Source organism: Streptomyces sp. NPDC091287, assembly GCF_044768525.1.
GTDB lineage: Bacteria > Actinomycetota > Actinomycetes > Streptomycetales > Streptomycetaceae > Streptomyces.
In genome coordinates this window covers 12607-70277 of the sequence record NZ_JBIVUV010000018.1, presented here as the reverse complement: position 1 = coordinate 70277, position 57671 = coordinate 12607, and the positions used below count along the sequence as shown (strand labels likewise).

Sequence of the window (57671 nt, the reverse complement as noted above, 5' to 3'; positions counted from 1 at the left end):
CCAGGTCCGCCGCCAGCCGGTCGAGCTCCCGCTCGGGCAGTCCGGGCACGCAGAAGACATGGCTGACGGTGACCTTGCCCTGCAACGACAGCGCCCGGGTGCGGTCGATGATCGCGCGCAGCGACTCCAGCCCCGTCGCGGCCCGCTCGTGCAGATGGATGTCGACGCCCACACCGTGCCGGTCCGCGATGCCGAAGACGATGTCGAGCTGCTCGTCGAGCGCCTCGTCGAACCCGATCGGGTCGATGCCGCCGATCCGGTCGACCGCCCCGGTGCGCGCCGCTTCCTCCAGCAGCTCCTCGGTGCCCGGCGTACGGATCACCCCGTGCTGCGGGAACGCGACGATCTCCACGTCGAGCGCGTGCCGCAGGGCCCTGCGGGCGGATCCGACGCCCTCGACGCCCACCAGGTCGTAGGCGGGAGCGACATCGACATGGGCCCGCATCGCGCGGGTGCCCTGAGTGACGGCGTGGCCCATCAGGCGCTCCGCGCGCTCCTTCAGGGGAGTCCGCAGCGCGTGGTAGAGCTTCACGTCCTCGGCGGTGTACTCCGCGATGGAACCCGCCGGATTCCGCGTCACCCAGGGCTCGCCCCACGCCGTCTTGTCGGGATGGATGTGCGCGTCGACCAGGGTCGGCAGCGCGATCCTGCCCTTGCAGTCGATGACCTTGGCGCCGCGCGGCGCGGGCTCTGCGGTGATGACGCCGTCGACGACGGTGAGGTCGACGGGCGGCGTCGCCCCGTAGGGCCGCACGTTCTTGAACACCGTGGCGGGCGCGTGGCCGCCCGATCGGTCCGGCTGCTCCGTGATCCGGTCGGCTGCGGACGGCGACGCTCCGCCGGTCCGGGGCGCGGCGGCGGCCTCGGACCCGGGCGCGGCGATCGCGGCGGTGGTGCCCGCGAGGGCGGCGGCGCCGGCCAGCATGGAGCGCCGGGAGAGACCGGCGGAGGGGGAGACGGTGGAATCGGGGTGCATCGAGGGCTCCTTCGGCCGCGGCAAACGGAAGCGAACGTGGGAGCACTTTGTATACCAGGGTGGTCGTCGGTCTGGGAAGGAGTGATTCCGCTCCGCGCCTGTGCGGAAAACGTGCAGCTCTACGGCGTACGAGGTGAATGCGAGGCGAGGGCGGAGTGGGTGTGTGGGGAGTTTTCCCGTGGGGGAGCCTCCCTGGTATACAAAATTAGTCGTCGAACAGGGATCGCAGAGCCACGGCCCGGCTGTCCCGTACGTGCAGCAGCGTGCTCGCCGCCGCGGACTCCTCGTCACCCGTCGCGATGTACCGGAACATGACCGCGTGCTGGGCGCGCATGTGCTCCGGCTCCTCCCGCATCCCGAACAGCAACTGGAGCTGTCCGCTGAGCTGCTCCATGGTGCGGGCCAGCATCGGGTTGCCGCTCAGGGCGACGATGTCCTCGTGGAAGGCGGTGTGGGCCGCCACCTCGCGCGCCCCCTCGTCGTCGGACGCCGCCTGCTCCGCCCGGTCGAGGGAGATCCGCAGCGCGGTGACGCCCGGCGGCTCCGCCGGGGCGGACCGCGCCACCCGCCGTGCCGCGAGCCGGGAGGCCTGGACGGCGAGCGGCTCCCACACCTCGTACAGGTGCTCCACGTCGGCCCGTTCCATCCGCCGCACCCGGACCCCGCTGTGCGGCAGCAGCTCCAGGAGCCCTTCGCCCACCAGGGCACGCAGCGCCTCGCGGACCGGGACGCGGGACATCCGCAGCTCCTCGGCGACCTCGCGCTCCACGAGGCGGGCGCCCTGCGGGTAGCGGCGGTCGACGATCCGCTCCCGGACCGCGTCCCGCGCGCGGGCGCTGAGCGACGTGCGCTCCGCGGCGCCCGCCCGCTCGCTCCCGGGACCGTCCGGCCGTGCCGGGTCCCGCCCTGCGCTGCTGCCCGTCACGTGCGCCATCCTCCGTTCGGCATGCCCCGGGGCCGAGGATACGCGGGGCCCGCGACCGTCAGGCCGTGCCCGGGGTCCGCCCGTCCGGCAGGAAGAGCACCGAGTTGATGTACCGCTCACGGTGCGGGACGAAGGCCCGGCGCAGCAGACCCTGGTGCACCAGGTGTTCCGTCCGCGCCTGGTGGGCCACCAGGTCGAACCCATCGAGCGCGATCCAGCGCCGGCCCGCCAGCAGCCAGCCCGCGTAGCCCTGGCCGGTCAGCAGGTCGACCGCCGGTGCGATCGGCCCGAGCCGGCTCTCCAGCTCGATGAGCAGGGCCGGACGGTCCTTGCGCAGCAGTTCCGCCGCACCGAGCAGCGCCGCCCGCTCGCCGCCGTCGACGTCCATCTTCACGAAGCCGACCCCGCTCAGCCCGAGGCTGTCGACGGTGATCGACGGAACCTCCAGGCAGTGCGCGTGGATGTCGCGGCGGGCCAGCGACGACACCCCCCGGTCGCCGCTGTCGCCCTCCGGGAACCACAGCTGCGCCGTGCCCGCCCGGTCGGTCGCCGCGCCCTGGACCACCCGGGCGTTCGACGGCAGCGTCCGGCGCAGGTGTTCGGCCAGATGCGGCACGGGCTCGATGGTGACCACCTCGGCGCAGCGGGCGGCAAGCCGCCGCGACCAGGGGCCGTACCAGCCACCGATGTCGACCGCGATACCCTCCGGCGGGCAGAAGTCGGCGAGCCGCCGGAGCTCGGGCTCGAAGCGCGGGTACAGGGCGACAGCGGCCGAGCCGACGAGGCCCCCGGGCAGTCGGGACGCCACCGCCGCGGCGAACGTGGTCACGTGGCCGAGGCCTTGAGCCGGGTGAGCAGACGCTCGTGGTCGTCCGCCCCGACCTTCCGGCCCGATGAGGGCAGCAGCTGCGGGATGCCGTCCACGATCGGGTAACTCAGGCGCAGCCGGGGGTTGTAGAGCGCCTCCTCCTCGGCCAGCAGGGAGAGCGGGCCCTTGTCGAGTGGGCAGGCCAGCAGGGCGAGCAGCGGGTCGTCGGGGTTCATCGGGTGGCTCCTCGGTGTCGGGGATGACGGGGGTGGCGGACGCGGCGTGCCGTATCCGGGGTCAGGACGGGGCGGCGGGTTGAGGGTCGTGGCGCGGCATGGCCAGCAGGACGGAGAGGGCGAGCGCCGTGCCGCCCACCCGCAGGGTCAGCAGCAGCGGATCGTCGGGCAGCGTCTCGCCGAAGGCGAGCGTCCCGAGGACCGCGGTGAACAGGCTGGTCACCGTGGTGCACACCGGCACGATGAGGGAGGCCCGGCAGCGCTGCAACGCGGTCTGCGACATCACCAGACCGGCCCCCGCGGTGAACAGCAGCAGATACGGATACGGGGACCCCAGCAGTGACAGCGCGGCCTCGCCGAGATCGGTGCTGGTCAGGTGGCTGGACGTGCCCTTGATGGCCAGCGAGCTGACCCCGTAGAGCAGGCCCACCGCCACTCCGTACCCGATGCCGCTGGTCGGGACCCGGTGCCGTTTGGCCGCCCGGCTCTCGACCCGTACGTACAGCCAGACGCCCGCCCCCAGCGCGGGCACGCAGACCAGGAGCACCAGCGCCCACGGCGCGCCGCCGCTCACCACGTCCTCGCCCTCGCGCACCGAGGCGACGACCATCAGCAGGGCGACCAGCACCCCGCCGAGCGCGTAGCGTTCGCGGCCCGTCGACTCCTCGCCGAGCACAGCTGACGACAACAGCAGGAGCAGCACCAGACCGGAGACGAAGATGCCCTGCGCCGCCGCGATCGGCAGCGCCCGGTAGACGATCAGCTGGGCCCCGAACCCGGCCGCCAGCGCCAGCGCGCCGACGATCCACAGCGGACTGGTCAGCAGCACCCGGACCACCCGCAGCGGCCGGCCCGCCGAGAGTGCGGGCAGCGAGCCCAGGGCCCGCTTCTCCACCACGAACCCCACGCTGTACAGCGCGTTGGCGACCAGCGCAGCGCCGACACCCCACCACACCGCGCTACCTCCGCCGCGCGTGGGCCAGCAGGATGGAGGCGGCCCCGGGCACCGAGCACGCCGCCCGGTCCAGCAGCCGCAGCGGACGCGGCACCCCGTGGAAGGGGGCGCCCGTGATCCTCACGTCGTCGAAGCCGGACGCCGCCAGGAACGAGCGCAGCGCACGGGCCGTGTACAGCCGCAGATGCCCGACCACCTCGGAACCGGGGCGGCCGTGGATGCCGCGCAGACTGACCTCCGAGAACACCGGCTGCACCCCGGCGAGCAACAGCGCCCGGTTGTACCAGGCCGCCAGGTTCGGGGTGGACAGCATCAGATGGCCGCCGGGCCGCAGGACCCGCCGCAGCTCGTCCAACGCCTGGTCCGGGTCGACCAGGTGTTCCAGGATCTCGCTGAACAGCACCGCGTCCGCGCACCCGTCGGCCAGCGGCAGCCCGCCGTGCTCCAGCTCGCCGCGGACCACGAGACCCATCCGGGGCCGGGCCCGGCGCAGCGCGTCCTGCGACCAGTCGACGCCGATCAGCCGGTGACCGGCCAGGACCGGGGCCGCCGTGGCCGCCGCCGTGCCGTCACCGCACCCGATGTCGAGGATCACCTGCCCCGGTGCGCCCAGCGCGTCGGCCAGCAGCCGGGCCTGCCGCAGGGTGCGCCCGTCGCCCGAGGCGACGGGAACGGCCGGGTTCTCGTAGAAGTCCCGCAGCCCGGGCGGGGGAGAGACGGTGCCGGTCATACGGTCTCCGAGGACGTCGAGGCCAGGTGACGGGTGAACATCTCGCTCAGGCGTACGCCGTCCTCGTCGCCCAGCAGGGTGCGCGACCAGCGCAGCGCCAGATGCAGCCGGCCGCCCGTGGACGCCGTGGTGAACGTCAGCCCCCGGGGCATCCGGGCGGGCGCGGAGAACCACACGGCGGTGGCCCGGCCCGCCTCCCCGAAGTCCAACGGGTACGGCACCCGGCCGATGTTGCTCAGCAGCGTCGTCGAGGTCCACGGCCCCGCCAGCACCCGCAGCCCCCGGGTGAGGGCGGCGCGGGCGGCCACCGGCAGCAGCGGCGCGGTCAGCAGGGAAGCGGAACGGCCCAACGGGGGACGGGGGCGCGCCTTGAGCGCCCGGGTGCGCTCAGCGGTCGCCCGGAGCAGCGCGGGGATGTCGGCCCCGGGCGTCAGCTCGGACGCGGCGAAACCGACCTCCACCAGCCGGGTGCCGTTCCCGATCGGCATCTCGGGGCCCCGGGTGCGGTCGTCGACCGGCATGGTGATCCGCAGCGGCCGGCGGTCGGCCCCCGGCGCGCCCCGCTCCCGGTTCCAGTCGGCCACCGTGAGCGCGGTGGCCACCATCAGCTGGTCGTTCACCGTGTACGGCGCGCCGGACTCCCGCTTCGGGACCGGCAGTTCGACCAGCAGCATCGCGTTGCCCGGTACCGGCGTGGGACCCGGCGAGCCCGCCGCGATCCGGGCGGGCCGGGCCAGCGGCGCCGCCGGGGACTCCCCGACGAGCGGCTCGGACGCAGGCCGCGCGGGTGCGGGGGCCGGCGGGGTGCGGTGCGCGCCGTAGACCTCGGCTGCCGTCGCCGCCAGCCGCATGCAGGCCGGGCCGTCGAGGGCGGTGTGGTGCACGGTGAAGAGCAGCACACACCCCTCGGTACCCGGCTCCTCGACCACCGCGAGCCGCAGCGGCGGCGACGCCGTCAGCGGAGGGGCCTCGTCCAGCGCCCGCGCCCGGGCCCGGGCGAGCGCCCCGGGCGCGGACGGCGGGAAGGAGACCGGATCCGTGTCGGGACCCCCGGTCAGCTCCCACTCGTAGCGCCGGGCGAACGGGGACCGGGGGCGCTCCCGCATCAGCGCCCGGGGATGCCGGGCGAGCGCCTCGGCGAACGCGGAGCGCAGCCGCCCCTCGTCCACCCGGCCCGGCAGCTGGATCTCGATGTGCACCGTGTTCGGCTCGGCGTCCTGCGCACAGTGCCGGGCCACCTCGTCGACCACGGGGAACGGCACCCGGGCCGGGGCCCCGGGCCGGGGCATACCGCCCCGCGCCCGGGGTTGCTGCGTGGTCGCCATCAGGTGCCCCCTCCGGGACGGGACGGCGGCGGCTGCTGACCGCCGAGCTGCTGCGTCGGGCCGTCACCGCCATGGCCGTCGCTGTCGCCGTGGCTGCCGCCTTCGCCTTCGCCCGAGCCGGATCCGGATCCGGATCCGTACCCGAATCCGGGCGCGGGAGGCGGAGTTCCCTGTGGACGCTTCGGGTCGGTGGACAGCGTCCGGCCCGAAGCGGCGGCGGCCTGCGCCGGCACCGTGGGCGCCTCTCCGTCCGCCGTGCCCCGGCCCCCGGCGGCCCGCCTGCCGAGCGGCTCGCGCCCGACCGTGACCAGGGCGGCGAACAGGCCGACCAGCGCCAGGAACTGGGCCGTCGCGCCGAACGCGCCCTCGCCCGCGGCCGTGGTGTCCCCGGTGCCCACCGCCGCCACCATACCCGCGGCGGCCATCGCCGCGAACGCGACCGGTGCGAGCGACCTCGGCCGGAAGTGGGCGAGTACGGCGAGGACCGGCACCGCCAGGGCGAGCGGCCCCGCGATCACCACCCCCACCAGGGTGAGCGCCACCGTGCCCAGGACCAGACCCGGACCGGGCGCGACGGGCTGCTCCTCGGACGCGTACGGCTCGGCTCCCCGCCGCCGCACGAAGGCGAGCCCCACGAGCACCAGGAGCAGGACCCCCGCGCCGATCAGACCCACCTGGTAGATCCGGGCCGGCTCGTACTCCAGGGTGACCTTGCCGCCCTCGCCCTCCGGGATCAGCCAGGCCTGCTGCCAGCCGTCGATCCGCAGCGGCGTCAGCTCCTCGCCGTCCAGGGTGGCCTTCCAGCCCTTGTTGTGGTTCTCGTGGATCTGGAGGTAGGAGGCCTCGCCCGCGCCGACGGCGATCGTGCGCCGGTCGCCGTCGCCCCGCTCGACGTCCACCGAACGCGGCGTGCTCGCCGCGGCCTCGGTGGTTCCGTTGCTCAGGTTGACGTCCGTGATGGCGAGCGGTCCCGCGTCACCCGCCTCGACGGTGGTGGACGAGGCTGCCAGCTCCACCGTGCCGCCCTCGGTGCACGGCGTGACCTCGATGGGGCGGCGCTGCGTCAGGTCCCGCACCAGGCCCTCGGCGCGGGTCTCCAGGAACGTACCGCCGACGGACAGGACCGGACCCTTGCCGCAGGCCAGGCTGAACGTCTTGTCCGGCTTCGGCTGCGGCGAGCGGTACTCCTCCAGGGCCGGGACGTAGACCTCGCTGAGCCCCACCGGCAACTGCAACTGGTCGTCGGCGACCGGGTTGTGGACGGTCAGCGGCGCCTGACGCGAGATGGTGATGTCCATCCGGTCGGTCCTGATGGGCGAGAAGCGGGCCATGCCGTTCTCGTCCACGGAGGCCACCGCGGTGCCGTCGGGGGAGCTGATCTGCACCTGCTCGGGGCGGGTGGACAGGCCGCCGGCCGCCGCGAAGACGATCTCCCCGACCTCCTTCTTCTCCGGCCAGGACAGATGCAGTACGGGGCGTTCGCCCGCGATCCACGCCGTGGTCAGATCACCGTCGGTCAGATTGCGCGGAGTGAGGCTGGTGCCCAGCCGTGCCGTGGAGTCGGCGCTCACCTCGATCTTGTCCCGCTCGCCCGTCAGCTCGAAGAGCAGCTTGTCCAGGGCCTCGCCGGGCACCGGCACCGCGCTCGCGGACACCTTGTACGGGCCCGCCTCCTGGGCGGTGAACTGCCGGTGCAGGCCGACCTCGGCCGCCACCGACGACAGACCGCCGGGGTCGCTGCCCCGCCGCAGCGAGTAGACCGTGGAGTCCGCGCCCTCACGGGGCGCGTCGGCGGGCAGCTCCAGCATCCGGGTCACCTGCACCCCGGGGATCGCGATGTCGGTGAAGCCGGCGCCGGTGAGCCCGGGACGCCCCTGCTGGGACTCCAGGATCGTCACCTTCAGCCAGGACGCCTGCCCGGTGGGCGCGGCCACCGTCTGCGCCGATCCGTCCGGCTTCAGCGGGCTGTCCTTGAATCCCCGCTCGGTCTCGACCCGGACGACGGTCGGTGCGGCCCGCACGTTCGCGCTGGGCAGCGGCGTCACCTGGAGCGAGGCCGGAAGCTCCGTCGGAGTGGTGAAGTCGATCCGCACCCACTCGTCCTCGGGAGAGCCCGGGGACCCCTCCGCCCAGCCGGTGTCCGGGTTGCCGTCGAAGGCGTTGACCGGGTCGTACTGCGGCAGATGGAAGAGCCAGTTCCCCACCGACGAGGCGCTGACCTTCCTGGCGCCCCGCAGCACGGCCGTCGTCTGGTGCTCCGTGCCGGACGACGGCAGGATCTGCCGGGGGCTCCGGTCCGGGTCCTGCGCGGCCTCCACCGCGTTGCGCTCATCGGCGGTGTACGTGTACGAGGTGTTGGAGTTGACCAGCCCGAACCGGGTGTCGGCACGCCGCAGCCCGTCGCCCGCCGCGTACAGCGACGGCCGCCCCAGCCCCGGGTGCGCGTCACCGGCCAGCACGGCCGGCCGCCCGTTCAGAGCGCCGCTCGCCGACAGCGGCAGCAGGGACTCGGGCCCGCCGCTCACGACGGCCGTCGAGGCCACCGGGGCCGCACCCGCCCGTCCCGGAGGCTCCGTCCCGGCGGGCGGCTCGTAGATCTCCACGGCCCGCTGCCGCGGATAGAGGCCCTCGACCTGCACGGGGGTGTCCGCCGCGATCCGTCCGCCGGTCATCACGGGTCCGAAGCCGGTCACGCGCTGGTACCCGGACGCCTCCAGGGTGCGCTTCACCGTGGCCGTGGGGACGTACCCCAACTGATCGGGATCCAGGTCGTTGCGGACCACCACATAGTGCAGCCCAGCCCGGTTGAGGTACTCGCTCAGCCCGGGAACCTCGCCGCCGGTGGTCAGCGCCTGCTCGACGGCGTCCATCGCCCGCCGGTTGCCCGGTGTACCGAACGGCACGTAATCCCGCTGGGCCCAGGGCGAGTTCGCCAGCACGTCCAGCGGCTGGTCGATGGGGGAACCCCAGGTGTAGATGCCGTGCGCGGTCGCGGGGACCACCAGGGCGCGGTCGTCCGCCGAGTTCTTCTTCAGCCAGCTGCCGGTCGTCTCCCAGTACGTGGGCAGCTGCTGGAACGAACCCTTCTGCAGGATCGAGCCGTTGACGTACGGCCAGGCGAGACCCGGCAGCACCAGCACGGCGGCGATCACCGGCACGAGCCGGCGGGCGCGCATCGCGCTGCCGCCGCCCCGCGCCGCGGCGGCGACGGAGGCCACCGCGGTGAGGTGTGCGAGGCCCAGGGCCAGGGCCAGCGCCAGACCCGTCTGGAACTTGTAGATGTTGCGGAACGGCACCAGCCAGCTGTCCAGCCAGTCCTGCACGGTCCCGTGGAAGAGCCCGCCCAGCGCACCGCCGTAGCCGGCGAGCGTGATGAGCGCGACGCTCAGCACGGTCAGCACCAGCCAGCGGCGCTCGGGCAGATCACGGCGCGCCAGACCCGCCAGGCCCAGTGCGGCGGCGAGCGCCGAGCCCAGGATGGTGACGGTCGCGGTGGCGACGGTCCAGCCGGCCGGCAGCCAGGCCTCGCCGAAGTTCAGATAGCCGACCCAGTTCCCGCCGCCGCGCAGCACCTCGGTCGCCGACATGGTCGTCGTGGTGGTGTACGAGGACTCCACGTACGGCATGAAGTTCTCGCCGAAGGTGCCCAGCAGCAGCAGCGGAACGATCCACCAGGCGGTCGCCAGGATCACGCCCGGGATCCACCACGCCAGCAGGGCACGCTTGCGCGGCCCGCCGGGCCGGGACAGCAGATACAGTCCCACCGGCAGCAGCGAGGCAAGAGTGGACGCGGCGTTGACACCGCCCATCAGCGGGATCAGCAGCGCGGACCGGGCCGCGGCGATCCTCGGCGCCAGGCGCGGGTTCGTCAGCGGCAGCAGCACCCACGGCAGCAGGGCGCCCGGCAGGGCCGCCGCCGAGGTCGAGCCCACGACGATGGTGTACGTCGGCCACAGCGCGTACGCGACCGCGCCCAGCAGCCGGGTGGCCGGGGAACCCACGGTCAGCCGCTCCGCCAGCCGGAGCGCACCCCAGAAGGCGGTCGCCACGATCAGCGACAGCCACAGCCGCTCCGCGAGCCAGACCGGTACGTGCAGCAGGTCGGCGGCCCCGTAGTACGGCAGCATCGGGATGGCGTAGCCGACGTACTGGTCGGCTATCCCGCCGAACCCGGCCCGGCTGTGCCACAGCTCGCCCAGGTCGCCCAGGAAGCGCCAGGGGTCCACGACGACGCCGAGCTTGGTGTCGAACGTCATCCGGCCGGGCGACACCGCGAGGAACGCCGCGAACACGGCGGCCCAGAAGCCCAGCAGCCAGCGCCGTGAGCGGGGCGTGGGCGGTCCGTCGGCGGGACCGGAGGGCGCGGGACCCGCGCCCTGAGGGGCCGTGGACCGGGGTGGGTGGACAGCGCTGGTCATGAACACCGCCGGAGGATGAGGAGGAGGTTCCAGGTGGCGAATTCCCGCAGTACGGGGATGCGCGGCACGAGCTGGGGAAGGACGGGCCAGTAGCGCGAGCGTGCTGAGACGACGGTCACGTCGGAGCGGCTCCGGACGTGGCTCAGGGTCTCCCCGACGCCGATCTTGAAGAGGTTCTCGCCGAGCCGGTGCTTGGCCGGGCCGCCGGTGCGCCGCTCGTAGCGGCTCCGGGCGCGTTCGGCGCCGAGGTAGTGCCAGGGCGCCCACTCATGGCCACCCCACGGGGAGAGCCAGTTGGTGTACGAGACGTAGATGAGACCGCCGGGGCGGGTCACCCGCGCCATCTCGCTGAGGAAGGTGTGCGGATCGGCGACGTGCTCCAGCACGTTGGAGGAGAAGCAGACGTCGGCCGCGCCGTCGGCGAGCGGCAGCAGATAGCCGTCGGCGACGACGGTGTCCGCGCGCTGCCCGGGGCCGATCTCCGCCGGATCCGGTTCGAAGAGGTAGCTGTGCGCACCGCGCCGCCGGAACTCGCGGGTGAAGTAGCCGTCGCCGCCGCCGATGTCCACGACGACCTTGTCGCGGAGCGGGCCGTGCCGCTCGACCTGGTCGGCCGCGTCACGGGCCAGCAGGGTGTACGCCGTGGCGGGGTCGCCCTGTTCGCGCAGGAAGGCGCGGAACAGGGCGACCGACCGCCGGAACGAGGGGTCCTTCACGCGCTCGCGCCGATCACCGGGACGCTCGGGCCGCCCGCGGCCCCGGCGCCGGCGGTCGCCTCGGCGGCGACCGCGGCGAACCGGCGCACACTGGCGGTCCACCGGTAGTCGGCGGCCCGTTCGCGGGCCGCCTTGCCCATCGCCTCGCGCCGCTCGTCGTCCAGCGCCAGCGCGCACCAGGCGGCGGCGAAGGACGACGCGCCCGGGGCGAGAATCCCGGTGACACCGTCCTCGACGGAGTCGCGCAGCCCCGGCACGTCGAAGCCCAGGGTCGGGGTGGACCGGGCGGCGGCCTCCGTGACGACGAGACCCCACCCCTCCACGGCCGCCGGGTGCAGCAGCATCCACGCGGCGCAGAGCAGCCGGTGCTTCTCCGCCTCGGTCACATGACCGGCGAACTCCACACCGGGACCGGCGAGCTGTTCCAGCCGGGCCCGCTCGGGGCCGTCGCCGACGATGACGAGCCGCCCGCCGGTGACCGGCCGGACCCGCTCCCAGAGCTGGAGCAGCAGATCGATGCGCTTGTAGTCGACGAGCCGGCCCAGCGCCACGAACAGCGGTGTGGCGGACCGCTCGCCCTGCGGGCTCGGCTCCTGGACCCCGTTGTGCACCACCCGGATCCGCCCGTCGGGCACGCCCAGTTCGCGCAGCGCGCCCGCCGTGGACGGGGACACCGCGATCATCAGGTGGTCGCGGTAGGCCCGGGACAGGGCCCAGTGTTCGAGCTTGCGCCCGGCACGGGCCACCGGCGTCGGGAAGCGCATGTCCCACAGGTCGGTGTGCACATGGTTGACCAGGCAGACCGTGGGTCCGCGGTGCCACAGCGGGGCCAGGTACGGCATGCCGTTGCAGACCTCGACGAGCAGGTCGCACGTGCCGATCCGCCGGGCGAACGCGGACCGCGCGCCGACGTAGTGCCCCAGCGCGGAGCCCGCCGAGACGACCCGGTAGGGCCGGCGGGCGGCCGGTCCGCCGCACAGCAGCGTGACGTCGTGGCCCTGCTCGGTGAGACCCAGGGCGAGCTGGTCGACCAGCAGCTCGGAGCCGCCGGCGGCCGGGTTGCCCAGGTCGCGGTGGGCGAGGAAGACGATGCGTCTGGGGGTCGCGGGGATCGTTGCGGGCGCCGGGCCCTGACCCGGACGCGCAACGGCGTCAAGCAGTGGGGGAGGGACGTGCTGGGGCATGGGTGCTCCAACTCGGCTCGGGGGACGGGGAAGCGGGGGGAGCGGCCCTCGGGGTGAGGGCCGCTTGGAGCGGGGGACGTACCGGGGGGCCGGGACAGGGGTGCACCGGGCCGGGGAACCCGGCTGCGGGGCGAGGGATCGAGAAGAGGGTGATGAGGGAGAAGAAAGGGACGAGGTGATGAGGGTGATGAAGATGATGAGGAAGTGAAGAGGAGAAGGACGGACGGGACGAGACCGGGGGGCCGTGCTCTGGTGGGGATAGACAGTTTTCGGCACGGGTACGCGCCCGGCTACTCACCGGTGCAACAACTTGCCGGTAACTCAGGTGTGCGGAATCGTCATCATGTGAGTATTCGGCGCTTCCGGCTCCGTCCGGCGGCCCCGGACGACGAGCACGACGCCCGCCACGGCGAGCACACCGCCCAGTCCCGCGGCCCCGGCCGGCGCGGTCGTGCCGAGCATCGCCAGCCGGTCGCTGTCCGCCGACGCCAGCTCGACCTGCTTGAGCTGGGTCTCCTCGGTGAACTCCACCCGCTTGCTCTCCAGGAGCACGACGGCGTCCTTCTCGGAGCCCGGGGCACGCAGCGTCTTCTTCGGGCCGATCGCCGCGTTCATGATCCGGCCGGTCCGCCGGTCGACCACCAGCTCGATGCCGCTGTTGGAATACCACTCCTCGGCCAGCACCTGGGGGATCTTCTTCTTCCCCACGAGCAGTCCGGGCACCTGGCGCACCCCGGTCCTGGTGGGCTCGACCTCGCCCTTGAAGAGCAGGCCGGAGTAGCCCTGAACCTCCTGCTCACCGGCGTAGGAGAGCCGCACGACCCCGCCGAGCGTGCTGTCCCACCAGCGGTAGGAACGCTTTTCGACGTCGAAGGGGAACTTCAGATAGGCCTCCCCGTCGAACGTCGGGGATTCCTCGCAGCAGTGGACCGGCTCGTTCGTGACCCGGTCGGTCACCCAGCGCTCCAGCGTCCACTGGAGGGCGTCACGGGGGTCCGAGGCGGGCAGGGTGTCCTGGTGGTCGACCGAGGTGGAGACGTCCCACACGGCGTTGCCGCTCTTCTCGCTGTCGGCCACGTCCCCGCGCACCTGCCGCGTGATCGTGATCGTTCTGCCCTCGACCGTCTCCACCTCGGACGTGTCGAAATAGCTGCCCGTCCCGGTGAAGACGGTGGTGGTGTCGATGTCGATGGGGGTGCGCTTGGCGTGCGGCTGGACGTACCAGACGAGCAGCGGCGCGAGGACGAGCAGGAAAACCCCTGCCCCCAGCAGGACAAGCGACAGGGGTGAAGCGTTGTGGCGCATCCGGGCACTCCTGGGTCGAATCTCTTCGCGGAGGTGCACGGGCCCGGGCCGGTCAGCCCTTGATTGGCGTGAACAGTAAGCAAGCCCTTGACGGAATGTCAATGTGCTGTCGACACTGTGTCCCAGCCGGAGGGGCCCGGCTGACGGGGTGGGGATCGCCTCCAGCAAGGAGCTGACCCGACCATGCGCAGACTCATCGCCGCCGCTGTCACCGTTCTGGTGGCCGCCACACTCGCCGTGGGTGCGGCGGTCGGGGTCGTGGCACTGCTCGACGCCACTCCCGACCAGCCTAATACGCCCCTGATCAGCTATGACGCCGCCCCGGCGGCTCCGTGACCCGCCCGGCCTGGCAGGACGTCCCCCGGTCGAAGCTCGACCGTTTCGAGGCGATCGCCCGGTCCGAGGCCCCCGAGCTCGCTCAGTCCATCCTGTTCCAGATTCGCCAGGAATATCCCTATCTGCAGCTGGTCGAGGACGAGTCCGGGGAGCCGCTGGCCCTCGTCGGCATCCGCCGCGCCATCGAAGGCTTCGTCCACAACCTCACCGCCGGCGCCCACCCCCGGGTGCCGCCGGAGATGTTCCAGGAGTTCGGGCGCGGCGAGGGGCTCGAGGGACGCAGCCTCGACGCGCTCCAGGCCATCTATCGCCTCGGGGTCCGGCTCACCTGGCGCAGGCTCGCCGAGATCGGCCAGCAGGTCGACATCCCCGCGCCCGCCATGTACGAGCTGGCCGAATCGGGATTCGAGTATCTGGACGGGCTCGTGGAACAGTCGGTACGGGGCTACGCCGAGGCGGCGGCCCGGCGCGCCAGCGAACGGCTCCGCCTCCAGCGCCAGCTGATCGAGCTCCTCCTGGTGGAGCACCGGGGCGATGTGTCGGTGGCCCTGTCCGAGCGGGCCGCCCGCATCGGCTGGGAGCTCCCGGAGACGATCGCCGTGGGTGTGCTCATGCGCCCGGCCCGCGAGGCCGTGGCCCCGGCGGTCGGGCAGGGCATTCTGCTGGAGATGGAGAGCGAGCAGCCGCGCATCGTCATCCCGGACCCGGACCTGGCGGGCCGTGCGGAGACCCTGCGGCGTGCCACGGCCGGCTGGTCCGGGGCGATCGGCCCGGCGGTCCCGCTGGCGGCCGCGGCGACCTCGCTGCACTGGGCGGAGACCGCGGTCCGGCTGATCAAGAAGGGTCTGCTGCCGCAGGGCGAGGTGCTGTACTGCACCGAGCGGACGGAGGAACTCCTGCTGCTTCCCGCCGAGGAGCTGATCGACGCGTCGGCCCGCCGCTGCCTCGCCCCGCTGGAGGGCCTCAGCCCGACCCAGGCCCGGCGCCTGGCCGAGACCCTGCTCGCCTGGATCGAGACCCCCGGCGGCGCCCCGGAGGTGGCCGCGCGCCTCGGCATCCACCCCCAGACGGCCCGCTACCGGCTGCGGCAGATCCGCGAGCTGTGGGGTGACGCCATCGACGAACCGGACCAGCGCTTCGAGATGCTCCTGGTGCTCCGCGCCCGGCGTCTCCGGGGTGATCCGGCCGGCACCGCGGGCTGAACGGCGACCGGGCGGCCGGACGTCCCCTCACGTCCGGCCGCCGGTGCCGTCGGCAGACCGCCGGGATCGCCGGCGCCGTCGGGATCAGACCGGGGTGACGTACGCCCCGGCGATCCCGCCGTCGACCAGGAAGTCCGTGGCGTTCACGAACGAGGAGTCGTCGCTCGCGAGGAACGCGACGGCGGCGGCGATCTCGGTCGGCTCGGCGAACCGGCCGACCGGGATGTGCACCAGACGCCGGGCGGCCCGCTCCGGGTCCTTGGCGAACAGCTCCTGGAGCAGCGGGGTGTTGACCGGGCCGGGGCACAGGGCGTTGACCCTGATGCCGTCGCGTGCGAACTGAACCCCCAGCTCGCGCGACATCGCCAGGACCCCGCCCTTGGACGCGGTGTACGAGATCTGCGAGGTGGCCGCACCCATCCGGGCCACGAAGGACGCCGTGTTGATGATGGAGCCCCTGCCCTGCTCGCGCATATAGGGGATCGCCGCCTTGCAGCAGAGGAACACGGAGGTCAGGTTGGTCTCCTGCACCCGCCGCCAGGCCTCCAGGCCGGTGTCCAGGATGGAGTCGTCGTCCGGCGGGGAGATCCCCGCGTTGTTGAACGCGATGTCGACCGAGCCGTAGGTGTCGAACGCGGCCTTGAAGAGGGCGTCCACCTGATCGGCGTCGGTGACGTCGGTACGGACGAAGAGCCCGCCCGCCTCCTCGGCGGCCGCCTTGCCGGTCTCCTCGTCCACATCGGCGCAGACGACGTGCGCGCCCTCGGCGGCCAGCCGCCGGACAGTGGCCAGGCCGATGCCGCTGCCGGCTCCGGTGACGACGGCGGTGCGGCCGACCAGGCGGCGGCAGACGGAAGAAGTGTCGGTCATGGTGCTCAGGCCTCCGTGCTGATGAAGACGTTCTTGGTTTCGGTGAAGGCGGCCAGGGCGTCCGGGCCGAGCTCGCGGCCCAGCCCCGATTGCTTGTAGCCGCCGAAGGGGGTCGAATAGCGCACGCTGGAGTGCGAGTTGACGGAGAGGTTGCCCGCCCGCAGCCCCTGGCTCACGCGCAGCGCGCGGCCGACGTCCCGGGTCCAGACCGAGCCGGCGAGTCCGTAGTCGGTGGCGTTGGCGAGGCGCAGCGCGTCCTGTTCGTCCTCGAACGGCAGAACCACGGCGACGGGCCCGAAGACCTCCTCGACCGCCACCGGCGCCTCGGGCGAGACCCCGGTGAGGACGGTCGGCGGGTACCAGAACCCGGGGCCCTCGGGGGCCGTTCCGACGATGGCCTGTACGCCGTCGGCGCCACGGTCACCGTCGACGAAGCCCCGTACCCGGTCGAGCTGGAGCGCCGAGATCAGCGGGCCCATCCGGGTCTTCTCGTCGGCAGGGTCGCCCACCACCACGGCGGACACGGCCGGGACGAACAGCTCCAGGAAGCGGTCGTACACGGACCGCTCGACCAGGATCCGGGTGCGGGCGCAGCAGTCCTGACCGGCGTTGTCCAGGAAGGACATCGGCGCGGCCGCCGCGGCGGCCTCCACATCGGCGTCGGCGAAGACGAGGTTGGGGCTCTTGCCGCCCAGCTCCAGGGTGAGCCGCTTCACGCGCTCCGCGCAGCGGGTCATGATGTGCTTGCCGGTCCGGGTGGAGCCGGTGAACACGATCTTCGCGACGCCCGGGTGCTCGACCAGGGCGCCCCCGGCCTCCGGCCCCTCGCCGGGCAGCACCTGGAAGAGACCCTCGGGAAGCCCGGCCGCCAGGGCGAGTTCGGCCAGGCGGAGAGCGGTCAGCGGTGTCGTCTCGGCGGGCTTGAGGAGGACGGCGTTGCCCGCCGCGAGGGCCGGGGCGAGACCCCAGGCGGCGATCGGCATCGGGAAGTTCCACGGGGCGATGACCCCGACGACGCCCAGCGGCTCCAGGACCGTGAAGTCGATGCCGCCCGCCACCGGGATCTGCCGGCCCAGGAGCCGTTCGGCTCCGCCCGCGCTGTAGTCGAGCAGATCGCGTACGTTGCCGGCCTCCCACCGGGCGTTGCCGATGGTGTGTCCGGCCTCGCGGACCTCCAACTGGGCCAGTTCCTCGATGTGTTCGTCGACGACGACGGCGAAGCGGCGCAGCAGTCGGGCCCGGTCGGCGGGCGCGGCGGCCGCCCAGCGGCGCTGGGCCGCGGCGGCACGGCTGACGGCGGTGTCCACATCGGCGGCGGAGGCCGCGGGGACGGTGGCGATGACCTCGGCGGTCGCCGGGTTGAGGACGTCCAGGGTGGGTTGTGACACGTACGGACCCCGATCACGGAAGCTGGTAGTGGTGAAGGTGCTCTGGCGGTCAGAGGCGTTCGAAGGAGCGGCGCAGCTCCCAGTCGGTCACCGCGGAGTCGTACGCGGTCAGTTCGACGCGGGCCATGTTCAGGTAGTGCGCGACGACCTCCTCGCCGAACGCCTCCTTGGCGATGGGGCTGGCCTCCCACAGCTCGGCGGCCTCGCGCAGGGTCGTCGGCACCTGGTCGTAGTCCCCGGTGTAGGCGTTGCCCGTACAGGCCTCGGGCAGCTCCAGCCGGTGCTCGACCCCGTACAGTCCGGCGGCGACCAGTCCGGCGACGGCCAGGTGCGGGTTGACGTCGCCGCCGGGCAGCCGGTTCTCGAAGCGCATCGAGCGCCCGTGGCCGACGACCCGTAGGGCGCAGGTGCGGTTGTCGACGCCCCAGGCGACGGCGGTGGGGGCGAAGGAGCCGGGCTGGAAGCGTTTGTAGGAGTTGATGGTGGGCGCGTAGAGGAGGGAGAAGTCCCGCAGGGCGGCGAGCTGGCCGGCCAGGAAGTGCCGCATCAGCTCGGACATGCCGCCCTCGCCCTCGCCCGCCATCATGTTCGCGCCGTCCGCGTCGGTCAGCGAGAGGTGGATGTGGCAGGAGTTGCCCTCGCGCTCGTCGTACTTGGCCATGAACGTCAGCGAGACGCCCTCCTGGGCCGCGATCTCCTTGGCGCCCGTCTTGTAGACGGCGTGCTGGTCGCAGGTGGTGAGCGCCTCGTCGTAGCGGAAGACGATCTCGTGCTGGCCCGGATTGCACTCGCCCTTGGCGGACTCGACGGTCAGCCCGGCCTCCTGCATCTCGTTGCGGATCCGGCGCAGCAGCGGCTCGATGCGGCCGGTGCCGAGGATCGAGTAGTCGATGTTGTACTGGTTGGCCGGGGTCAGCCCGCGGTAGTCGCGGTCCCAGGCCTCCTCGTAACTGTCCCGGAAGACGATGAACTCCAGCTCCGTGCCGACCTGTGCCGTGTATCCGAGCTCCGCCAGCCGGTCGAGCTGGCGGCGCAGGATCTGGCGCGGGGCCGCCACCACCGGACTGCCGTCGTGCCAGGCGAGATCCGCGATCAGCAGGGCGGTCCCCTCGTGCCAGGGGACGGGGCGCAGGGTGGCGGGATCGGGGACCATGGCGAAGTCGCCGTAGCCGTTCTCCCACGAGGACATCGCGTAGCCGTCGACGGTCCGCATCTCGGTGTCCACGGCCAGGAGGTAGTTGCAGCCCTCGGTGCCGTGCTCCAGCACCTCGTCGAGGAAGAACCCGGCCGCGAACCGCTTCCCCTGGAGCCGGCCCTGCATGTCCGGGAAGGCCAGCACCACGGTGTCTATCGACCCGTCCGCGACCCGTGAGCGGAGCTCGTCGACGCCGAGCGGGGGTGTGCGGTCTGCCACGGGATGCCTCCTTGGGTGAACCGGGAGGCATAAGGTATGACAGAGAACCATTGCTTGGGAAGGGGATCGGCCAGTGGCCACCAGGAGAAGAGCGGACGACACCCGTCCGGCGGTAGGGGCGGTGGCCGCGACAGAGGTGGTGGTGGCGGCGGTCGACGCCGCCGGGGACGGGGGCGACACCGTGATCGGCCGGCCGGCCTCCGTGCTGCGGCCCGTCCGTGCGGGCAACGGCTTCGAGGAGGCGCTGGAGCAGCTCCTCCAGCTCCTGCGCCTGGGGCTGGTCCCACCCGGCGAACGGCTGCCCTCCGAACGCGAGTTGTCCCAGCACCTGAGGATCAGCCGGGTGACGCTGCGCGAGGTCCTCAAGGTGCTCCAGGACCAGAACATGGTCGAGAGCCGCCGGGGCCGCTACGGAGGAACGTTCGTCCTGCCGCGCACGGCTCCCGATGGCAGCGGCGAACTGCGCCGCCGCATCGCCGCCGTCGACGTGGAGGACACCCTGCGCTTCCGCGAGGTGCTGGAGGCCGGAGCGGCGGGCCTGTGCGCCGAACGGCTCCCGGCGGACGGCGGGGCCAGGCTGCGGGCCGCGCTCGACGCGACGCAGGGCGCCAGGCTTGAGGACTACCGCCGCCAGGACACCCTGCTCCACCTCACGCTCGCCGAACTCTCCGGCTCCCGCACGCTCGCCGCGCAGCACGCCGCGGTCCGGGCCACCCTCAACGAACTGCTCGACTGCATCCCGCTGCTGGTGCGCAACCTGGAGCACTCCCAGCAGCAGCACGCGGCCGTCGTCGAGGCGGTGCTCGACCGGGACGCGGACGCGGCCCGCGAGATGATGCGCGAGCACTGCGGCGGCACGGCGGCCCTGCTGCGCGGCTTCCTCGCCTGAGCCGGCCTGATCGACAGGACGTCCCCCCGGCGGGTGTCCGGCGCGGAGGCGAATCCGTAACCACTCTTTGACGCACGCCCCTTGCGCTTCCCCCGACGCTCCACAAAGGTGTGCCGACGAACCTTTGATCGAAGCAGTTCCAACGATGAAGTCGACACACATCTGGAGCGCCTCATGGCTCAGGGAACCGAAACACCCTCCGGACCACCCGGTGACGCGAGCCCGGGGGTGTCCGGCAAGGACGCGTATCTGCACCGCAGGACCCTGCGCCGGGGCAGTGCCGGCTGGCTCCTGCTGACCGGGCTCGGCGTCGCCTACGTCGTCTCCGGCGATTTCTCCGGCTGGAACATCGGCCTGGCCAAGGGCGGCTTCGGCGGACTCGCCATCGCCATGGTCCTGATGGGCGTCATGTACGCGTGTCTCGTCTTCGCGCTGGCCGAACTCTCCGCCATCCTGCCCACGGCGGGCGGCGGTTACGGCTTCGCCCGGCGGGCGCTCGGCACCTGGGGCGGCTTCCTCACCGGCACGGCCATCCTCATCGAGTACATCCTCGCGCCCACCGCGATCGCGCTGTTCATCGGCGACTACGTCGAATCGCTCGGCCTGTTCGGCCTCACCTCCGGCTGGCCCGTCTACCTCGCCTGCTTCGCGATCTTCATCGGCATCCACCTCTGGGGAGTCGGCGAGGCGCTCCGCTTCAGCCTGGTGGTGACCGCCATCGCGGTGGCCGCGCTGCTGATCTTCGCCGTCGGCGCGTTCACCGAGTTCGACGCGGGCCGCCTCAACGACATCCCGGCGGACACCTCCGCCTTCGGCTCCTCCTCCTGGCTGCCGTTCGGACTCCTCGGGATCTGGGCGGCCTTCCCCTTCGGCATGTGGTTCTTCCTCGGGGTGGAGGGTGTGCCGCTCGCCGCCGAGGAGGCCAAGGACCCGGTCCGCTCGATGCCGAAGGCCCTGACCATCTCCCTCGCCGTGCTGGTCCTCCTGGCCGTCATCACCTTCATCTCCGCCACCGGCGCCCAGGGGGCCGACGCCATCAAGGAGGCCGGGAACCCGCTCGTGGTGGCCCTGGAAGGAACCGGTGAGCCGACCGCCCTGAGCCGCTTCGTGAACTACGCGGGCCTCACCGGACTGGTGGCCTCCTTCTTCTCCCTGATCTTCGCCGGATCCCGCCAGCTGTTCGCCCTCTCCCGGGCCGGCTACCTGCCGCGCTTCCTCTCGCTGACCAACCGCCGCAAGTCCCCCTACCTCGGCCTGCTGATCCCCGGAATCATCGGGTTCACGCTCGCCGCCTGGAGCGGCAACGGCGGCCGGATGCTGAACGTCGCCGTCTTCGGCGCCACGATCAGCTACGCCCTCATGGCCCTCTCCCACCTCGTGCTGCGCCGCCGCGAACCGGAGCTGCCGCGCCCCTACCGCACCCCCGGCGGCGCGCTCACCTCGTCCGTGGCCTTCGTTCTGGCATGCTCGGCCCTGGTGGCGACCTTCCTGGTGGACCGCGACGCGGCGTTCATCGCCCTCGGCGTGTACGCGGTGGCGCTGGCCTACTTCGCCTTCTACAGCCGTCACCGGCTGGTCGCGGGGGCCCCGGAGGAGGAGTTCGCCGCACTGGCGGCGGCCGAGGCCGAACTCGCCCGCGACTGAGCCCCGCACCCCTTCCGCCCGTTGCCCCGATCCAACGAGGAGTACGTTCCATGTCCCGGCCCGTCATCGGCATCAGCACCTACCAGGACCCGGCCCGCTGGGGTGTGTGGGAGATGCCCGCGGTGCTGCTGCCCGCCGGCTACCCCCGCCTCGTCCGGGCGGCGGGCGGGCTCGCCGTGCTGCTGCCGCCCGACGACGCGCGGGACGCGGCCCGGGACACCGTCGCCGCCCTCGACGGGCTGGTGATCGCCGGGGGAGCGGACGTCGAACCGGCGCGCTACGGCGCGGTCGCCGATCCCCGTACCGGCCCCCCGGCCCGCGAACGCGACGCCTGGGAGCTGGCGTTGATCCGCGCGGCGATCGAACGGGAGGTCCCGCTGCTCGGCATCTGCCGGGGCATGCAACTGCTGAACGTCGCCCTCGGCGGCACCCTGCACCAGCACCTGGACGACCACACCGGCGGCCCCGGCGTCTTCGGCAGCCACCCGGTGACCCCCGTGCCCGGCACCGCGTACGCGGACGCCGTCCCGGAGACCGCCGTGGTGCCCGCCTACCACCACCAGGCGGTCGACCGGCTCGGCGCCGGCCTGGTGGCCTCCGCCCACGCACCCGACGGGACCGTGGAGGCCCTGGAACTCCCCGGGCACGGGAGCCTGGTGCTCGGTGTGCAGTGGCACCCGGAGATGGGCGAGGACACGCGGGTCATGGCCGCTCTGGTCGGGGCCGCCGGGGAGCGGGCGGCGCTGAGCCCTCGAACCCCGGACCGGAAAAGTCGGGCCCAGCGAACGCCGGTGAGCTGAAACGGGAGCCGTGGCCCTCGCCCGGACCCGGCGCGGACGCCGCCTCGGCGAGCTCCTGGAGGAGGAACGGCCGGATCCCCCGGTCCCGCAGCGCCGCGAGCCATGTCTCACGGGCGTCCTCGAGAGCGGGGGACCGGTCAGGCACGGACGCCGTGCCGTCCGCCGACTGCTTCGCCGCCGTGCGGTACAGGGCGACCACGCTGACCAGGGCCGTGACCGCCGCGACCACCAGACTGAACCAGCCGACGCCGACGAGGGTGCCCGCCAGGGAGGGCAGGGACCCGGCGAGTCGCAGACCGTAGCCCAGCAGCAGGAACGTCGCCGCGGCCACGGCGGCGAGCACCGGCGTCAGCACCCCGAGGACCGCCAGTACCCCGGCCCCCGGCCGCTCCTGATCGCCCGGTCCGGAGAGCGGCGCGCTTCCGGCGTTCTGCGGTCCGCCCCGGGTACGCCGCCGCAGGGCCGCGTAGCGCCGGTACTCGGCGTCGGCCGCGGGCGTCGTGCGTGCCACGGCCGCCAGGCCCCGGACGCGCAGCCGGCCGCCGGGGACTCCCGAGCGTTCGAGCAGGCGTTGGATCTCCGGGGAGGCGATCACCTCGTCGAGTGCGCGTCCGTAGTCGGAGCTGTCCTCGTCCCCGAGCCGGATAGGTCTGCCCATGCTGTCCCTCGGTCGACACAGGTGTGCCGACACCTGTGTGGTGGGTGTTCCGCCCACCGCACCGCGGGGGCGCGCACGTGTCGCGTGCGCACCTCCGCGGCTGTCCGGTGAGGCGTTCGTAGTCTTCTGGAAAGGTGTTCCGGAGGGGGCTAGGGCGTGTTTCGAAAGTCCCGCCTGCTCGGCGACGCCTGGCACTTCCCCAAGCTCTCGGCTTCGCTCGAGCAGGGGAGACCCCATCCCTCGCCGCGTTGTCGGGATCACCCCGATACATCCAGTATCGGGGCGACCCTCCGCCTTGCGATCGCACGCACCAGACGCCGCCGAGCCCGCCCTCCGGGCGGACGGCGCTACTTTCGAAACACGCCCTAGAGGTGCTGCGCGACGGCGGGCATGAGGTCCTGGAAGGTCCGCCCGTCCGCCGGAGCCCCGATCGCGGTCATCTGCCAGCCCGACCCGGACCGCTGGACCTTGGCCATGATCTGGGCGGTGTGCCGCCCGCCGCCGGTCAGGGTGTACCGGGCCAGCTCCTGGCCGTTGCTCTCGTCGACCAGACGGCAGAAGGCCGCCTCGACCTCCTCGAAGGTCTGGCCGGTGAAGGAGTTCACCGTGAAGACGATCTGGTCCACATGGACCGGCACGCGCCGCAGGTCGACGACGATGGACTCGTCGTCACCGCCCTGGCCCGCCCCGCCGACCCGGTTGTCCCCGGTGTGCTGGACCGAACCGTCGTCACTCGTCAGGTGCTGGAAGAAGACCACGTCCTGCGGGGCCTGGCCCGCGAAGAGCACCGCCGAGGCGTCCAGGTCGATCTCGCGGGCGGTGAGCCGCGCCAGAAATCCCTTGCGGGGAGCGGACTTCCAGCCCAGTCCCATCCGTACGACACCGAGCTCGCCGCCGCCGGACTTGGTGAGGCTGACCTGCTGGCCCTTGGTGAGGTTGATCGTCATCGTTCCGCCTTCGGTGACTGGGGTGACTTCGGTAGGGGCGTGCGCGTCGAGGTCCCGGCGGCTCAGAGACTGACGCCGAAGTCGGCGACGATGCCGCTGAGGCCGGATGCGTAACCCTGCCCGACCGCGCGGAACTTCCACTCGGCGCCGTGCCGGTACAGCTCGCCGAAGACCATCGCGGTCTCGGTGGAGGCGTCCTCGCTCAGGTCGTACCGGGCGATCTCCGCGCCGCCCGCCTGGTTCACCACCCGGATGTACGCGTTGCGCACCTGGCCGAAGCTCTGCCCCCGGCTCTCCGCGTCGTGGATCGAGACCGGGAACACGATCTTCGCGACGGTCGCGGGCACCGAGGCGAGGTCGACCTTGACGATCTCGTCATCGCCCTCGCCCTCACCGGTGAGGTTGTCGCCGGTGTGCTCGACCGACCCGTCGGGGCTCTTGAGGTTGTTGTAGAAGATGAAGTGCTCGTTGGACAGCACCTTGCCCGCCTCGTCGCAGAGCAGCGCGCTCGCGTCCAGGTCGTAGTCGGTGCCGGTGGTCGTGCGGACGTCCCAGCCGAGACCGACGAGGATCGCGGTCAGCCCCGGGGCCTCCTTGCTCAGCGAGACATTTCCGCCCTTGGCGAGGCTCACGCCCATGATGTTCTCCCTTGTGCGGTGACGGGTGTTCACGTGGTGGCGGCCACGCCACGGGTGACGGCGCGGACACTCTGCGACTACAAGAAAAATCTACAGCACTGTAGATTTTCCGGGCCAGGAGGTGTTCGGCCCGCCCCGGCCGGTCGCCGGTACCTCCGTCGGCTGGATACGATTTCCCGACGCCCGGCAGGCGGGACGCCGCAGCAGGGCGGCCGAACGGAGAAAGCCGGACGGACGGAGAGAGGGGTCGGGCCGTGGACGCCGAAGGAGCCGGTGGCGAGCGGGAATCTCCCGCCCGCAGGCGTGGCCAGGGCGAGCTGGAGGCCCAGGTGCTGTCGGTGCTGGGCGGGGCGAGCGAGCCGGTGACCGCCGCCTGGGTGCTGGAACGGCTCGGCGCGGGCCTGTCGTACAGCACCGTCATCACGATCCTGACGCGTCTGCACGCCAAACAGGCGGTCACGCGCACCGGACGAGGCCGCCCCGTCCTGTGGGAGCCCGTGGCGAACGAGGCGGGTCTCGCCGCCCTGCGGATGCGCCGGCTCCTCGACAAGCAGAGCGACCGGGACGCGGTGCTCTCCAGCTTCGTCTCCGTCCTCTCCTCGCACGACGAGGACCTGCTGCGGGCCCTGCTCGCCGAGAGCGGTCCCGACGACACCGGAACGCCCTCGGACCGGCCGGAGCGCTGACGATGGGCGTCTTCGTCTACCTGCCGCTCGTGCTGCCCCTGACCGCGTTGCCGATCGCGCGCCTGGCCGAACAGCACCTGCACCCCCGCAGGGCCGCCCGGCTGCTGACCACCGTCGCCGTGATCCTCGCCTCCTGCAGCCTGGTGTGTCTCGGACTGCTGGTGGTGGTGGGCACGGCCCAGCTGCCAGGCAATCCGCTGCCCGACGGCTGGTCCGACGCCGAGGTCCGCGAGGCCGTGCCGCACGACGCGTTCGCGGGCAAGGCGTCCATCCTCGCGCTCGTCGTCGTGACGACGGCCTGCGGGGTCACCGTCCACCGCCACTACCGCTTCCGGGCGCGGGCCCACCGGACGCTCGCGGGCCTGCCGGGCGGCGACGTCGCCGTGCTGCCCGACGACGTCCCGTACGCCTACGCGCTCCCCGGCTCCCCGGGGCGGGTGATGGTCTCCACGGCGCTGCTCGCCTCCCTCGAACCGGCCGAGCACCGGGCGCTGTTCGCCCATGAACGCGCTCATCTGGCGGGACGCCACCACCGGTTGCTGCTCGCGACCCGGCTGGCCGGCTGCGTCAATCCACTGCTGTGGCCGCTGCTCGGGGCCCTGGTCTACAGCACGGAGCGCTGGGCGGACGAGGAAGCGGCCCGGGTCACCGGCGACCGTCGGCTGACCGCACGCGCGGTCGGCAAGGCGGCGCTCGTCTCCCGCTCGGTGCCCGGCGGCGCGGCCTTCGCCGCCTTCGCCGCGGCGGGGCCCGTACCGCGACGGGTGGCGGCGCTCCTGGGCCCGGTACCGCCGGACCGGGGCTGGCCCCCCGCCCTCACCCCGGCCGGTGTCGCCGCGCTCGTCGCCGCGGCCGGGACGACCGTCTCCGCGCTGTCCGCGCTGAACGCGGCCGTCGCGCTGTTTCTCGTCCTGGAGGCGGCGACACCGCTGTAGTCCGGGGCCCTCGGGCGAGCAGCCTGTCCGGAGCCGCGAAGATCGGCCCGACGCCTGTCGCTACAGGGTTGTAGAGTTCATCAGCCGCGGAACGCGGGCCCCGTCGACGGCCCTTCCTCACCCGCCCGGCATGCAGAATCATGCCCGGGTGCTCACCTGCCGTCGGAGTGCGTCCCACTCGAACCCATGGCTGGAGAACCCAGCCGGACAGGAGCCACGCGTTGTCCGCCAGTCCGGGCCCCTCAGGGCCCGACCCCCACAGTCACCGACCCGCGGCCCCGGGCAGGGCCGCCCGCCGCCTCCCGCGCGGGGCGGGTGACCGATGACCTCCGCCCTGCTCGGCCTGCTGGCCGTGTTCGTCCTCACCGCCGGGACCGGCTACTTCGTGGCCCAGGAGTTCGCGTACGTCTCCGCGGACCGGCTGACCCTCGGCCGGGAGGCCGCCGCCGGGGACAAGAGGGCCGCCCGCGCCGTGAAGGTCCTGGAGCGGCTCTCCTTCATGCTGTCCGGCGCGCAGCTCGGCATCACCGTCACGGGACTCGTCGTCGGATTCCTCGCGGAACCGTCCGTCTCCGCCCTCCTGCGGCCCGCCCTGAGCGGCACGGGCCTCTCCGACGGCCTCGTCTCGGGCATCTCCGTGGCGCTGTCGTTCGTGGTGGCGACCGTCATCCAGATGGTCCTCGGCGAACTCGCCCCCAAGAACCTCGCCCTGGCCGTGCCCGAGAGCATGGCGAAGTCCCTCGCCTCCTCCACCCTGATCTACCTGCGGATCGTCGGCCCCGTGGTCCACGTCTTCGACGGCGTCGCCAACCGGCTGCTGCGCCGCATCGGCATCGAACCGGTCGAGGAGCTCCACCACGGCGCGACCCTGGAGGAGCTGGGCCACCTCATCGGCGAATCCCACGAACAGGGCGAACTCCCGGCCGCCACGGCCGAACTCATGGACCACGCGCTGGAATTCTCCGAGCGGAACCTGGGCGAGGTGATGATCCCGCGCGCCGACGTGGCGTTCGTCCGCCGGGACGCCCTCGCAGCCGAGGCGGTCGAGCTGATCGCCCGGCACGGACACTCCAACTACCCGGTGCTCGGCGACCATCCGGACGACCCCGCCGGAGTCCTCGGCGTACGGGAGCTGATGCGGCTGCCCGCGGCCGACGTCGGGCGCACCACCGTCGGCTCCCTGGCCCGCCGCCCGCTCCTGCTGCCGGAGCTCCTCAGGCTTCCGGCGGCGGTCGCGCAGATGCGTGAGCGCGACGACGAGTTCGCCGTCGTCCTCGACGAGCACGGCGGCCTGGCCGGGATCGTCACGTACGAGGACATCGCCGAGGAACTCGTCGGGGACATCGCCGACGAGTCCGACACCGTCGTCGAACTCGCGGTCGCCGACGGCTCCGGCTGGACCGTGGACGCGGGCCGCCGCCTCGACGAGATCGAGGAGGCCACCGGCGTCGCACTGCCCCAGGAGAGCGACGACTACGACACTCTGGCCGGGCTGATCATCGACCGGCTCGGACGCTTTCCCACCGTGGGCGACCGGCTCACCGTCGGCGCGGTCCGGATCGAGGTGCGCACCCTCGACCGGCACGTCGCCGAGTACGTCCGCATCGAGCGCACCGAGCCCACCGAACCCACCGAACGTGTCGAACCCACAGGGCCCACAGGACCCACCGGACAGGAGCCGCAGGCATGAGCTTCCCCATGGCGCTCTTCGTGACGGTCCTGCTCCTGATCGGCAGCGGATTCTTCGTCGCTGCCGAATTCGCCCTGGTCGCCTCCAAGCGACACCGCATGGAACAGGCCGCCGCCAAGGGGCAGCGCGGGGCCAAGGCCGCGCTCGACGGGATGCGCGAGCTGTCGCTGATGCTCGCGGGAGCCCAGCTCGGCATCACCATCTGCACCCTGGGCCTGGGCTCCGTGTCCAAGCCCGCGATCTCCCACGAGCTGGACCCGCTGCTGGAGAGGCTCGGACTGCCCGCGGCCCTCAGCTACGGCATCGCCTTCGCGCTGGCGATGATCGTCGTCGTCTTCCTGCACATGGTGGTCGGCGAGATGGCCCCGAAATCCTGGGCCATCGCCCACCCGGAGCGCTCCGCGATGCTGCTGAGCCCCGCCTTCCGCGCCGTGGTGGGCGCCGTACGCCCGCTGATCCGGCTGCTGAACGCGATCAGCAACGCCCTCGTGCGGCTGTGCCGGGTCACCCCGCGCGACGAACTCGCCTCGGTGCACAACCGCGACCAGCTCACCCACCTGATCGAGGAGTCCGAGCGCCTCGGGCTGATCAGCAAGGGCGACTCCGGACTGATGACCAGGTCCCTGACCGAGCCGGGGACCCCGGTCTCCGTGCTTCGGACCCCCGTGGAGCGGATCGCGACGGTTCCGGCGGACGCCGGACTCGACCGGATCCTGGCCACCGCCGCCGAGGCCGACCGCACCCGCCTGCTGGTACGCGACGGGGAGGAGATCCTCGGATCGGTGCACGCCCGGGACGCCCTCGTGGCCCGTGCCGGAGGCCGGGACGTCCTCGCCCGCGACCTGGCCCGTCCCGTCCCGGAACTGGCCCCGGACGCGACCGCGGCACACGCGGTGGAGCAGTTGCGCGAGCGGCGGGCCACGATCGCCGTCGTACGCGACGGGGAGGGCGGCCTCACCGGACTGGTGAGCCTGGACGACCTGCTCGCCCGGCTGCTGCATCCCCCGACGGCACCGCGGCAGGCCGGGAAGTAGCTTGGAGGCATGGACGAGGCGGCGGACCCGGTGGCGGCGGCCGACGACCGGGGATTCCCGGCGCGGCACGCGCCCTCGTGCACCGGGCTCGCCGAGCTCGATGTCCTCGTTCCCCACTGCCGCGCCTGTCCGCGGCTCGTGGCCTGGCGGGAGGAGGTCGGCGGGGTCAAACGCGCCGCCTTCCGGGACCAGGACTACTGGGCGCGACCGGTGCCGGGCTTCGGCCCGGCGGATGCCAAGGTGGCGGTGGTGGGGCTGGCGCCCGCGGCCCATGGCGGCAACAGGACCGGGCGGATGTTCACCGGTGACGCGACCGGCGACTTCCTCTTCTCCGCGCTGCACACGGTGGGCCTCGCCTCGCAGCCGTCCTCGGTCCACGCCGAGGACGGGCTCCGTCTGCGTGGCGTGCGACTGACCTCACCCGTGCACTGCGCGCCTCCGGAGAACCGGCCGACGCCCGAAGAACGCGGCACCTGTCGTCCCTGGCTCGCGGCGGAGCTGGACCTGCTGAGTCCGGGGCTGACCGCGGTGGTCGTCCTCGGCGGCTTCGGCTGGCAGGCGCTGCTGCCGGTCCTCGCGGAGGCGGGATGGGAGCTACCGCGTCCGCGTCCCGCCTTCGGCCATGGCGCCCGGGTCGTGCTGCCCGCCACCGGGCGTCGACAGGAGCTGCACCTGCTGGGCAGCTACCACCCCAGCCAGCGCAACACCTTCACGGGCCGGCTGACCATGCCCATGCTGGTCGACGTGCTCCAGGAGGCAGCCACTGTCGCCGGGATCGCCACCTGAGACACAGCCCGGACGTCCGGCCCGCCGCGGGTCCGCGTCGCCGGCCAGAGCGGTTGAGCCCTCGCGCGGGGTGACGCCGGTGTCGCGTCAGCGGTCCGATCTTTCCGGGCGCGTGCTCCCGGGGGCGTGCGTCGCCCGTCCTCCGGCCACCGCCCCGTCAGCGCTTCCGAGCCCCCCGCCGCGCGGGCCCCGGCCTCGGGGCCGGGACGAGGCGGAACGCCGTGTTGAGGACGTGGTCGATCACATCGCGCGAGGGCTTGTCCGTCAGGTCGGTGAGCAGCCGGGCCAGTGTGTTGAGGAGGAACGGCGATCCCATGACGTACCGGTTGAGCACCGGCTGGAAGCCCGAGCGACTGAAGATCAGGTCGGCGGCGGTGTTGCCGAGGCGGTAGTAGCGGCCCCAGCGGCGGTTCATCTCCACCGGGTAACCACGCAGCACCTGTTCGCGGCGAGGCCCTCGGGGGTGGGCCAGGGCGAGAGCCGCGGTCCCGGCGGCGACCTCGCCCGCCTCCATCGCCTGGGCGATGCCCTCGCCGTTCCAGGGGCTGACCATCCCGCCGGAGTCGCCGACCAGCAGCAGCCCGCGCGCGTACAGCGGGTGGCGGTTGAAACCGATGGGGAGGGCGGCGCTGCGGACCGGGCCCTCCGCGTTCTCCTCGCGCAACCCCCAGCCCTCCGGGGTCCGGGCCAGCCACTGGTTCAGGGTGGCGCGCAGGTCCGCCTTGCCGTGCCGCCGGTGGGGGAACGCCCCGAGCCCGACGTTGACCCGGCCGTCGCCCATCGGGAAGATCCAGCCGTAGCCGGGAAGGTAGGGGCCCCCGTCCGGGAAGCGGAGGTCGGCCCACAGCTCCAGGTACTCCTCCTGGGAGCGTTCGGGGCTGCGGTAGTAGCGCCGGGCGGCCGTCGCGATCTGCCGCCGGGGGTCCCGCTCCAGACCCAGCGCCAGGGCGAGGCGGGCGGAGGCCCCGTCGGCGGCGATGACGACCGGCGCACGCAAGTCGACCGGCTCCGGGACGTCCGGGGAATCCGAGGACGCGGCGACCCCCGCGACCCGGCCCGCCCGGTCCGTCAGCGGGCGCTCCGCCTTCCAGCCGCTGTACAGCCGGGCCCCGGCCGCCACGGCGTGCCGGGCCAGGATGTCGTCGAAGTCGTGCCGGCTGCGGGAGAGCCCGAAGTCCGGATAGCCGCCCAGCGCCGGCCAGTCGATGTGCACGCGGTGCTCCCCGGCCACCCAGCGCATCCCGCGCGAACGCATCCAGCCCGGTGCGGTGATGTCCACGCCCATCCGGATGAGCTGGTGCACCGCGCGCGGGGTGAGACCGTCGCCGCACACCTTCTCCCGGGGGAAGCGGGCCTTCTCCAGCAGGATCACGTCCACTCCGGCCCGCGCCAGGTGATACGCGGCCGAGGACCCGGCCGGCCCCGCCCCCACCACGATCACCTGGGCGTCCTCTCCCGTACGGGACGCCTCCCGCGCGTCTTCCGTACGGGACGCCTCCCGCGCGTCTTCCGTACGGGACGCCTCCCGTGGGGCTCCCGTACGGGGAGTCTCCCGTGCGTCCGTCGTCGTCGGGTCCGGTGGCAGTTCCCGCATCACAACCCCTTCGTCCCAAGGGCCGTTGCTCCTGCCGGGGCGGGGGCCCAGGGCAACATCATCGATCAGGACGGGCCGGGGCGGTACCAGGCGTCGGAAAACCTCGGGCGACCGGGTGACCCGGCCGTCTACGCTCCGTCGGTGACCCCTCCGCCGGACGAAACGATCATCGACGCCCTCGACCGCGCCGACCCCGCTCTCCTCGCCCGGCGCCTCGACGCCCGCACCTGTCCGCCGCAACTGCTCGGCCGGTTGGTCCGGCACCCCGCACCCCGGATACGGCACCTCGGCCTCACCCTCCTCGCCGAACGCGCGGACATCCCGGACTCCGGGGGCGGGGGAGAAGGCGTGGCCGGGGCAGGTCATCTCGCTCTGGCGGCCAGCCTGTTGCCGGATTCCCCCGGGGCGTCGCCCGAGGAGTCCCTCCTGCTCGCGGGGATCCACGCCCGGCTCGGGGCGCGGAAGCCGCGCCACCGGCTGCCCGACTGGCGTGCGGCCGCGCTGCCCGCCCGGGTACGGATCGCCTGGCTGCGGGCGGAGATCCTCGGCGACCCGACCGTCCTCCGTACGGAACCGGCGGGCGAGCTCCTCTACCGGGCCGTGCGGGAGAGCGACGCCGCCGGGGCGCACCGCCCCGACCGGCTCGTGGCCGAACTCGTCGACACCGGGGACCCGGTGCTGGGGACCGAGGCGCTGCGGCTGGCCCGCGACGGGCTGCACGCCGGACTGCTCGCACCGGCGTTCGTACGCGGCCGGCTGGTGCGGCTGCTCGACTCGCCCGACCCCGACGTCGTGACCGACGTGCTGCGCGAACTCGCCGAGCCCTGGGCGGCGGTCATCCCCGTGGACGCGTCACCGCTGACCCGCCCGGCGAGGGCCCTGGGCGGCCGGTCCGCCGATCGCGACGGGGCGTCGGCCGCACTCGCCGCCGCCGCTCTCGTCGCCGCGGCCCGGCACGGTCACCCCACGGTGCTGTGGAGCACGGCGGAGGATCCGGCCGAGGCTCCGGCCCTGCGCGGGCAGGCCGTGGAACTCCTGGGCGAACGGGCGGAACGCGCCGACACCGGCCGTCTGGTGGCCCTGGCCGCGACGGACCCCCTCCTGCTCGCCGGGCCCGTGCTGACCTGTCTGCGCGCACTGCACCGGCGCGGCCACTTCCCGGCGGACCCGGATGTCGGCCCGCTCCTCTCCCTGGCCCTGGCCGACCACACGCTGCCGGCGGAGGACCTCGCCACGGTCCTCTACACCTCCCGTCGCCCGCTGTTCGACGCCCTCACCGACGCCCCGTCCGCCGCCCCGGACTGGCCACGCCGCCTGGAGCTGCTCATCGCCCTGTCGCGTCAGGGGGCCGCAGACATCCCCATCGGCGAGGCCATCACCCGACTCCTCCCGGCCGCCCGCGCCCCGCGCCCGTTCCTCGCCGCGATCCGCGTCCTGCGACCGCCGGCCGCCGAGGAAGCGGTGCTGGCCCTGCTTCCCACGGTCCCGTCCGCCGCACTGGACGCCCTGGAGGCCATCGGAGGGGACCGTACGCGATCGGCGCTGGCCCGCGCGTTCGGCGTCGGCGGCCCGGCGGACGGACCGTCCACGGCCACGGACGGCCCACCACGCCTCCCGGTCGCACCCGAACTGCGCCCCGTACGCGACCGGGCGCTGGCACTCCTGTGGCACCTCACCCACCAACCCGGGCAGCGACAGGAGCTGCTTGCCCGGCTCGCCCCCCAGGACCTCCCGCGCGAGATCGAGGCCGACCTCGGCGCCCCCGACGAGCGGGAACTGGCCGTTCTGCGCGCCCGTGTGGACGTGGACGCCCCCGTGGCGGCTTTCTGCCGGATCGCGGCGCACGCCGGTACGGGAACCGTGCCCCCGGACGGTGTCCCCCTGGCCGACCTGCTCCTGCGCATCGTGCGCGACCTCGCCGCCGGCCGACTCGGGCCGGGGACGGACGCCCCGGGCCCCGGCTTCGCACCCGCGGGACCGGCCCGCCCGGACGGCGAACCGGAGCTGCCGCCCGAGGTGTTGGACGCGATGCGCGCCCACGGGAGCCGGTTGTGGAGGCGGCGGCGGATCAGGCCCGTCTGTCTGCTCGACGCACCGGACGACACCGGAGCGGGCCACGCGTTCCTCACCGCGACGGTGCTCGGCCTGCTGGAGCGGCCCGGGCTCACCGGCGGGGAACGGGCGGTGCTGCTCAAGGCGTTGCTCCAGGTCCCCGCGACCCCGTCCACCCGGGCCCGGGTGCACCGTCTGCTGCGCGACCGCGACCCGCACGTGCGCAAGCACGTCATCGCGCTGCTGGCCCACGACGCCTCGGGCGAGGACGCGCGGGCCCTGTCCGCGACCCTCGTCCCGCTCACCCGCGACCCGGACATCCGCACCGTGCGCGCGGCCCTGTCGGCGCTCGGCGCGGCACGGGCCCGCTGGGCGGGCGAGGCGGTCGCCGGCTGTCTCCACCACCCGAACATGAACATCAGGAAGACCGCCGCGGCCACCCTCCTCGACGCGGGCGCGCCGTCCGCCGTCCCGCACATCCTGCGGGCGCTCGGCCGCGACGACAACCCGGGGCTGCGGTCCGCACTGACACGGGCGCTGCGCGCCGTCGTGGGCAGCGCCTACGCCGCGACCCTCCTCGCCGCCGCCGAGGCGGCTCGCGACGAGCGCTCTTGCCGCCTCCTGCTCCGTGCCCTCGACCACGAGGCGACCGCCCGCGCCGTGCTCGCCCTCGACATGGGGGGATCGCCGGTCGTCCCCGCCCTGCTGGCGCTCGTCGCCGACGGCGGGGTGCGGCTCGCCGCCGGTTCTGTCCAGGACCTGGCGGAACCACTGGCCCGGCACGGTGTGCCGACGCCGCCCGCTGCCCCGGGCGGGCCCCCGGACGGGGCCGACCCCGAGGTGACGGCTCTGCTGCGCTCCGGCTGGGACCCGGCGCTCGCCCTGCGCGTCGCCCGGCGGACCGCACCCCCGGACACCGTTGCCGCCCACGAACGCCCGGCGGCCCGCGCCCTGTTGGGTGACTGGCTCGGCCTGGCCGGCAGCACCGTCGAGGCCGGGCTCCGCGGCCGCCTCCTGCGGTGCGCCCTGCGCCTGTGCCCGGGGCCGTGGTCCGCCGACGAGATGACGGTGCTCGCCCGGCACACCGGTACGGTGACCGACGCGTTCGACGCCGCCACCGGCGGGGGAGGGTCGGACGGGTCTCCCCTGGCCACAGCCGCGAGGCCGGCGGCCGGGTCGGCCGGGGACCTGATCGAGGTCCTGCACGCCGTCGCACCGCACCTGTCCGCCGTCCAGCGTTTCACCGTCGTCGAAGGACTTCGCGCCCTGCCGCCCGCCGACCCGGACAGCCGGCCCCGGCCCGGGACGGCCGCCTGGGGCCTCACGCTGCTCCGACAGCTGGGCGCCGTGCTCGTCCGGGCAGATCTCGACCGGGCCCTGGACGCCGCCCACCTCGGCGCAGACCCCTGGAGCGCCGCGCCCGCTGTGCTCCGGGAGGCGTTCGGCGTACCGGAGGAACCGGCGGTCGTCGATGAATCAGCTTCCTGGCGTGCCGAGTTGACCGAGGCGGTACGGACGCCCGAAGCACTGGCGGAGTTCCGGGGACGCGATGTCGCCGCCGGTGCCCGGCCCCGGCGCGCCGCCGGTGCGGACGGTGCCCGGCGCGCGCCTGCCGCGAACGAGTCCCGAGAACTGCTCTCCGCGCTCGTCGAGGCGTACCCGAAGGCCGCGCCCGACGTGCGCGGGCGGCTCGTCGACTGGATGACCGAGCTCCAGCCGATCGACGCACCCGAGTGGACCATCGCCGAGAACAGGGCGGCGAGCGCGGCATCCGGCGCCTCGTCGCGCCGGGTGCGGGCGGACGATCTCGACCAGCCCCGGTCGGCCGCCCAGCGGACCCGGCTGCTGGCCATGCTGGACGCGAAGAGGCGGGAGCGCCGGACCGCCGCCGCGCGGGCCCTGCTCGACTGGCCGGAGCCGGGGGTGGCGCGCGCCGTGCTGCGGGCGTATCTGCGCGGCCGGGCCGACGTGCTCCCGGAAACCGCCGCCCTGGATCTCCTCGCGCACCCGGAGGACCACGGCGGGGCCCACCCCGACGCCCACCCCTCAGAGGGCGGTGGCCGACACCCCGCCGTCGTGGAACTGACCTCCCGAGGGGTGCTGCCCGAGCGGGCGCTGCGCTGGGCGGCGCGGCTGCCCGAGGACGAGCTGCCCCCGCTCGTCCCGCTGATCGTCGGGTGGTGGGAACACGGTTCGCCCGCTGTGCACGAGGCGGCCCGCACCGCGCTGCGCAACGTTCCCGCCGAGGTCCTCGCCCACCACCTGGCACCGCGCGTCGAGGCCGGCGACCTCGGGCTGCTCGACCTGCTGACCGGGCTGCGACTGCTCCGGACCCCCGTGCTGACCAGGGCCGAGCGCCGACTGCGTACCGAAGGCCGCGACGCCCTGGCCGACGGGCTCGTCCTCGTCGACGGCCCCTTGCGCACACCCGGGGCCGAACACGAGGACGCTGCCGCGCTCGACGCCCTGCGCACCCCGTTCCGGAGCACGACGGCCGCTCCGGCGGACCGTCCGTCGCTGCCGGAACTGCTCGACCTCGCCCGCACGGGAACGCCCGAGCAGACCCGCCAGGCCCTCACCCGCCTCGTCGAGGAGCGCGCACCCGTGCCCGGAGCCGGTCCGGACCCGGAACTGAGCGCGTTGGTCGAGGAGTTGCTGAGCCACCCACGCGCCGGGGTACGCCTGCACGCACACCGGACCTCGCGCGCCCTGTTCGACCGGGACACCCATGCCCGGCTCACCGCGCTCCTGCTGTCCGATCCCTTGCCCGACGTGGTGCGCATGGCGGCGCGGACGCTCGGCCGCGCCGGCTGGGAGCCCGCGCTGCCCGACCTCGTCCGGCTCCTCGGCCACCCGAAGCCGGTGGTCCGGAGAGCGGCCCGGGACGCGCTCGTCGGCTTCGGTGACGTGGCGGTCCCGGTCCTGCGCCGGACCGCGGCCCACGCCCGGCCCGACCGGCGGCCGCTCTACACGGACGTGCTCGCCGAGATCTCCGGCGCGGGGGCCTGACGGACGGGGCGCCCGAGCGTCACCCCGGGGCGTGTCGTCAGCCTCCGGGCTCCCGGGACGCTGCCGCGGCGACCTGGTGCAGCGTCCGCCCCGTACGGGCGGACCTGGCGTGGTACGGGTCGGGGGAGCCGGGCCTGCCGCGAACGGCGAGGCGGTCGTTCGCCTTGATCAGCAGCCACGCCTCGTGGCCGCCGCTGTCCGGCTCGTCGCCCTTCTGGACGCGGGTCAGCGCGAACTCGCCGTGCAGCTTCGACCCGTACAGCCAGAACGTCGCATGGCCGAGCGCCAGGGACTCGGAGAAGGGGACGGAGTCGCCCTGTCCGTCATGCCCGAGCGGCCGGTAGGTGCCCTGGTCCCAGACGATGACCGTGCCGCTGCCGGACTCGCCGTGGGGGATCACCCCTTCGAACTCGCGGTACTCCAGGGCGTGATCCTCCGTCGGTACGGCGAGCCGGCGGTCGCTGGGGTTCTCCGACGGCCCGCGCGGCACCGCCCAGGACTTCAGTACGCCGTCGACCTCCAGCCGGAAATCGAAGTGCAGGCGTCGCGCGTCATGGATCTGCACGACGAAGTGGGGCCGCGGTGTGCCGTCGTTCTCCACGTCGTGCTCCCTTCGTGGCCCCGGCCCGTCTCGCCGGTCCGTGTTTCCACTCTGCGGCTGCCCGGGACGAACCGCACGATGAGCCGACTGCCTTCAGGCGCATATGCCTCGGGGGCATGCCGTTCCCTCTCCGGTCTGGACCAGGTCATTGACGGCTCCTGCGACACTCCCTTAAATCAAGTATTGAAATATGCGCCCGAGGTGATCGCCCCAACCGTTCACCTCTCGGCGTCGACCTGTCATGCACATGTCCCCCCACGCGAAGTGATGTGATGACCGTGCACCCCACGCACTCCACGGCGCGCAGCGTTTCCCGGCGCCGCCGCGTCGCCCTCTACGCCGCCTCGCTGCTCTGCTGCTCCGCCATCCTGACCGCACTCCCCGGCGGGGCGTCCGCCGCACCCGCCGCCGGCTCCCCCGCCTCCGGGCCCGGGGCGCGGGCCGTCGCCTTCGAGGACCAGTTCGACGGACCGGCCGGCGCCGCCGTGGACGGCGGCAAGTGGCAGATCGAGACCGGCGACAACGTCAACAACCACGAACGGCAGTACTACACCCCGGGCAACGACAACGCCGCGCTCGACGGCCAGGGCAACCTCGTGATCACCGCCCGGAAGGAGAACCCGGGCAACTACCAGTGCTGGTACGGGACCTGCGAGTACACCTCGTCCCGGCTCAACACCTCCGGCAAGTTCTCCGCCGCCTACGGCCACGTCGAGGCGCGCATCAAGATCCCGCGCGGCCAGGGCATCTGGCCCGCGTTCTGGATGCTGGGCGACGACATCGGCAACGTCGGCTGGCCGAACAGCGGCGAGATCGACGTGATGGAGAACGTCGGCTTCGAACCCGGCACCGTCCACGGCACCCTGCACGGGCCCGGATACTCCGGCTCCGGCGGCATCGGAGCCGCGTACACGCTGCCGAACGGGCAGGCGTTCGCCGACGACTTCCACACCTTCGCCGTCGACTGGGCGCCCGACTCCATCACCTGGTCCGTCGACGGCCAGGTCTTCCAGCGGCGCACCCCGGCCGACCTGGGCGGCAACCAGTGGGTGTTCAACAAGCCGTTCTTCCTCATCCTGAACCTCGCGGTCGGCGGCTACTGGCCCGGTGACCCCGACGGCAGTACGCAGTTCCCGCAGCAGATGGTCATCGACTACGTCCGCGTGACGACCGGCGACTGAGGCCCGGGGACCGGCGACGGCCGACCGGTCGGTGGCGGCCCGAGAAGGAGCCCCCACGCGTCGGCTGCGGTGGAACCAGCAGCTCCGGCACCCGTCCGCGGCAGTCCGCGGACGGGCGCCGGTTCCCTCCTACAAGGACGGTGACCCGTATGACCGCGACCCCCCGCTCCCCGCGAAGACGGCTCGGGCGTCTAGGGCGTGTTTCGAAAGTCCCGCCTGCTCGGCGGCGTCTGGCACTTCCCCAAGCTCTCGGCTTCGCTCGAGCAGGGGAGACCCCATCCCTCGCCGCGTTGTCGGGATCACCCCGATACATCCAGTATCGGGGCGACCCTCCGCCTTGCGATCGCACGCACCAGACGCCGCCGAGCCCGCCCTCCGGGCGGACGGCGCTACTTTCGAAACACGCCCTAGCGCTGCCCGCCCTGGCGCTCGCCGCCATAGCCGCGTTCCTCACCCCCAGCAGCCCCGCCACCGCGGCCGTCGCCGCGGTCGGGCAGATCTCCGGCATCGGCGGCAAGTGCGTCGACGTGGCGGGCGCGTCCGCCGCCAACGGGACCGCCGTACAGCTCTACGACTGCAACGGAACCGGCGCCCAGCAGTGGGACGTCCGCTCCGACGGCACCGTACGCGCGCTCGGCAAGTGCCTCGACGTCAAGGACGGCGCGACCGCCAACGGCTCCGTTCTCCACCTGTGAGACTGCAACGGGTCGGGCGCCCAGCGCTGGGGGATCTCCGCCGCCCGCGACATCGTCTCCGTGGCAGCCGACAAGTGCCTCGACGCGACCGGCAACAGCTCCGCCAACGGCACCCGGCTCCAGCTGTGGACCTGCACCGGGGCCGCCAACCAGAAGTGGAACGCCCCGTCCGGCGGCGGCGACCCCGACCCGGGCGGCGCCCCGATGGCCGTGGCCCCCTACCTCTACAACGGCTGGGGCAGCCCGCCCTCCCCGACGACCGTGATGAACGCGACCGGCGTCAAGTGGTTCACCCTCGCCTTCGTCCTGAGCAACGGCTACTGCAACCCCCAGTGGGACGGCGGCCGCCCGCTCGTCGGCGGCGTGGACCAGCAGACGATCAACACCGTACGGGCCGCCGGCGGCGACGTGATCCCGTCGTTCGGCGGCTGGAGCGGCAACAAGCTGGAGAGCTCCTGCGGCAGTGCGGGCGAACTGGCCGCCGCCTACCAGAGGGTCATCGACGCGTACGGCCTCAAGGCCATCGACATCGACATCGAAGCCGCCGCCTACGACTCGCCGACCGTCCAGCAGCGCACCGTGGACGCCCTGAAGACCGTCCGCGCCAACAACCCCGGCATCAAGCTGTACGTCACCTTCGGCACCGGCCAGAACGGCCCCGACACCAGCCTCATCAACCGGGCGGCCCAGGCCGGGCTCACCGTCGACAGCTGGACGATCATGCCGTTCAACTTCGGCGGCAACGGCCAGAACATGGGCACGCTCAGCGTCCGCGCCGCCGAAGGGCTCAAGACGGCTGTCAGAGACGCCTACGGCTACAGCGACGACCAGGCCTACCGGCACACCGGCATCTCCTCGATGAACCGCACCACCGACGTCGGCGAGACCATCACCGTCGCCGACTTCCGGACCATCCTCGCCTACGCCCAGCAGCGGCACCTCGCCCGGCTGACCTTCTGGTCCGTCAACCGCGACCGCCCCTGCACCGGCGGCGGGGCCGACACCTGCTCGGGTGTCGGACAGCAGCCGTGGGACTTCACGCGGGTCCTCGCGCAGTACCGGGGTTGACCCCGGCCCGCCCGCTGCCAGGGCGGCCCCCAAGCCGGTGGACGGCGGCAGAGGTGCTCCTGCCGCCGTCCACCCTCCGACCCGAGAGCGGAATAGCATGATCCTCATGGAACAGCGCACACTCGGCAGGACCGGCCGTGACGTATCGGTCGTCGGACAGGGCACCTGGCAGCTCGGGGGCGACTGGGGCGAGGTCGCGGAGGACGACGCGTTCGGGGTTCTCGACGCGGCCGTCGCATCCGGCGTCACCTTCTTCGACACCGCGGACGTGTACGGGGACGGCCGCAGCGAACAGCTCATCGGGCGCTACCTCAAGAGCCGCCCCGACGCCGACGTCCTCGTCGCCACCAAGATGGGCCGCCGCGCGGACCAGATCGAGGAGAACTACGTCCTGGACAACTTCCGTACCTGGAACGACCGTTCCCGCACGAACCTCGGGACCGACACGCTCGACCTCGTACAACTGCACTGCCCGCCCGGCGGCGTCTACTCCTCCGACGCCGTCTACGACGCCCTGGACACCCTGGTCGCCGAGCAGCGGATCGCCGCCTACGCTGTAAGCGTCGAAACCTGCGCCGAGGCGCTGACCGCCATCGCGCGCCCGGGCGTCGCGAGCGTGCAGATCATCCTCAACCCGTTCCGCCTCAAGCCGCTGGACGAGGTGCTCCCGGCCGCCGCGGCGGCGGGCGTCGGCATCATCGCCCGGGTGCCGCTCGCCTCCGGCCTGCTCTCCGGCAAATACACCAAGGACACGGTCTTCGGCCCCGAGGACCACCGTACGTACAACCGGCACGGTGAAGCGTTCGACCGGGGCGAGACGTTCTCCGGCATCGACTACGCGACCGGCGTCGCCGCTGCCGCCGAGTTCGCCGAACTGGCCCCCGAGGGCGCCACCCCCGCGCAGACCGCGCTGCGCTGGATCACCCAGCAGCCGGGCGTGACCAGCGTGATCCCCGGCGCACGCTCGGTGGAACAGGCCCGCGCCAACGCGGCGGCGGCCGCCCTTCCACCGCTGCCGCAGTCCACGCTGGACGCGGTGCGGGACCTGTACGACCGGTCGATCCGCGCGGAGGTCCACGACCGCTGGTGACGGCGGGCGGGGCCGGAACGGGCGGGGCCGGAACGGGCAGGGCGCCAGCGGGCGAGGGGGAGCGGGCGGGACTCAGTCGTCCTGCTCGTCGTCCCCGCCCTGTCGGCCACCGTCCTGCTGGTCCTGCGGGTTCTGCCCGCCGCCGTCGCCGACGTCCTGCGAGGGGCCCGAGGACGGACTCTGATCCGGTGTTCCGGCCGAGCTGGAGTCCGGGGAGAAAAGGATCATTCCGAGATACACGGCGGCCAGGAACGTCGCCGTGCCCGCGATGAGGCTGGCCACCCTGGGCCGACGCCGTATCGCCTCACGGGTACTGCGACGACGGGCCGGAGCCGATCGGGCCGACGCCTGCCGTCTTCGCCCCGTGGGTCCCGGAAGCCGGTACGTCGTCGGGCCGACCGGCGCCGGCGGCCCGGCGGGGGAGGGCTTCGGGGCCATGGGGGCGGACGCCCGGTGGGACGTGGGCGTCTGCAGAGGGAGGGGCTCCGGCCGGCCGCGCCAGGCGTCGGTGCGGAACCAGTCGGAGACCTGCTGCGCGGTGGGCCGTTCCTCCGGCTGCTTGGCCAGCAGCCCGAGGAGATACGAGTCGAAGGCCGCGGAGATCTCCACGCCCCGCTGCCGCAGCGGGACCGGCGGGGTGTCGACATGCTGGTACAGCGTCGCGGTCGCCGTGTCGGAGCGGAACGGTGGCTGTCCGAGCAGCAGTTGATAGACGACGCAGCCCAGGGAGTACATGTCGGACGCGGAGTCGGCGGTACGTCCCAGCGCCCGCTCGGGGGCCAGGTAGAGGCTCGTACCGACGATGTGGCCGGCCGTCGTCAGCGCGGTCGAGGGGTCGTCGACGAACTGGGCGATCCCGAAGTCGCCGATCTTCACCGAACCGTCCGCGTCCAGCATCAGGTTGCCCGGCTTGATGTCGCGGTGGACGATGCCCTGACGGTGCGCGGCGGCCAGCCCGGCGGCCGCCTGGCCCGCGATCAGGGCGACCTGTTCGGGATGGACCCGCTCCTGGGCTGCCAGCAGGTCCCCGAGGCTCTGCCCCTCGACCAGCTCCATCACCAGGAAGAACCGGTCCTCCCAGGCCCCGAAGTCGAACACGGCCACCAGGTGCGGGTGGCTCAACCGGGCGGCGGTCTGCGCCTCCAGCCGGAAGCGGGCGGTCGACGAGGCGTCCGCCTGGTCCCCCAGCAGCAGCTTCACGGCCACGGAACGCCCCAGCACCTCGTCCGTGGCACGCCACACCTCGCCCATGCCGCCACGACCGATGGGGGATACCAATCGGTACCGACCAGCTACCAGCACCTGTACACCTGTCTCGAATTGTGGCCCGCTCCGGCTGCCGGGACCCGTGGTTCCCGGTCTCCGGCGCAGTCCGGGGCGGAGCGGCGAACGACATGATCAGGATATCGGTCCGGCGGAGCCCCGATGCCCCGACGGCCCTTTCGCCGGGCTCTGCTGACGGCCCGGTACCCCTCCGCGCCCGCCCCGGCGCCGGGAGCGCCCGCCGGACCCCCGCTTCAGCCGAGCAGCCGACGGTACGCGGCATCGGCCGTGAACGCGGACTGCCCGCCCCTGAAAAGGAGTTCGGCGGTCCCGAACGCCGGGTCGGACGCCGTCTCCGGCACATAGGGGACGGCGAAGCACCGCATGCCCGCCGTGTGCGCGGCCGCCGCTCCGGGAGGGGCGTCCTCCAGCACCACGCAGTCCGCCGGCTCCGCCCCCATGCGCCGGGCCGTCTCCAGGAACACGTCCGGCTCCGGCTTGCCGTGCGCGACCTCCTCGGCGGAGACGTACAGCGGGATGTACGCGTCGAGCCCGGTCACCGCGAGGACCGCCCCGATCGCGGCCCGGGACGAACCGGAGGCCACTGCCATCGGCACCCCGGCCGCGTACAGGCGCTCCACGAAGACCCGCATCTGCGGGAAGACCTCCGTCGACGCCCCGGCCAGCTCCAGATACAGGGCGTTCTTCCCGGCGAGCAACTCCTCGACCGGGGCGTCGATCCCGTACTCCGCGCGCAGGACCGTCAGCGTCTCCCGGGTGCCGATGCCGATGAACCGGGTGTGGGCCTCCCAGTCGAAGTCCCGCACCCCGTACCGGGCGAGCAGCCGGCGCCCCGCCTGGAAGTAGTTCGGCTCGCTGTCCACCAGCGTCCCGTCGAGATCGAAGATCACGTGGGGGCCGGGCGCGGCCACGGGGTGGGACGTCATGGCCCCAGCATGCCGCAGTCCGCGGCGGCGGGCCCGGTCACCCCCGACCGGGTGCGGGACCCGGCCGGTCCCGGTCGCCCGCCGCGCGCCCCACGGATTCCACCAGCGGCAGCACCCGGTGCGCCACACGTTCGCGGAGCGCCACATCGGTCCGGGTCCTGACGACCCCCGGCAGCTGGATCAGCCGTTGGATCACGTCCTCCAGATGCCCGGCGTCCCGGGCGACGACGCGGGTCAGCAGATCGCCCCCGCCCGTCGTCGAGAACGCCTCGATGATCTCGGGCACGGCCGCCAGGGCGTCGCCCACCTCGACCAGATGCCCCTGCGTGACCTCCAGGTGGACGAAGGCGAGCACGGGATGACCGAGCGCGGCGGGGGAGAGGGTCGGCCCGGTACCGGTGATCACCCCGTCGCGCTCCAGCCGGTCGAGCCGGGCCTGCAGCGTGCCGCGGGCCACGCCGAGGATGCGCGCGTACTCCCGGACGCTGGTGCGCGGCTGCTCGATCAGCAGGCGCAGGATCCGGGTGTCGAGAGCGTCCACCGCCATGATCCGCAGATCTCCTTCCGAGCCGTCCGGTGCGGCCCCGACTGTACCCAGGGCGAGGGCCCCGCGCCGCCGGGGCGGTACGACAGCGCCTCAGCCGTAGAACGACAGCAGCCAGGCCATCAGCACGGCCGTCAGGACGAACTGGGCCACGGCGGCGCCCCGGTACCGTCCCCAGCACAGCGCCAGCCCCACAGCCGCCGGCACGCCGCCGTACCCCGCCAGCTCCGTCACCGCGACGGTGGCTTCCTCGCCGTTGTGCGCGGCGGCCCAGCCGTTCATGCCGATCGCGAGCCAGGCGTGGCCGCCGACGAGCGCGTCGAGCGGCAGCAGAGCCAGGAACACCAGGAGGTTCGCCCCTCCGCTCCGCGGCTCGTGCCCCTCCCGGATCCCGTCCGCGCGCGTGTCCATGTCCATGTCGGCATCGTGCGCCGCCCGTCCCGTCCGGGGGATGAGTACGCGTACTCATCCCCCGCTCACTCCCCGAACCGGAGCCCAGCCGTCCGGTGCCTCCGTCCGCCGTGCGTGCGGTGGTGCCCGCCCCAGGTGGTCCGTTGGCACGCCGGTGGCTGATCGATCGCGATATCTGCTGGGCCATTGGTACATGGTTCTCCTCCCGGTTTGATCCAAGAGCCCGATAGATGCTGCAATGGATCCATCGATGGCGCTGCGGACTTCCGCGGCGCCTTTTTCATGCGAGTTCTGCGGAGACGCGGAAGGGGTGGAAGTGTGCTGAAAAGGGTGTTCGTGGCGCCGGACCCGGGGCGGGTGCGGCTGCGCTTCGCCGGCCGTGGCGTTCTCGGCATCAGCCTCGCGGTCGCGCTGTGCGGCCTCGCCGGGCACTCGCTCGTGGCGGCCATCACGGGCGGCCTCGCGGCGCTGCTCGCCCTGTTCACCGTGACCGACCCGACGGTGCGCGGTCAGGCGGTCACCACCGTCCTGCTCCCGGTCGTCGGTCTGCCCGTCCTCGCCGTCGCCGCCGTGCTGCACGACCAGCCGGTCGCCCGCGACCTGATCTTCCTCGCCGTGATGGGGGCGGGCGTGTACGCCCGGCGCTGGGGGCCGCGCGGGCACGCGCTGGGCGTCTTCGCGTTCATGATGCTGTTCGCCGCCCAGTTCCTGCACACCGTGCCCGGTCAGCTGCCCGAGCTGTACGTCGCCGTGCTGCTGTCCCTGGGCGCCTCGTCCGCCGTGCGCTTCGGCCTGTGGTGCTACGAGCGGCGGCTGCCCGTCGCGGCCGCGCCCGCTCCCCCGGAGGGCCCGGGCCCGCTGCGCATCACCACCCGGCAGGCCGTCCAGGCCACCCTGGGCGGGGCCTTCGCGCTGGGCCTGGGGCAGATCCTGTCCGACCAGCGGTGGTACTGGGCCGTGGGAGCCACCTGGTGGGTCTTCGTGAACACCACCTCGCGCGGCGAGACGCTCGTACGGGGCTTCCGGCGGGTCCTGGGCACCGTGATCGGCATCGTCGCGGGCTTCGCCGTGGCCATCCCGCTCGACGGCGCGGGAGCCCCGACCGCCGCCATCGTCGCGGTCAGCGTCTTCGGCATCTTCTACACGGCGGCGGTCTCGTACAGCTGGATGATGTTCTTCGTGACGGTGATGGCCGGCATGCTCTACGGGGCGCTGGGCGTCCTGGACGCCGCCCTGCTCTGGCTGCGCGTCGCGGAGACCGCCGTCGGCTCCCTCGGCGCGGTGCTCGCCGTGCTGCTGGTCCTCCCCGTCACCACCCACGCCATCACCGACGCGTGGATCCAGAAGGCCCTGCGGTGCGTCCACGCCTGCACGGCGGAGGCCGCCGACCGGCTCGCCGGCTCGACGCTCGCCGACCCCGGCCCCCGCGTCGCCGAACTGGAGGTGCTGCTCGGCCGGGTCCGGCTCTCGCTCGCGCCGCTGGTGCACCCCCTGAGCCCGCTGCCGGCCCGCAAAGCGCGCGCCCGGCAGGTGCTCGCGCTGTTGGACGACTGCGTGACCGAGGTCCGGGGCCTGGCCTCGATCGCCGCCGACCCGGACGCCTCGCACGACGCGCGGCTGTCGGCCGCGTGCTCCCGCGTCGAGGCGGCCGTCGAGGCGCTCACCGCACCCGAAGGCTCCCGCGGCTTTCACCTGCCCGAGCTGCCCGGGGCCGCCGCGGACCCGGCCCTGGCCCATCTGCACGGCCTGGAGCGGGCACTCGCCGCGCTGGCGGCACCGCTCCAGGGCCGGGGCGGCCGGACACCGGCCGTGGCGCCCGAACCGGCCTGACCGCGGAGCCGCGGGCCCGCGCCCGCCGATTCCTTCCGGCCGCATTGGTCTGGACCGCAGGGGGGTGCCTGCTACCGTCGGCCGTGAAGATCGCGGCGACGGTGAAGAGGGGTAGCGCGATGATCGGCAACAGCGCCGGGCGGGCATTCGTAGGGTCGTTCACCTCGGCGGGCGGGCGCGGGATCACCGCCGCCGCCGTGGACCGGGACACCGGTGCGCTGACGGTGCTGGGGTCCACGGACGCCGTGCCCGACCCCTCGTTCCTCACGGTCGGCCCGGGCGGCACGGCTCTGTACGCGGTCGGCGAGAGCACCCCCGGCGTCGCCGCCGCCTTCGCCCTCGACAGCGACGTGCCGGCTCTCCTGGGTCCCGTCCGCGCCGTCGACGGCGATGCGCCCACCCACCTCGCGCTCGCCGGGAACCACCTGGTCACGGCCAACTACACCTCCGGCGGCGTCACCGCCCTGCCGGTCCTCGCCGACGGCTCGCTCGGAGCGGCGGCCTCGGTGCTTCAGCACGAGGGCAACGGCCCGGACACCGGCCGCCAGGAGGCCCCCCACGCCCACCAGGTGCTCGCCGACCCCTCGGGGAACTGGGTGGTCAGCGTGGACCTCGGCACCGACTCGGTACGCGTCTGCGCCCTGGACCCCGTCACCGGCGCCCTGCGCCTGCACAGCGAGACGGCCCTGCGCCCCGGCACCGGTCCGCGCCATCTGGCCTTCCACCCCTCGGGCTCGCTCGCCTACGTCCTGGGCGAGCTGGAGCCGACGCTCACCGTGTGCCGCTGGGACGCGGCTGCGGGCCGTCTCGACGTGCTCGGCGAGACACCGGTGCTTCCCGAGCACGAGGCGGCCGACGACGCGGCGCGCACCTACCCGTCCGAGGTGGTCGTCGCGCACGACGGGCGCTTCCTGTGGACCGCCAACCGGGGCCACGACAGCATCTCCGTGCTCACCCTCGACGAGAGCGGCGAGAAGGCGGCCCTGGTGGCCACCGTCGGCTGCGGCGGCCGCTGGCCGCGCGACCTCACCCTCGGCCCGAGCGGCCAGTGGCTGTACGCGGCCAACGAGCACTCCGGGAACGTCAGCTGGTTCGCCGTGGACGCCGAGACGGGTGTCCCGCGGCACGCGGGCTCCGTCGAGGTTCCCGCGGCCTCCTGCGTCGTCCTCGTCTGACAGCGGTCATTCCCGGGGCAGCACGTCCGGCAGCGGTCGCCCCCGGACGGTCGCGTCCGACAGCGGCCGCCCCCCCGGACAGGGGGGGGGGGGGGGGGGGGGGGGGGGGGGGGGGGGGGGGGGGGGGCGGGGCGGGGCGGGGGGGGGGGGGGCGGGGGGGGGGGGGGGGCGGCCCGCGGGGGGGGGGGGGGCCCGGCGCCCCCCCCCCCCGCGCCCCGCGCCCCCCCCCCCCCGCGCCGGCCCCCCCCCCCCCCCCCCCCGCCCCCCCCCCCCCCCCGCCGCGCTGTCCGGCTTCCCGAGCCGCCGCCCCACGGCGACGGCGTCCGGTCAGTGAGCCTGAGCTCCCTGCGGCGTCGCCGGCGTGATGCCCAGCGTCGTGGCGTACAGGGACAGCACGAGCTTGCCGATCGCCGGGTAGGCGCCCAGCGGCTCGGCCGTCGCGCAGCCCGCCTCCTTCGCGGCGGCGTCCAGCAGGCCGGGGTCGACCTCCGGGCCCACCAGGTACGGCGCCAGGGCCAGCTGCGCGGAGCCGGAGCCCTGCAACTGCTCCGCGATCGAGGCGACCGAGCCCTCCACGTCCAGCGCGGCGGCCATCACCGGCACAGCGAGCCGGGCGGCCAGCAGCATGCCGGTGATCCCGGCGGCCCGCACGGCCTCCTCGCCACCCACGGTGACCAGCACGATGCCGTCGGCGGCGGTGGCCACGGTGAACAGCCTGGCGCGGTCGGCGCGCGCCAGCCCGGCCTCCGACAGCCGTACGTGCAGGGCCTCGGCGAGCAGCGGGTGCGGGCCGAGCACATCGGTCAGCTCGGCCTGCGTACCGCTGTCCATCACGGCCTGCCGTATCCGTCGGATCAGCGCGCTGTCGGGACCCGCGAGCAGCGGGACCACGACGGCGGGCGGACCCGCGGGCTCGGCGACCTCGCGGCCGACGGCGACGGCCTGCTCGAAGCGCGCGACGCGCTCGGCGGCGGTGTGGGCGAGAACGGTGGCAAGGGTCGGGTACTCGGCATCGTCGCCGTCGAGGTAGCCGATCCGGGCGTTGAGGCCGGGCAGCTCGGAACGGGCGATGCTGATCACCTCTTCGGCCAGGCCGCGCGTGGCCGAGGAGGGGGTACCGGGAACGGCGAGAACGAGCGCGGCAGCGCCCTCGGGTGCGACCACGGGCTCCGGGCGGCGGTGCCGTCCGGACTGGCGAGGTCGCGGCATTCGTACAGGCAGGCCGGAAGCGGGCCCAGTGGGGGTGCTCATGGCGCCGCATGCTACTGGTTTTGCCTGCCCCTCTGTTCGGGGAGGGTCCGGTCGAGCGTTAACTATCCGCTTATGTCCGATGAGTGACGTACCACCGGAGTGTCCCTGTCTGTCGGGTCGTTGTTCCGCCGCCCTCCGATCCGGCTCCCCTTCGTCCGCCGGCCGTCACCCCGTACGGGGCTCCTCGCGCACCGTCGTTCCGCCGGGCTGTCCGCTCCCGTGCTCCTGGGGCACGAACAGCATCGTCGGGTGGAGCGGCAGGCGCAGATCCCCGGCAGCCAGGGCTCGCGCGATCCGGAGTGCGCCGGTCAGCGGATCGCCCGCCGCCGAGGTCACCCGGGCCCTCGGCAACAGCCGTGCCAGCTCCTCGCGCACGGGTGCCATCAGGGGCTCGCCCATCTTGAACAAGCCACCCGTCAGAGCCACTTCACCACCTTCGCCGTCCTCGACTTCCGGCCCGGCGGACGTCGGGCACACAGCCGCCGCGGCCTCGGCGATATGACCGGCGGCCTGCCGAAGAATGTCGGCGGCCACCGGATCCGCTCCGGCGCACGCCGCCACCTCCGGGGCGAACGAGGCCAGCACGGCCGGCCGGTCGGAGCGCGGATAGAGCAGCCCGGGCAGCGCCTCGGCCGGTCCGAACACGGCCCGCACCCGGTCCAGCAGGGCGGGGGAGCCGCCACGCCGCCCGTCATGGGCCCGCATCGCCGCGTCCAGTCCGGCACGGCCGATCCACGCACCGCCGCCACTGTCACCCAGAAGGTGACCCCACCCGTCGGCCCTGTGCCACTCCGTCAGGTCCGTACCGAGGGCGATCATGCCCGTGCCGCCCGCGACGACCGCCCCCGGGCGCTGTCCCACCGCGCCCGCGTAGGCCGTCACCGCGTCGGCGGCCAGCGCCAGCCGGCGCACCCCCAGCGCGTCCGCGAGCGCGCCGGGCAGCTCCGACCGCAACCGATCGCCGAGCGTGGCCATGCCGGCGGCCCCGATCGCCAGCGCCGCGACCCCGCCCGTCGGGGCGCCGTCGGTCGCGGAGGCGGACGCCCGGTCCAGCAACTCCCGGGCCGCGGGCAGCAACTGGTCCAGCAGATGCCCGGCGTCGATGCCGCCGGGCCCCGTCCGCACCGGCTCCGCGCAGAGCGTCGTCGAGTCAGGCCCGGGCAGCTCCACCCGGCCGAGCGCCACCCGCAGACCGGAGCCGCCGGAGTCCACCCCGAGGACGTACGCGCCGGGTCCGGCCGCGTCGGGCGCCGCCGGGGGACGGGTCACGGAAGCCGCCAGTCCACAGGCTGCGCCCCCTGGCGCTCCAGCAGTTCGTTGACGCGGCTGAACGGCCGCGAGCCGAAGAAGCCCCGGTCGGCGGACATGGGGGAGGGGTGCGAGGACTCGATCGCGGGGAAGTCGCCCAACTGCGGGAGCAGATTGCGGGCGTCGCGCCCCCACAGGACCGACACCAGGGGCGTGCCCCGGGCGACCAGCGCCTTGATGGCCTGCTCGGTCACCTCTTCCCAGCCCTTGCCCCGGTGGGCGGCGGGCCGCCGCGGCGCGGTGGTCAGCGCCCTGTTGAGCAGCAGCACCCCCTGCCGCGTCCAGGGTGTGAGATCGCCGTTGGACGGCCTGGGCAGCCCCAGGTCCGCGTGCAGCTCCCGGAAGATGTTCTCCAGACTGCCCGGCAGCGGCCGGACGTCGGGCGCCACCGCGAAGCTCAGCCCGATCGCGTGCCCCGGGGTGGGATACGGATCCTGGCCGACGACCAGCACTCTCACCTCCTCGAACGGCTGCTGGAACGCCCGCAGTACATGAGCCCCCGAGGGCAGGTACGTGCGTCCCGCGGCGATCTCCGCGCGGAGGAAGTCGCCCATAGCGGCGACGCGTTCGGCGACGGGTTCGAGGGCGTCCGCCCACCCCGGCTCGATGATCTCTTTCAACGGTCGTGCTGCCACGGCCCGCACTCTACTGCTGATACGACCACTCCGATCAACTGCCGTCAGCCGAGCGCCACCGCGCGCACGCACAGGACGTCCGGCAGATGCGACGCGAGCTGCCGCCAGCTGTCGCCGTCGTCCGCGCTGGCGTACAACTCGCCGTTGCGGTTGCCGAAGTAGACCCCGGCGGGGTCCGCGTCGTCGGTGCACAGCGCGTCCCGCAGCACCGTGCCGTAGTGCGCCCCGTCCGGCAGGCCCTCCGTGAGCGGCTCCCAGGTGCGCCCCGCGTCGGTCGTGCGGAACACCCGGCAGCGGTGCTCCGCCGGGACCCGGTCGGCGTCGGCGTTGATCGGGAAGACGTACGCCGTGTCGCCGCGGTGCGGGTGCGCGACGGCGGCGAACCCGAAGTCGGAGGGCAGGCCCGCGCCGATGTCGCTCCAGTGGTCGCCGGAGTCGTCGCTGCGGAACACGCCCCAGTGGTTCTGCAGATAGAGCCGGTCCGGGTCGGCCGCGTCCCGGGTGACCTTGTGCACGCACTGGCCGAACTCCGGGTCCGGATCCGGGAGGAAGACCGCGGAGACGCCCTTGTTCGACGGGGCCCAGCTCGCACCCCCGTCCTTGGTCCGGAACACGCCGGCCGTCGACACGGCCACGGTCACGGCCTTGGCGTCCCGGGGGTCGGTCAGGACGGTGTGCAGCCCCTCGCCGCCGCCGCCCGGCTCCCACCGCGAGCGGGTCGGGTGCTCCCAGAGCGGCCGGACCAGCTCGAACGACTCGCCCCGGTCCTCGGAACGGAACAGCGCGGCCGGCTCCGTGCCCGCGTAGACCACGTCCGGCGCCTCGGGTCCTGCCGGGTGCAGCTGCCAGACGCGCTCCAGCGACGCCCCGGTGGACTTGGGGAACTTCACCGCGGGCTGTCGCGGCTCGGTCCAGGTCTCGCCCAGGTCGTCGGAGTGGAAGACGGAAGGCCCCCAGTGCGCGCTGTCCCCGCCGACCAGGATCCTGGGGGTGTCCCCCCGGGTGTCCACGGCGACCGAGTAGATCGCCTGCGCGTTGAAGTGCGGGCCCGTGATCTCCCAGGTCCCCCCGTGTCTGCGGCCGATGAAGAGACCCTTGCGGGTGCCTGCGGTGAGCAATACGCCGGTCATGGTCCTGGACCTCCCGAAACGCCGTTGTGTCGGAACAGTGCCAGTTTGCACCCGCCCACTGACAGTGGCCCCCGTACACGCCCGCCGCCCCGGTCGCGTCGGTGTGGCCCCCGTCCGGGCGGCCGACGGGCGGGGGCCGTGCCCTTGACCGGCGTCCCGCGGCGGCCCTAGCGTTCAGCTGCCGTAGAAAGCGCTTGCGGGCGGCCGGTGCGGTGTGTTCGCGCAGGCCGTGCGCCCCGTGCCGCCGAGACCCAGGAGCCCCCGTGGTGACTTTCGAAGGACTGCCCGGCGCCGTCGCCGTCTCGCACTTGAGCGTCTACGACTGGCCCGCCGCCGACGGGTTGCGCGGGGGCACCCCGCATCTGCACCTGACCTGCTCGGAGGGGTACGTCGTGGTCGGCGGCAGCGGTTCCGTGCAGACCCTCACGGCCTCCGGATTCCTGGAGACCCCGCTGACACCGGGCGCGCTCGTGTGGTTCACCCCGGGCGCCGTGCATCGGCTGGTCAACGAGGACGCGTTGCGTGTCATCGTGCTCATGCAGAACAGCGGGCTGCCCGAGGCTGGCGACGCCGTGCTGACCCTGCCGCCCCGCTGTCTCGCGGACCCGGAGGTCTACCGCACGGCGGCGACGCTGCCCGTGGACGCCGGGGAGGCCGTGCAGGAGCGGGCCGCGCGGGCCCGGCGCGATCTCGCCGTGGAGGGGTTCCTGGTGCTGCGCGAGGCCGTGGAGGACGGCGACCCGGAACCGCTGGCCGCGTTCCACCGTGCTGCTGCCGCGCTGGTCCGTCCCCGGACGCCCGAGTGGCGCAGCCGCTGGGAGCAGGGAGCCGCCACGGCCGCCGCCGCCACCGCCGGCCAGCTCGACGCGTTGGACCGGGGCGAGGCCGGCCACCTCGCCGACGCCCGCGTCCACGCCGAACGGCCCTCGGCGCGCGGCAGATTCGGCATGTGCGGCCGCCTGGACGTCTACCGGAGCTGAGAGCCGCTCCACCAGTGTCCCCCCGGCACACACCACGCCCCCGCCCCGCTCGCGCCTCCCGCTGCCTGGTGCTGACATGCTGGCGGGGGCCGGACGACGGCCGGACGGCGGTCTGGACACGGCCGGGGACAGGGACACCGAGGAGACGACGATGGGCAGCGGGATCACGGACGCCGACGGCCACCCCGTGCCGGTCACGGTCGCCGCGGGGGAGCCCGCGCCGGTCACGGTCACCGCGGGGGAGCCCGGCCCCCGCGTCTCCATCCGGCTCTCGCCCCCGACCGGCGAGCTCGTCTGGTCCTGCACCTCCGGGGCGGCCCGCGAGCTGGCCGCCGTACTCCTCCGGGCGGCCGAGGAGGCCGAGAACGCGCCGGGGGAGCGTCCCGTCACGGTCGAGGCGGGCGAACTGCGCCGCGGCGACGTGCGCGACGGCGACCGGTCCATGACCGTGGAGAGCGCCCGGACCGACGGCTCCACGGTCCACGTCACCTGGAAGTCCGGGGCCGGCCGCAGCTGGACCCAGGCGTACGCCGCCGATACCGCCATCACCCTCAAGCGGCGACTTTCCGAAGGACGTTGACGCTTCCGCCCCGCCAGGCCCCGCCCGTGCCCCCGCCGGGCCTCCACCCGTGCCCCCACCCGGCGCCCGACCGGCCGCGGCGGGTGCGCCGCGTCGGTAGGGTGGCCCGTGATGTTCACCAAACAGGGCCCCACCGTGCGCGAACTGGCCGTTCAGGCGCTTTCCTCGACCGAGCGCGGATACGACCTCCTCGCCCCGAAGTTCGACCGGACGCCCTACCGCACCCCTGACCGCGTGCTCGACGCCGTCACCCGGGCGGTACGCGAGCTCGGACCCTTCGACACCGGACTCGACGTCTGCTGCGGCACCGGCGCGGGAATCGGCGTGCTCCGGCAGCTGTGCCGGGAGCGTGCGGTCGGCGTCGACTTCAGCGCGGGCATGCTCGCCGAGGCGCGTGCCGCCTTCCCGCCCGGGAGCGAGGGGCCGGCGGTGCACTGGGTGCGGGCCGACGCCCGCTCCCTGCCCTTCGCGCCCGCCTTCGATCTCGCCCTGAGCTTCGGCGCGTTCGGCCACTTCCTGCCCGCCGAACGCTTCGGCCTCTTCGCCGAGGTGTACGGCTCGCTGCGGCCGGGCGGGCAGTTCGTCTTCCCGATCGGCGCACCGCCCCCGGTGGGATCGCGCGCCTACTGGTCGCTGTTCGGCTTCGACGCGGCGATGCGGGTGCGCAACGCCCTGTGGCGCCCGCGGTTCGTCATGTACTACCGCACGTTCCCGCTCGGCGACGTGCTGGAGGACCTGACGCAGGCCGGATTCGCCGTGCGGCTGCTCCCGCTGACCGAGCTGGGCCAGCGCCCCGACGGCAGCCCTCGCGCCCGGCTGGTGGTGGCGGCCCGGGAGGGATGACGCGGGCAGCTGCTCAGCGGTCCCTGTCCCGGGCCGCCGCCAGCAACCCGGTCCAGTCAGGGATCTTCACCGGGCCGCGCCCCAGCGATCGGCCCAGCTCCGCCTCCGCACGCTCGATCGACAGCCAGCCGGACCACTCCACCGGCCGCAGCCCCCACTCCCGCAGCACGGCCAGCGGATCGTCCACCGCCGCGCGGCTCCTCAGCGCGGCCGCGTCCTCCAGGAGCGAGGCCACCGTCTCCTTGGCGCAGGAGCGGTTCGAACCGATCACCCCGGTCGGCCCCCGCTTGATCCACCCCGCCACATACTCGCCCGGCGCCGGCGTCCCGTCCCGCAGTACCCGGCCCGCCGCGTGCGGCACTGTGCCGCGCACCGGATCGAAGGGCAGTCCCGGCAGCTCCACCCCCCGATAGCCGACCGCCCGCAGGACCAGTTGCGCCTCGACATCCTCGTACGCGCCGGTGTCCCGGACCCCGCCCCCGCTGTCCGGAGCCGTCCGGGCGAACCGCACCCCGGCTACCCGCCCGTCGCGCTCCAGCAGCTTCACCGGCCGCAGGAAGAACCGCAGCCGGATGCGGCGCCCGGCGTCGGCCGCCGCCGGTTCCCCGGCCGCCGACCAGCCGCGCAGGACCTCCAGGTTCCGCCGCACCACGGCGGGCAGCGGCAGCGATCCGGGCAGGCCGTCCGGAGCGGCGTACGCGGGGTCGAGCGCGAGTCCAGTCGGGTCGACGACGACCCGTGCACCGGGCAGCGCCCCCAGTTCCCTCAGCTCCTTGGTGGTGAACCGGGCCTGGGAGGGGCCCCGGCGGCCCACGATGTGCACGTCGCGCACCCGGCTGTCCTCCAGTGCGCTGAGCGCCGCGCGGGGCACGTCGGTGGCCCGTAGTTCGTCGGCGCCGCGGGCCAGGATCCGGGCCACGTCGACCGCCACGTTGCCCACGCCGATCACGACGGCCGAGCGGGCGTCCAGGACGAACGGGTCGGCGCCGACGTCCGGATGGGCGCTGTACCAGGAGACGAAGCGGGTGGCGGAGTAGCTGCCCGGCAGCCCCTCGCCCGGCACCGCGAGCGTCCGGTCGGCCGATGCCCCGACGCAGTAGACGACCGCGTGGTAAAGGTCCGCGAGCCGGGCGGGGGAGACCCCTTCCGCCCCGCCGACGCCGACGTTGCCCACGAAGGTGACCCGGTCGTCTTCCAGGACCGTCCGCAGACTGTTCTGCAGCGACTTGATCTTCTCGTGGTCGGGGGCCACCCCGTACCGCACGAGTCCGTACGGGGTGGGCAGCCGGTCCAGGACGTGCACGCGCACATCGGGCACGAGCGACTGCTGGAGCAGGGCCTGAGCGGTGTAGACCCCGCTGGGACCGGAACCGACGACGGCGACGGAGAGCACGGCGCACCTCTTCCCGGAGGTTCCCTCCAGGATGGCACCGCCGGGCCGATTCGCACCGCCCGGTGCACGGGGCGTTCGGCCGAGTGGCTCAGTCCATCAGCCCGCGCATCCGGTTGATCTCCACGGTCTGCTGGGCGACCACGTCGCTCGCCATCTCCTCGACGATGACGTCGTTCCCTTCGGTGAGCGCCTCCGTGGCCATGGTGATCGCTCCCTGGTGGTGGGTGACCATCAGCTCCAGGAAGAGCTTGTCGAAGGCCTTGCCCTCGGCGGCGCGCAACGTGTCAAGCTGGGCATCGGTCGCCATGCCGGGCATCGTGGTGTGGTCGTGGCGCTCCTTGCGCCGGTCGCCGCCGTTCTTCTGCAGCCACCCCTTCATCGCGCCGATCTCCGGCTTCTGGCCTGCCGATATGCGATCCGCGAGCCGTTTGACGGTGTCGGCGGAGGCCCGTTCCGGGACCAGCCCGGTCATCACGATCGCCTGGCCGTGATGCTCGATCATCATCCGCGCGTAGCGGAAGTCGGCGGAGTTGGCGGTGTCCTGACCGGCCTCCTTGACGGCCTCCTCGGCGGAGATCGTCCGGGCGGGCTCGCCCGGACTGCCGGGCGCGACCACACCCGGACCCGCGTCGTCGGCCTTGTCCGACCGTCCGTCACCGCTGCCCGCGTCACAGGCCCCCAGGACGAGCACGGCGGCAACGGCCGCCGCCGCGAGAGCGGTTGAGCGCAGAGTCGCGGACCGGCGATGGATCAACACGGTGACCTCCTGTGCCACATGGTTTTGTTGCAGACCGTCCTAACACGCTTCCACCGTGCGAAGATCAAAAACTTTTATTACGTCTGTGTTGCCATCTGTTGATGTGTACATGAGAGAGACGATACTGCCGGGGGTTCATGAACCGTTCGAACCCGAACGGAGACAAGGAGGACGCAGTGACCTCGTTGCGCACCACCCGCGTGCGGCGCAGACGTCTGGGCGCGGTGGCAGCCGCAGCCGGACTCCTCGCCACGCTGCTGACGGCCACCACGGCGGCCGCTACCCCCGACCCGGGCGATGCCCCGGCCGAGCGCGGTTCCGTCACCAAGAGCGAGCAGGCCGAGGCCAGGGCCGCGATAACCCGTGGTGACATACCCGGCGTGGACGAGATCGTCCACAGCTCCAACATCAAGCACCTGACGAACGTGCCGAAGGGCGCCCTCAAGGGCCACAACACGGACCTCGCCTTCCAGGGGAAGTACGCGTACGTCGGCAACTACGACGGCTTCGTCATCTACGACATCAGCAAGCCGAAGAAGCCGAAGACCGTCGCGCAGGTCCTCTGCCCCGGTTCGCAGAACGACATCTCGGTCTCCGGGAACCTGCTGTTCCTGTCGACGGACTCCTCGCGCAGCGACGACTCCTGTTCCAGCACCTCCCAGCCCGCCACGGAGAAGTCCTCCTGGGAGGGCATGAAGATCTTCGACATCAGCAACAAGCGGCAGCCGAAGTACATCGCCGCCGTGGAGACCGCCTGCGGTTCCCACACGCACACGCTGGTGCCGGACGGCAAGAAGAACGTGTACGTGTACGTCTCCTCGTACGCGCCCGACGAGACGTTCCCGGACTGCAAGCCGCCGCACGACGGGATCTCCGTCATCAAGGTGCCGGTCAAGGCGCCCCAGAAGGCCCGGATCGTGAACTTCCCGGTGCTCTTCCCGGACGGCGGCAACCCCGGTGCGCCGGAGAACCCGGGTGTCTCCAAGACGACCGGCTGCCACGACATCACGGTGCTGCCGTCCAAGGACCTCGCCGCCGGCGCCTGCATGGGTGACGGTCTGCTGTTCTCCATCGAGGACCCGGAGCACCCGAAGATCATCGACCGTGTCCAGGACAACGTGAACTTCGCGTTCTGGCACTCGGCGACCTTCAACCAGGGTGCGAACAAGGTCGTCTTCACCGACGAGCTCGGTGGCGGCGGCGCGGCCACCTGCAACGCGGAGATCGGGCCCGAACGGGGCGCCGACGGCATCTACGACATCGTCGGCAAGGGCGACCAGCGCAAGCTGGTCTTCCGCAGCTACTTCAAGATCGACCGGCACCAGGCCGACGCCGAGGTCTGTGTCGCGCACAACGGCTCGATCATCCCGGTGAAGGGCCGCGACCTGATGGTCCAGGCCTGGTACCAGGGCGGCATCTCCGTATGGGACTTCACCAACTCCTCCAAGCCCAAGGAGATCGCCTTCTTCGAGCGCGGCCCGGTCACGCTCGACCAGGTCACCATGGCCGGCTCCTGGTCGGCGTACTACTACAACGGCCACATCTACTCCAGCGACATCGCCAAGGGCTTCGACGTGCTGAAGCTGGAGGACCGGCGCACCGACCCGGCCGAGCGGGTCGAGCTGGACGAGCTCAACGCCCAGACGCAGCCGGACTACTTCGACCGCTGATCCGTCAGGGTCCCGCGGTCCTGTAGTTCCCACGTTCGGGGCCGGTGTGTGGGGGGGGGGGGCCCGCCCCGGCCACAACGGCCCCGGGGGGGGTTGGCGCCCGCGCATGAATTTGCCCAAAGCACGGGGGGGCCCCGCGGGGTACCCGGGCCCGGCGGAACCCCAAACC

At 73.4% G+C, this 57671-nt stretch carries 48 protein-coding genes and 1 pseudogene (1 of these 49 running past the window's edge); 20 read left to right on the top strand and 29 right to left on the bottom strand.

The features are described from left to right. From ACIQRW_RS28180 to ACIQRW_RS28130, 11 genes are all read right to left on the bottom strand, one after another. Positions 1-976, bottom strand: the 5' portion of a protein-coding gene (locus ACIQRW_RS28180) for an amidohydrolase family protein (protein WP_403765210.1). Its footprint begins 407 nt before the window's first position; only the first 976 of its 1383 coding nucleotides appear in the window; it begins with the start codon at positions 974-976; the stop codon falls past the left edge of the window. 205 nt (positions 977-1181) lie between these two features. Further along, positions 1182-1910, bottom strand: a complete 729-nt coding sequence (locus ACIQRW_RS28175) for a GntR family transcriptional regulator (protein ID WP_403765208.1) — start codon at positions 1908-1910, stop codon at positions 1182-1184. A gap of 49 nt (positions 1911-1959) precedes the next feature. Then, positions 1960-2730: an FkbM family methyltransferase gene (locus ACIQRW_RS28170; protein ID WP_403765206.1), complete on the bottom strand. Its 771-nt coding sequence runs from the start codon at positions 2728-2730 to the stop codon at positions 1960-1962. After that, positions 2727-2945: a Trm112 family protein gene (locus ACIQRW_RS28165; RefSeq protein WP_007453982.1), complete on the bottom strand. Its 219-nt coding sequence runs from the start codon at positions 2943-2945 to the stop codon at positions 2727-2729. Before ACIQRW_RS28165 ends, ACIQRW_RS28170 begins: the two co-directional genes overlap by 4 nt. Positions 2946-3006: 61 nt before the next feature. Further along, entirely contained in the window at positions 3007-3900 is an 894-nt protein-coding gene (locus tag ACIQRW_RS28160; protein ID WP_403765205.1) for a hypothetical protein, read from the bottom strand. Positions 3901-3904: 4 nt separating this feature from the next. Continuing rightward, entirely contained in the window at positions 3905-4630 is a 726-nt protein-coding gene (locus ACIQRW_RS28155; protein WP_403765203.1) for a methyltransferase domain-containing protein, read from the bottom strand. Continuing rightward, a complete protein-coding gene (locus ACIQRW_RS28150) occupies positions 4627-5955 on the bottom strand; it encodes a condensation protein (RefSeq protein ID WP_403765201.1) in 1329 nt (442 codons plus the stop codon). Before ACIQRW_RS28150 ends, ACIQRW_RS28155 begins: the two co-directional genes overlap by 4 nt. After that, the gene (locus ACIQRW_RS28145; RefSeq protein WP_403765199.1) at positions 5955-10373 is read right to left on the bottom strand and encodes an alpha-(1->3)-arabinofuranosyltransferase family protein; all 4419 of its coding nucleotides are present in this window, start codon (positions 10371-10373) and stop codon (positions 5955-5957) included. The genes ACIQRW_RS28150 and ACIQRW_RS28145 overlap by 1 nt, the downstream gene beginning before the upstream one ends. Continuing rightward, positions 10370-11089, bottom strand: coding sequence for a class I SAM-dependent methyltransferase (locus ACIQRW_RS28140; RefSeq protein WP_351045152.1), 720 nt, complete (start codon positions 11087-11089; stop codon positions 10370-10372). The genes ACIQRW_RS28145 and ACIQRW_RS28140 overlap by 4 nt, the downstream gene beginning before the upstream one ends. After that, the gene (locus ACIQRW_RS28135) at positions 11086-12273 is read right to left on the bottom strand and encodes a glycosyltransferase family 4 protein (protein ID WP_403765197.1); all 1188 of its coding nucleotides are present in this window, start codon (positions 12271-12273) and stop codon (positions 11086-11088) included. Before ACIQRW_RS28135 ends, ACIQRW_RS28140 begins: the two co-directional genes overlap by 4 nt. Positions 12274-12594: 321 nt before the next feature. Next, complete coding sequence (locus ACIQRW_RS28130; protein WP_403765195.1) at positions 12595-13578, bottom strand: DUF3068 domain-containing protein; 984 nt, start codon at positions 13576-13578, stop codon at positions 12595-12597. Positions 13579-13761: 183 nt separating this feature from the next. On the opposite strand from ACIQRW_RS28130, the gene ACIQRW_RS28125 reads away from it, so the two are divergent. Further along, positions 13762-13914, top strand: a complete 153-nt coding sequence (locus ACIQRW_RS28125) for a hypothetical protein (protein ID WP_403765193.1) — start codon at positions 13762-13764, stop codon at positions 13912-13914. Continuing rightward, a complete protein-coding gene (locus tag ACIQRW_RS28120; RefSeq protein WP_403765192.1) occupies positions 13911-15116 on the top strand; it encodes a helix-turn-helix domain-containing protein in 1206 nt (401 codons plus the stop codon). Before ACIQRW_RS28125 ends, ACIQRW_RS28120 begins: the two co-directional genes overlap by 4 nt. An 84-nt stretch (positions 15117-15200) precedes the next feature. Here the strand turns inward: ACIQRW_RS28120 and ACIQRW_RS28115 are convergent, their stop codons facing one another. From ACIQRW_RS28115 to ACIQRW_RS28105, 3 genes are read right to left on the bottom strand one after another with little or no spacing between them, the layout of a single operon-like run. Then, entirely contained in the window at positions 15201-15986 is a 786-nt protein-coding gene (locus ACIQRW_RS28115) for a 3-oxoacyl-ACP reductase (RefSeq protein ID WP_403765190.1), read from the bottom strand. A 5-nt stretch (positions 15987-15991) separates the two neighbouring features. Continuing rightward, positions 15992-17374, bottom strand: coding sequence for an aldehyde dehydrogenase family protein (locus tag ACIQRW_RS28110; protein ID WP_403765188.1), 1383 nt, complete (start codon positions 17372-17374; stop codon positions 15992-15994). Between the two features lie 49 nt (positions 17375-17423). Beyond that, positions 17424-18788: a glutamine synthetase family protein gene (locus ACIQRW_RS28105; protein WP_403765186.1), complete on the bottom strand. Its 1365-nt coding sequence runs from the start codon at positions 18786-18788 to the stop codon at positions 17424-17426. Between the two features lie 121 nt (positions 18789-18909). On the opposite strand from ACIQRW_RS28105, the gene ACIQRW_RS28100 reads away from it, so the two are divergent. The 3 genes from ACIQRW_RS28100 to ACIQRW_RS28090 all read left to right on the top strand — a co-directional run bounded on the left by ACIQRW_RS28100 (position 18910) and on the right by ACIQRW_RS28090 (position 22121). Then, positions 18910-19677 carry a FadR/GntR family transcriptional regulator gene (locus ACIQRW_RS28100; RefSeq protein ID WP_403765184.1) on the top strand — a complete coding sequence of 256 codons (768 nt, stop codon included), beginning with the start codon at positions 18910-18912 and terminating at the stop codon, positions 19675-19677. Positions 19678-19851: 174 nt separating this feature from the next. Next, positions 19852-21321: an ethanolamine permease gene (gene eat, locus ACIQRW_RS28095; protein ID WP_403765182.1), complete on the top strand. Its 1470-nt coding sequence runs from the start codon at positions 19852-19854 to the stop codon at positions 21319-21321. 50 nt (positions 21322-21371) lie between these two features. Then, positions 21372-22121 carry a gamma-glutamyl-gamma-aminobutyrate hydrolase family protein gene (locus tag ACIQRW_RS28090; RefSeq protein WP_403765180.1) on the top strand — a complete coding sequence of 250 codons (750 nt, stop codon included), beginning with the start codon at positions 21372-21374 and terminating at the stop codon, positions 22119-22121. Here the strand turns inward: ACIQRW_RS28090 and ACIQRW_RS28085 are convergent. From ACIQRW_RS28085 to ACIQRW_RS28075, 3 genes are all read right to left on the bottom strand, one after another. Next, entirely contained in the window at positions 22024-22779 is a 756-nt protein-coding gene (locus ACIQRW_RS28085) for a hypothetical protein (protein WP_403765178.1), read from the bottom strand. The two genes, ACIQRW_RS28090 and ACIQRW_RS28085, sit on opposite strands and share 98 nt — an antisense overlap. 365 nt (positions 22780-23144) lie before the next feature. Further along, positions 23145-23726, bottom strand: a complete 582-nt coding sequence (locus ACIQRW_RS28080) for a TerD family protein (protein ID WP_007451990.1) — start codon at positions 23724-23726, stop codon at positions 23145-23147. Positions 23727-23788: 62 nt separating this feature from the next. Next, a complete protein-coding gene (locus ACIQRW_RS28075) occupies positions 23789-24364 on the bottom strand; it encodes a TerD family protein (RefSeq protein ID WP_032792079.1) in 576 nt (191 codons plus the stop codon). Positions 24365-24618: 254 nt separating this feature from the next. On the opposite strand from ACIQRW_RS28075, the gene ACIQRW_RS28070 reads away from it, so the two are divergent. The 5 genes from ACIQRW_RS28070 (at position 24619) to ACIQRW_RS28050 (ending at position 29495) form a co-directional block, all read left to right on the top strand. Further along, entirely contained in the window at positions 24619-25050 is a 432-nt protein-coding gene (locus tag ACIQRW_RS28070) for a BlaI/MecI/CopY family transcriptional regulator (RefSeq protein WP_403765176.1), read from the top strand. A 2-nt stretch (positions 25051-25052) separates the two neighbouring features. Further along, positions 25053-25985 (top strand): M56 family metallopeptidase, encoded by a 933-nt coding sequence (locus tag ACIQRW_RS28065; RefSeq protein ID WP_403765174.1) that lies wholly within the window; start codon positions 25053-25055, stop codon positions 25983-25985. Between the two features lie 322 nt (positions 25986-26307). Beyond that, the gene (locus ACIQRW_RS28060; RefSeq protein WP_403765172.1) at positions 26308-27675 is read left to right on the top strand and encodes a hemolysin family protein; all 1368 of its coding nucleotides are present in this window, start codon (positions 26308-26310) and stop codon (positions 27673-27675) included. Next, positions 27672-28709, top strand: coding sequence for a hemolysin family protein (locus ACIQRW_RS28055; RefSeq protein WP_403765170.1), 1038 nt, complete (start codon positions 27672-27674; stop codon positions 28707-28709). Before ACIQRW_RS28060 ends, ACIQRW_RS28055 begins: the two co-directional genes overlap by 4 nt. 9 nt (positions 28710-28718) lie before the next feature. Then, a complete protein-coding gene (locus tag ACIQRW_RS28050; RefSeq protein ID WP_403765168.1) occupies positions 28719-29495 on the top strand; it encodes a uracil-DNA glycosylase in 777 nt (258 codons plus the stop codon). 157 nt (positions 29496-29652) lie between these two features. On the opposite strand, the gene ACIQRW_RS28045 is transcribed toward ACIQRW_RS28050, so the two are convergent. After that, complete coding sequence (locus tag ACIQRW_RS28045; protein ID WP_403765166.1) at positions 29653-31089, bottom strand: geranylgeranyl reductase family protein; 1437 nt, start codon at positions 31087-31089, stop codon at positions 29653-29655. A 141-nt stretch (positions 31090-31230) separates the two neighbouring features. Between ACIQRW_RS28045 and ACIQRW_RS28040 the strand changes: the two genes are divergently transcribed. Beyond that, positions 31231-36150 carry a HEAT repeat domain-containing protein gene (locus ACIQRW_RS28040; protein ID WP_403765164.1) on the top strand — a complete coding sequence of 1640 codons (4920 nt, stop codon included), beginning with the start codon at positions 31231-31233 and terminating at the stop codon, positions 36148-36150. Between the two features lie 37 nt (positions 36151-36187). On the opposite strand, the gene ACIQRW_RS28035 is transcribed toward ACIQRW_RS28040, so the two are convergent. Beyond that, positions 36188-36751, bottom strand: a complete 564-nt coding sequence (locus ACIQRW_RS28035) for a DNA polymerase ligase N-terminal domain-containing protein (RefSeq protein ID WP_403765162.1) — start codon at positions 36749-36751, stop codon at positions 36188-36190. A gap of 272 nt (positions 36752-37023) precedes the next feature. Here ACIQRW_RS28035 and ACIQRW_RS28030 point away from each other — a divergent pair, with 272 nt between their 5' ends. The 3 genes and pseudogenes from ACIQRW_RS28030 to ACIQRW_RS28020 all read left to right on the top strand — a co-directional run bounded on the left by ACIQRW_RS28030 (position 37024) and on the right by ACIQRW_RS28020 (position 40785). After that, the gene (locus tag ACIQRW_RS28030) at positions 37024-37932 is read left to right on the top strand and encodes a family 16 glycosylhydrolase (protein ID WP_403765160.1); all 909 of its coding nucleotides are present in this window, start codon (positions 37024-37026) and stop codon (positions 37930-37932) included. A 413-nt stretch (positions 37933-38345) separates the two neighbouring features. Next, positions 38346-39695 (top strand): annotated as a pseudogene (locus ACIQRW_RS28025) (ricin-type beta-trefoil lectin domain protein). A gap of 97 nt (positions 39696-39792) precedes the next feature. After that, positions 39793-40785 carry an aldo/keto reductase gene (locus tag ACIQRW_RS28020; RefSeq protein ID WP_403765158.1) on the top strand — a complete coding sequence of 331 codons (993 nt, stop codon included), beginning with the start codon at positions 39793-39795 and terminating at the stop codon, positions 40783-40785. A 72-nt stretch (positions 40786-40857) separates the two neighbouring features. Here ACIQRW_RS28020 and ACIQRW_RS28015 read toward each other — a convergent pair whose 3' ends face one another. The 4 genes from ACIQRW_RS28015 to ACIQRW_RS28000 form a co-directional block, all read right to left on the bottom strand. Then, the gene (locus ACIQRW_RS28015; RefSeq protein ID WP_403765156.1) at positions 40858-42036 is read right to left on the bottom strand and encodes a serine/threonine-protein kinase; all 1179 of its coding nucleotides are present in this window, start codon (positions 42034-42036) and stop codon (positions 40858-40860) included. A 266-nt stretch (positions 42037-42302) separates the two neighbouring features. Then, a complete protein-coding gene (locus tag ACIQRW_RS28010) occupies positions 42303-42995 on the bottom strand; it encodes an HAD family hydrolase (RefSeq protein WP_403765154.1) in 693 nt (230 codons plus the stop codon). A gap of 37 nt (positions 42996-43032) precedes the next feature. Beyond that, on the bottom strand, positions 43033-43542 hold the full coding sequence (locus ACIQRW_RS28005) for an Lrp/AsnC family transcriptional regulator (RefSeq protein ID WP_274346065.1): 510 nt from the start codon (positions 43540-43542) through the stop codon (positions 43033-43035). A 90-nt stretch (positions 43543-43632) separates the two neighbouring features. Then, positions 43633-43956: a hypothetical protein gene (locus ACIQRW_RS28000; protein ID WP_403765152.1), complete on the bottom strand. Its 324-nt coding sequence runs from the start codon at positions 43954-43956 to the stop codon at positions 43633-43635. 312 nt (positions 43957-44268) lie between these two features. Between ACIQRW_RS28000 and ACIQRW_RS27995 the strand changes: the two genes are divergently transcribed. After that, positions 44269-45780 carry an FUSC family protein gene (locus ACIQRW_RS27995; RefSeq protein WP_403765150.1) on the top strand — a complete coding sequence of 504 codons (1512 nt, stop codon included), beginning with the start codon at positions 44269-44271 and terminating at the stop codon, positions 45778-45780. 119 nt (positions 45781-45899) lie between these two features. Beyond that, complete coding sequence (locus ACIQRW_RS27990; protein ID WP_403765148.1) at positions 45900-46955, top strand: lactonase family protein; 1056 nt, start codon at positions 45900-45902, stop codon at positions 46953-46955. Between the two features lie 327 nt (positions 46956-47282). Here ACIQRW_RS27990 and ACIQRW_RS27985 read toward each other — a convergent pair whose 3' ends face one another. From ACIQRW_RS27985 to ACIQRW_RS27970, 4 genes are all read right to left on the bottom strand, one after another. Beyond that, on the bottom strand, positions 47283-48206 hold the full coding sequence (locus ACIQRW_RS27985) for a sirohydrochlorin chelatase (RefSeq protein WP_403765146.1): 924 nt from the start codon (positions 48204-48206) through the stop codon (positions 47283-47285). 165 nt (positions 48207-48371) lie between these two features. Beyond that, the gene (locus tag ACIQRW_RS27980) at positions 48372-49475 is read right to left on the bottom strand and encodes an N-acetylglucosamine kinase (RefSeq protein WP_403765144.1); all 1104 of its coding nucleotides are present in this window, start codon (positions 49473-49475) and stop codon (positions 48372-48374) included. Beyond that, positions 49472-50149, bottom strand: coding sequence for a uracil-DNA glycosylase (locus tag ACIQRW_RS27975; protein ID WP_403765142.1), 678 nt, complete (start codon positions 50147-50149; stop codon positions 49472-49474). The genes ACIQRW_RS27980 and ACIQRW_RS27975 overlap by 4 nt, the downstream gene beginning before the upstream one ends. Positions 50150-50193: 44 nt before the next feature. Then, entirely contained in the window at positions 50194-51279 is a 1086-nt protein-coding gene (locus tag ACIQRW_RS27970) for a WD40/YVTN/BNR-like repeat-containing protein (protein ID WP_403765140.1), read from the bottom strand. A gap of 263 nt (positions 51280-51542) precedes the next feature. On the opposite strand from ACIQRW_RS27970, the gene ACIQRW_RS27965 reads away from it, so the two are divergent. The 3 genes from ACIQRW_RS27965 (at position 51543) to ACIQRW_RS27955 (ending at position 53682) form a co-directional block, all read left to right on the top strand. After that, entirely contained in the window at positions 51543-52259 is a 717-nt protein-coding gene (locus tag ACIQRW_RS27965; protein WP_403765138.1) for a cupin domain-containing protein, read from the top strand. Between the two features lie 151 nt (positions 52260-52410). Further along, entirely contained in the window at positions 52411-52839 is a 429-nt protein-coding gene (locus ACIQRW_RS27960; RefSeq protein ID WP_403765417.1) for a hypothetical protein, read from the top strand. Positions 52840-52950: 111 nt separating this feature from the next. Next, on the top strand, positions 52951-53682 hold the full coding sequence (locus ACIQRW_RS27955) for a class I SAM-dependent methyltransferase (RefSeq protein ID WP_403765136.1): 732 nt from the start codon (positions 52951-52953) through the stop codon (positions 53680-53682). Positions 53683-53695: 13 nt separating this feature from the next. Here ACIQRW_RS27955 and ACIQRW_RS27950 read toward each other — a convergent pair whose 3' ends face one another. Then, positions 53696-55075, bottom strand: a complete 1380-nt coding sequence (locus tag ACIQRW_RS27950; protein ID WP_403765134.1) for an FAD-dependent oxidoreductase — start codon at positions 55073-55075, stop codon at positions 53696-53698. 88 nt (positions 55076-55163) lie between these two features. Further along, complete coding sequence (locus ACIQRW_RS27945; protein ID WP_403765132.1) at positions 55164-55850, bottom strand: DUF305 domain-containing protein; 687 nt, start codon at positions 55848-55850, stop codon at positions 55164-55166. A 158-nt stretch (positions 55851-56008) separates the two neighbouring features. On the opposite strand from ACIQRW_RS27945, the gene ACIQRW_RS27940 reads away from it, so the two are divergent. Beyond that, positions 56009-57502, top strand: coding sequence for an LVIVD repeat-containing protein (locus ACIQRW_RS27940; protein WP_403765130.1), 1494 nt, complete (start codon positions 56009-56011; stop codon positions 57500-57502). Positions 57503-57671: the final 169 nt, after the last annotated feature.

Coding starts and splice junctions, on each gene's coding strand:
- ACIQRW_RS28030 (WP_403765160.1), top strand. CDS start 37,024: ATGACCGTGCACCCCACGCACTCCACGGCGCGCAGCGTTTCCCGGCGC.
- ACIQRW_RS27955 (WP_403765136.1), top strand. CDS start 52,951: ATGTTCACCAAACAGGGCCCCACCGTGCGCGAACTGGCCGTTCAGGCG.
- ACIQRW_RS28045 (WP_403765166.1), bottom strand. CDS start 31,089: ATGCGGGAACTGCCACCGGACCCGACGACGACGGACGCACGGGAGACT.
- ACIQRW_RS27960 (WP_403765417.1), top strand. CDS start 52,411: ATGGGCAGCGGGATCACGGACGCCGACGGCCACCCCGTGCCGGTCACG.
- ACIQRW_RS28050 (WP_403765168.1), top strand. CDS start 28,719: ATGGACGAGGCGGCGGACCCGGTGGCGGCGGCCGACGACCGGGGATTC.
- ACIQRW_RS28065 (WP_403765174.1), top strand. CDS start 25,053: ATGGGCGTCTTCGTCTACCTGCCGCTCGTGCTGCCCCTGACCGCGTTG.
- eat (WP_403765182.1), top strand. CDS start 19,852: ATGGCTCAGGGAACCGAAACACCCTCCGGACCACCCGGTGACGCGAGC.
- ACIQRW_RS28145 (WP_403765199.1), bottom strand. CDS start 10,373: ATGACCAGCGCTGTCCACCCACCCCGGTCCACGGCCCCTCAGGGCGCG.
- ACIQRW_RS28165 (WP_007453982.1), bottom strand. CDS start 2,945: ATGAACCCCGACGACCCGCTGCTCGCCCTGCTGGCCTGCCCACTCGAC.
- ACIQRW_RS27985 (WP_403765146.1), bottom strand. CDS start 48,206: ATGAGCACCCCCACTGGGCCCGCTTCCGGCCTGCCTGTACGAATGCCG.
- ACIQRW_RS28015 (WP_403765156.1), bottom strand. CDS start 42,036: ATGGGCGAGGTGTGGCGTGCCACGGACGAGGTGCTGGGGCGTTCCGTG.
- ACIQRW_RS28155 (WP_403765203.1), bottom strand. CDS start 4,630: ATGACCGGCACCGTCTCTCCCCCGCCCGGGCTGCGGGACTTCTACGAG.
- ACIQRW_RS28055 (WP_403765170.1), top strand. CDS start 27,672: ATGAGCTTCCCCATGGCGCTCTTCGTGACGGTCCTGCTCCTGATCGGC.
- ACIQRW_RS28000 (WP_403765152.1), bottom strand. CDS start 43,956: ATGGACATGGACACGCGCGCGGACGGGATCCGGGAGGGGCACGAGCCG.
- ACIQRW_RS28020 (WP_403765158.1), top strand. CDS start 39,793: ATGATCCTCATGGAACAGCGCACACTCGGCAGGACCGGCCGTGACGTA.
- ACIQRW_RS28125 (WP_403765193.1), top strand. CDS start 13,762: ATGCGCAGACTCATCGCCGCCGCTGTCACCGTTCTGGTGGCCGCCACA.
- ACIQRW_RS28115 (WP_403765190.1), bottom strand. CDS start 15,986: ATGACCGACACTTCTTCCGTCTGCCGCCGCCTGGTCGGCCGCACCGCC.
- ACIQRW_RS28090 (WP_403765180.1), top strand. CDS start 21,372: ATGTCCCGGCCCGTCATCGGCATCAGCACCTACCAGGACCCGGCCCGC.
- ACIQRW_RS28010 (WP_403765154.1), bottom strand. CDS start 42,995: ATGACGTCCCACCCCGTGGCCGCGCCCGGCCCCCACGTGATCTTCGAT.
- ACIQRW_RS28080 (WP_007451990.1), bottom strand. CDS start 23,726: ATGACGATCAACCTCACCAAGGGCCAGCAGGTCAGCCTCACCAAGTCC.
- ACIQRW_RS28130 (WP_403765195.1), bottom strand. CDS start 13,578: ATGCGCCACAACGCTTCACCCCTGTCGCTTGTCCTGCTGGGGGCAGGG.
- ACIQRW_RS28075 (WP_032792079.1), bottom strand. CDS start 24,364: ATGGGCGTGAGCCTCGCCAAGGGCGGAAATGTCTCGCTGAGCAAGGAG.
- ACIQRW_RS27970 (WP_403765140.1), bottom strand. CDS start 51,279: ATGACCGGCGTATTGCTCACCGCAGGCACCCGCAAGGGTCTCTTCATC.
- ACIQRW_RS28135 (WP_403765197.1), bottom strand. CDS start 12,273: ATGCCCCAGCACGTCCCTCCCCCACTGCTTGACGCCGTTGCGCGTCCG.
- ACIQRW_RS28060 (WP_403765172.1), top strand. CDS start 26,308: ATGACCTCCGCCCTGCTCGGCCTGCTGGCCGTGTTCGTCCTCACCGCC.
- ACIQRW_RS28175 (WP_403765208.1), bottom strand. CDS start 1,910: ATGGCGCACGTGACGGGCAGCAGCGCAGGGCGGGACCCGGCACGGCCG.
- ACIQRW_RS28005 (WP_274346065.1), bottom strand. CDS start 43,542: ATGGCGGTGGACGCTCTCGACACCCGGATCCTGCGCCTGCTGATCGAG.
- ACIQRW_RS28150 (WP_403765201.1), bottom strand. CDS start 5,955: ATGGCGACCACGCAGCAACCCCGGGCGCGGGGCGGTATGCCCCGGCCC.
- ACIQRW_RS27990 (WP_403765148.1), top strand. CDS start 45,900: ATGATCGGCAACAGCGCCGGGCGGGCATTCGTAGGGTCGTTCACCTCG.
- ACIQRW_RS28085 (WP_403765178.1), bottom strand. CDS start 22,779: ATGGGCAGACCTATCCGGCTCGGGGACGAGGACAGCTCCGACTACGGA.